This is a genomic window from Undibacterium sp. RTI2.2 (assembly GCF_035018705.1).
Lineage (GTDB): Bacteria > Pseudomonadota > Gammaproteobacteria > Burkholderiales > Burkholderiaceae_D > Undibacterium.
Map to the genome: position 1 here is coordinate 53,667 of NZ_JASJXN010000004.1, position 56,566 is coordinate 110,232.

Annotated in this window: 64 protein-coding genes and 2 tRNA genes (2 of these 66 only partly in view); 56 read left to right on the top strand and 10 right to left on the bottom strand. The window is 47.9% G+C overall.

Going from position 1 to position 56,566, the window contains the following annotated elements; translation table 11 throughout:
* Positions 1–92, top strand: the 3' portion of a protein-coding gene (locus QN395_RS03275; protein WP_323493093.1) for a hypothetical protein. It extends 52 nt beyond the left edge of the window; the window shows 92 of its 144 coding nt (coding positions 53–144); its start codon lies beyond the left edge, outside the window; its stop codon occupies positions 90–92.
* A 288-nt stretch (positions 93–380) separates the two neighbouring features.
* Here the strand turns inward: QN395_RS03275 and QN395_RS03280 are convergent, their stop codons facing one another.
* Both QN395_RS03280 and QN395_RS03285 read right to left on the bottom strand, forming a co-directional pair.
* On the bottom strand, positions 381–668 hold the full coding sequence (locus tag QN395_RS03280; RefSeq protein ID WP_323491651.1) for a hypothetical protein: 288 nt from the start codon (positions 666–668) through the stop codon (positions 381–383).
* A 160-nt stretch (positions 669–828) separates the two neighbouring features.
* The gene (locus QN395_RS03285) at positions 829–2,565 is read right to left on the bottom strand and encodes a DEAD/DEAH box helicase (RefSeq protein ID WP_323491652.1); all 1,737 of its coding nucleotides are present in this window, start codon (positions 2,563–2,565) and stop codon (positions 829–831) included.
* A gap of 60 nt (positions 2,566–2,625) precedes the next feature.
* Here QN395_RS03285 and QN395_RS03290 point away from each other — a divergent pair, with 60 nt between their 5' ends.
* The 55 genes from QN395_RS03290 to QN395_RS03560 all read left to right on the top strand — a co-directional run bounded on the left by QN395_RS03290 (position 2,626) and on the right by QN395_RS03560 (position 52,501).
* Positions 2,626–3,282: a ParB/RepB/Spo0J family partition protein gene (locus QN395_RS03290; protein WP_323491653.1), complete on the top strand. Its 657-nt coding sequence runs from the start codon at positions 2,626–2,628 to the stop codon at positions 3,280–3,282.
* A 1-nt stretch (position 3,283) separates the two neighbouring features.
* Complete coding sequence (locus tag QN395_RS03295; protein ID WP_322118661.1) at positions 3,284–3,490, top strand: hypothetical protein; 207 nt, start codon at positions 3,284–3,286, stop codon at positions 3,488–3,490.
* Positions 3,490–4,158, top strand: coding sequence for a ParB/Srx family N-terminal domain-containing protein (locus QN395_RS03300; protein ID WP_322118662.1), 669 nt, complete (start codon positions 3,490–3,492; stop codon positions 4,156–4,158). Before QN395_RS03295 ends, QN395_RS03300 begins: the two co-directional genes overlap by 1 nt.
* A 10-nt stretch (positions 4,159–4,168) precedes the next feature.
* Complete coding sequence (locus QN395_RS03305; RefSeq protein ID WP_322118663.1) at positions 4,169–4,609, top strand: hypothetical protein; 441 nt, start codon at positions 4,169–4,171, stop codon at positions 4,607–4,609.
* Positions 4,606–5,256 carry an adenylyl-sulfate kinase gene (locus QN395_RS03310; protein ID WP_322118664.1) on the top strand — a complete coding sequence of 217 codons (651 nt, stop codon included), beginning with the start codon at positions 4,606–4,608 and terminating at the stop codon, positions 5,254–5,256. The genes QN395_RS03305 and QN395_RS03310 overlap by 4 nt, the downstream gene beginning before the upstream one ends.
* Positions 5,253–5,600 (top strand): thioredoxin family protein, encoded by a 348-nt coding sequence (locus QN395_RS03315; protein ID WP_322118665.1) that lies wholly within the window; start codon positions 5,253–5,255, stop codon positions 5,598–5,600. Before QN395_RS03310 ends, QN395_RS03315 begins: the two co-directional genes overlap by 4 nt.
* Before the next feature lie 9 nt (positions 5,601–5,609).
* Positions 5,610–5,765, top strand: a complete 156-nt coding sequence (locus tag QN395_RS03320) for a hypothetical protein (RefSeq protein WP_322118666.1) — start codon at positions 5,610–5,612, stop codon at positions 5,763–5,765.
* 1 nt (position 5,766) lies between these two features.
* Complete coding sequence (locus QN395_RS03325) at positions 5,767–6,729, top strand: hypothetical protein (RefSeq protein WP_322118667.1); 963 nt, start codon at positions 5,767–5,769, stop codon at positions 6,727–6,729.
* A gap of 4 nt (positions 6,730–6,733) precedes the next feature.
* Complete coding sequence (locus tag QN395_RS03330; protein ID WP_323491654.1) at positions 6,734–7,033, top strand: hypothetical protein; 300 nt, start codon at positions 6,734–6,736, stop codon at positions 7,031–7,033.
* A gap of 114 nt (positions 7,034–7,147) precedes the next feature.
* Entirely contained in the window at positions 7,148–7,465 is a 318-nt protein-coding gene (locus QN395_RS03335) for a hypothetical protein (protein WP_322118668.1), read from the top strand.
* A gap of 90 nt (positions 7,466–7,555) precedes the next feature.
* Positions 7,556–8,215, top strand: a complete 660-nt coding sequence (locus QN395_RS03340) for a hypothetical protein (protein ID WP_322118669.1) — start codon at positions 7,556–7,558, stop codon at positions 8,213–8,215.
* Positions 8,216–9,460, top strand: coding sequence for a terminase large subunit domain-containing protein (locus QN395_RS03345; protein WP_322118670.1), 1,245 nt, complete (start codon positions 8,216–8,218; stop codon positions 9,458–9,460). It begins immediately after the preceding gene.
* A 38-nt stretch (positions 9,461–9,498) separates the two neighbouring features.
* Positions 9,499–11,121, top strand: a complete 1,623-nt coding sequence (locus tag QN395_RS03350; RefSeq protein WP_322118671.1) for a hypothetical protein — start codon at positions 9,499–9,501, stop codon at positions 11,119–11,121.
* Between the two features lie 75 nt (positions 11,122–11,196).
* The gene (locus QN395_RS03355; protein WP_322118672.1) at positions 11,197–12,081 is read left to right on the top strand and encodes a DUF6651 domain-containing protein; all 885 of its coding nucleotides are present in this window, start codon (positions 11,197–11,199) and stop codon (positions 12,079–12,081) included.
* 123 nt (positions 12,082–12,204) lie between these two features.
* A complete protein-coding gene (locus QN395_RS03360) occupies positions 12,205–13,116 on the top strand; it encodes a major capsid protein (RefSeq protein WP_322118673.1) in 912 nt (303 codons plus the stop codon).
* A 76-nt stretch (positions 13,117–13,192) separates the two neighbouring features.
* Positions 13,193–13,456 carry a hypothetical protein gene (locus QN395_RS03365; RefSeq protein WP_323491655.1) on the top strand — a complete coding sequence of 88 codons (264 nt, stop codon included), beginning with the start codon at positions 13,193–13,195 and terminating at the stop codon, positions 13,454–13,456.
* Positions 13,456–13,878: a hypothetical protein gene (locus QN395_RS03370; protein ID WP_323491656.1), complete on the top strand. Its 423-nt coding sequence runs from the start codon at positions 13,456–13,458 to the stop codon at positions 13,876–13,878. Before QN395_RS03365 ends, QN395_RS03370 begins: the two co-directional genes overlap by 1 nt.
* A 3-nt stretch (positions 13,879–13,881) precedes the next feature.
* Positions 13,882–14,721 carry a hypothetical protein gene (locus QN395_RS03375; RefSeq protein WP_323491657.1) on the top strand — a complete coding sequence of 280 codons (840 nt, stop codon included), beginning with the start codon at positions 13,882–13,884 and terminating at the stop codon, positions 14,719–14,721.
* A gap of 53 nt (positions 14,722–14,774) precedes the next feature.
* Positions 14,775–15,398 carry a hypothetical protein gene (locus QN395_RS03380; RefSeq protein WP_323491658.1) on the top strand — a complete coding sequence of 208 codons (624 nt, stop codon included), beginning with the start codon at positions 14,775–14,777 and terminating at the stop codon, positions 15,396–15,398.
* A complete protein-coding gene (locus tag QN395_RS03385; RefSeq protein WP_323491659.1) occupies positions 15,391–15,741 on the top strand; it encodes a hypothetical protein in 351 nt (116 codons plus the stop codon). The genes QN395_RS03380 and QN395_RS03385 overlap by 8 nt, the downstream gene beginning before the upstream one ends.
* Positions 15,738–16,118: a minor capsid protein gene (locus tag QN395_RS03390; protein WP_323491660.1), complete on the top strand. Its 381-nt coding sequence runs from the start codon at positions 15,738–15,740 to the stop codon at positions 16,116–16,118. Before QN395_RS03385 ends, QN395_RS03390 begins: the two co-directional genes overlap by 4 nt.
* Position 16,119: 1 nt before the next feature.
* The gene (locus tag QN395_RS03395; protein WP_322118680.1) at positions 16,120–16,599 is read left to right on the top strand and encodes a hypothetical protein; all 480 of its coding nucleotides are present in this window, start codon (positions 16,120–16,122) and stop codon (positions 16,597–16,599) included.
* A 94-nt stretch (positions 16,600–16,693) separates the two neighbouring features.
* A complete protein-coding gene (locus QN395_RS03400; RefSeq protein WP_322118681.1) occupies positions 16,694–17,209 on the top strand; it encodes a hypothetical protein in 516 nt (171 codons plus the stop codon).
* A gap of 82 nt (positions 17,210–17,291) precedes the next feature.
* Positions 17,292–17,615 (top strand): hypothetical protein, encoded by a 324-nt coding sequence (locus QN395_RS03405; RefSeq protein ID WP_322118682.1) that lies wholly within the window; start codon positions 17,292–17,294, stop codon positions 17,613–17,615.
* 137 nt (positions 17,616–17,752) lie between these two features.
* Positions 17,753–17,944 carry a hypothetical protein gene (locus tag QN395_RS03410; RefSeq protein WP_323491661.1) on the top strand — a complete coding sequence of 64 codons (192 nt, stop codon included), beginning with the start codon at positions 17,753–17,755 and terminating at the stop codon, positions 17,942–17,944.
* A gap of 13 nt (positions 17,945–17,957) precedes the next feature.
* A complete protein-coding gene (locus QN395_RS03415; protein ID WP_322118684.1) occupies positions 17,958–22,322 on the top strand; it encodes a hypothetical protein in 4,365 nt (1,454 codons plus the stop codon).
* Positions 22,319–22,681, top strand: a complete 363-nt coding sequence (locus tag QN395_RS03420) for a hypothetical protein (protein WP_322118685.1) — start codon at positions 22,319–22,321, stop codon at positions 22,679–22,681. Before QN395_RS03415 ends, QN395_RS03420 begins: the two co-directional genes overlap by 4 nt.
* 116 nt (positions 22,682–22,797) lie before the next feature.
* Positions 22,798–23,355 (top strand): hypothetical protein, encoded by a 558-nt coding sequence (locus QN395_RS03425; RefSeq protein WP_323493094.1) that lies wholly within the window; start codon positions 22,798–22,800, stop codon positions 23,353–23,355.
* Positions 23,348–23,722 carry a C40 family peptidase gene (locus QN395_RS03430; RefSeq protein WP_322118687.1) on the top strand — a complete coding sequence of 125 codons (375 nt, stop codon included), beginning with the start codon at positions 23,348–23,350 and terminating at the stop codon, positions 23,720–23,722. The genes QN395_RS03425 and QN395_RS03430 overlap by 8 nt, the downstream gene beginning before the upstream one ends.
* Complete coding sequence (locus tag QN395_RS03435; RefSeq protein WP_323491662.1) at positions 23,709–30,161, top strand: phage tail protein; 6,453 nt, start codon at positions 23,709–23,711, stop codon at positions 30,159–30,161. Before QN395_RS03430 ends, QN395_RS03435 begins: the two co-directional genes overlap by 14 nt.
* Entirely contained in the window at positions 30,158–30,787 is a 630-nt protein-coding gene (locus QN395_RS03440; RefSeq protein ID WP_323491663.1) for a hypothetical protein, read from the top strand. The genes QN395_RS03435 and QN395_RS03440 overlap by 4 nt, the downstream gene beginning before the upstream one ends.
* A gap of 194 nt (positions 30,788–30,981) precedes the next feature.
* Positions 30,982–34,881 carry a hypothetical protein gene (locus QN395_RS03445; RefSeq protein WP_323491664.1) on the top strand — a complete coding sequence of 1,300 codons (3,900 nt, stop codon included), beginning with the start codon at positions 30,982–30,984 and terminating at the stop codon, positions 34,879–34,881.
* On the top strand, positions 34,882–37,404 hold the full coding sequence (locus tag QN395_RS03450; RefSeq protein WP_323491665.1) for a hypothetical protein: 2,523 nt from the start codon (positions 34,882–34,884) through the stop codon (positions 37,402–37,404).
* A complete protein-coding gene (locus QN395_RS03455; RefSeq protein WP_323491666.1) occupies positions 37,401–37,739 on the top strand; it encodes a hypothetical protein in 339 nt (112 codons plus the stop codon). Before QN395_RS03450 ends, QN395_RS03455 begins: the two co-directional genes overlap by 4 nt.
* A 370-nt stretch (positions 37,740–38,109) precedes the next feature.
* A complete protein-coding gene (locus QN395_RS03460; RefSeq protein ID WP_322118693.1) occupies positions 38,110–38,463 on the top strand; it encodes a hypothetical protein in 354 nt (117 codons plus the stop codon).
* 2 nt (positions 38,464–38,465) lie between these two features.
* Positions 38,466–38,945: a glycoside hydrolase family 108 protein gene (locus QN395_RS03465; protein ID WP_322118694.1), complete on the top strand. Its 480-nt coding sequence runs from the start codon at positions 38,466–38,468 to the stop codon at positions 38,943–38,945.
* Complete coding sequence (locus tag QN395_RS03470) at positions 38,938–39,333, top strand: hypothetical protein (RefSeq protein ID WP_322118695.1); 396 nt, start codon at positions 38,938–38,940, stop codon at positions 39,331–39,333. The genes QN395_RS03465 and QN395_RS03470 overlap by 8 nt, the downstream gene beginning before the upstream one ends.
* Positions 39,334–39,414: 81 nt before the next feature.
* Positions 39,415–39,729, top strand: coding sequence for a hypothetical protein (locus tag QN395_RS03475; RefSeq protein ID WP_322118696.1), 315 nt, complete (start codon positions 39,415–39,417; stop codon positions 39,727–39,729).
* Between the two features lie 98 nt (positions 39,730–39,827).
* Positions 39,828–41,153, top strand: a complete 1,326-nt coding sequence (locus tag QN395_RS03480) for a metallophosphoesterase (protein WP_322118697.1) — start codon at positions 39,828–39,830, stop codon at positions 41,151–41,153.
* 90 nt (positions 41,154–41,243) lie between these two features.
* Entirely contained in the window at positions 41,244–41,981 is a 738-nt protein-coding gene (locus QN395_RS03485; protein ID WP_322118698.1) for a PhoH family protein, read from the top strand.
* A 164-nt stretch (positions 41,982–42,145) separates the two neighbouring features.
* Positions 42,146–42,856: a hypothetical protein gene (locus QN395_RS03490; protein WP_322118699.1), complete on the top strand. Its 711-nt coding sequence runs from the start codon at positions 42,146–42,148 to the stop codon at positions 42,854–42,856.
* Positions 42,857–42,915: 59 nt separating this feature from the next.
* On the top strand, positions 42,916–43,416 hold the full coding sequence (locus QN395_RS03495) for a hypothetical protein (RefSeq protein ID WP_322118700.1): 501 nt from the start codon (positions 42,916–42,918) through the stop codon (positions 43,414–43,416).
* Complete coding sequence (locus QN395_RS03500; RefSeq protein WP_322118701.1) at positions 43,413–44,867, top strand: DnaB-like helicase C-terminal domain-containing protein; 1,455 nt, start codon at positions 43,413–43,415, stop codon at positions 44,865–44,867. Before QN395_RS03495 ends, QN395_RS03500 begins: the two co-directional genes overlap by 4 nt.
* Entirely contained in the window at positions 44,867–45,025 is a 159-nt protein-coding gene (locus QN395_RS03505) for a hypothetical protein (RefSeq protein ID WP_322118702.1), read from the top strand. Before QN395_RS03500 ends, QN395_RS03505 begins: the two co-directional genes overlap by 1 nt.
* A 1-nt stretch (position 45,026) precedes the next feature.
* Positions 45,027–46,100 (top strand): hypothetical protein, encoded by a 1,074-nt coding sequence (locus tag QN395_RS03510; RefSeq protein WP_323491667.1) that lies wholly within the window; start codon positions 45,027–45,029, stop codon positions 46,098–46,100.
* A gap of 94 nt (positions 46,101–46,194) precedes the next feature.
* Positions 46,195–46,653 (top strand): hypothetical protein, encoded by a 459-nt coding sequence (locus tag QN395_RS03515; protein WP_323491668.1) that lies wholly within the window; start codon positions 46,195–46,197, stop codon positions 46,651–46,653.
* 12 nt (positions 46,654–46,665) lie between these two features.
* The gene (locus tag QN395_RS03520) at positions 46,666–47,319 is read left to right on the top strand and encodes a hypothetical protein (RefSeq protein ID WP_322118705.1); all 654 of its coding nucleotides are present in this window, start codon (positions 46,666–46,668) and stop codon (positions 47,317–47,319) included.
* Positions 47,316–48,719 carry a hypothetical protein gene (locus QN395_RS03525; RefSeq protein WP_323491669.1) on the top strand — a complete coding sequence of 468 codons (1,404 nt, stop codon included), beginning with the start codon at positions 47,316–47,318 and terminating at the stop codon, positions 48,717–48,719. Before QN395_RS03520 ends, QN395_RS03525 begins: the two co-directional genes overlap by 4 nt.
* A 28-nt stretch (positions 48,720–48,747) precedes the next feature.
* Positions 48,748–48,942 carry a hypothetical protein gene (locus QN395_RS03530; RefSeq protein ID WP_323491670.1) on the top strand — a complete coding sequence of 65 codons (195 nt, stop codon included), beginning with the start codon at positions 48,748–48,750 and terminating at the stop codon, positions 48,940–48,942.
* Positions 48,935–49,663 carry a hypothetical protein gene (locus QN395_RS03535; protein ID WP_323491671.1) on the top strand — a complete coding sequence of 243 codons (729 nt, stop codon included), beginning with the start codon at positions 48,935–48,937 and terminating at the stop codon, positions 49,661–49,663. Before QN395_RS03530 ends, QN395_RS03535 begins: the two co-directional genes overlap by 8 nt.
* Positions 49,660–50,286: a guanylate kinase gene (locus tag QN395_RS03540; protein ID WP_323491672.1), complete on the top strand. Its 627-nt coding sequence runs from the start codon at positions 49,660–49,662 to the stop codon at positions 50,284–50,286. Before QN395_RS03535 ends, QN395_RS03540 begins: the two co-directional genes overlap by 4 nt.
* Before the next feature lie 36 nt (positions 50,287–50,322).
* Entirely contained in the window at positions 50,323–50,967 is a 645-nt protein-coding gene (locus tag QN395_RS03545) for a hypothetical protein (protein WP_323491673.1), read from the top strand.
* Between the two features lie 41 nt (positions 50,968–51,008).
* A tRNA-Cys gene (locus QN395_RS03550) sits at positions 51,009–51,115 on the top strand.
* A 71-nt stretch (positions 51,116–51,186) separates the two neighbouring features.
* A tRNA-Leu gene (locus QN395_RS03555) sits at positions 51,187–51,279 on the top strand.
* Between the two features lie 199 nt (positions 51,280–51,478).
* The gene (locus tag QN395_RS03560) at positions 51,479–52,501 is read left to right on the top strand and encodes a site-specific integrase (RefSeq protein WP_323491674.1); all 1,023 of its coding nucleotides are present in this window, start codon (positions 51,479–51,481) and stop codon (positions 52,499–52,501) included.
* A 2-nt stretch (positions 52,502–52,503) separates the two neighbouring features.
* Here QN395_RS03560 and QN395_RS03565 read toward each other — a convergent pair whose 3' ends face one another.
* The 8 genes in view from QN395_RS03565 to QN395_RS03600 are tightly spaced (at most 57 nt apart) and all read right to left on the bottom strand, a layout consistent with a single transcriptional unit that may run on beyond the window.
* Positions 52,504–52,776: a hypothetical protein gene (locus QN395_RS03565; protein WP_322118712.1), complete on the bottom strand. Its 273-nt coding sequence runs from the start codon at positions 52,774–52,776 to the stop codon at positions 52,504–52,506.
* Positions 52,773–54,194: an RNA-directed DNA polymerase gene (locus QN395_RS03570; RefSeq protein WP_323491675.1), complete on the bottom strand. Its 1,422-nt coding sequence runs from the start codon at positions 54,192–54,194 to the stop codon at positions 52,773–52,775. Before QN395_RS03570 ends, QN395_RS03565 begins: the two co-directional genes overlap by 4 nt.
* Positions 54,164–54,514 carry a four helix bundle protein gene (locus tag QN395_RS03575; protein ID WP_323491676.1) on the bottom strand — a complete coding sequence of 117 codons (351 nt, stop codon included), beginning with the start codon at positions 54,512–54,514 and terminating at the stop codon, positions 54,164–54,166. Before QN395_RS03575 ends, QN395_RS03570 begins: the two co-directional genes overlap by 31 nt.
* 49 nt (positions 54,515–54,563) lie before the next feature.
* Positions 54,564–55,025 (bottom strand): DUF1566 domain-containing protein, encoded by a 462-nt coding sequence (locus tag QN395_RS03580; RefSeq protein WP_323491677.1) that lies wholly within the window; start codon positions 55,023–55,025, stop codon positions 54,564–54,566.
* Between the two features lie 57 nt (positions 55,026–55,082).
* The gene (locus tag QN395_RS03585; RefSeq protein WP_323491678.1) at positions 55,083–55,700 is read right to left on the bottom strand and encodes a DUF1566 domain-containing protein; all 618 of its coding nucleotides are present in this window, start codon (positions 55,698–55,700) and stop codon (positions 55,083–55,085) included.
* Positions 55,701–55,733: 33 nt separating this feature from the next.
* On the bottom strand, positions 55,734–56,213 hold the full coding sequence (locus QN395_RS03590) for a hypothetical protein (protein WP_322118716.1): 480 nt from the start codon (positions 56,211–56,213) through the stop codon (positions 55,734–55,736).
* Positions 56,210–56,434: a hypothetical protein gene (locus QN395_RS03595; protein ID WP_322118717.1), complete on the bottom strand. Its 225-nt coding sequence runs from the start codon at positions 56,432–56,434 to the stop codon at positions 56,210–56,212. The genes QN395_RS03590 and QN395_RS03595 overlap by 4 nt, the downstream gene beginning before the upstream one ends.
* On the bottom strand, positions 56,431–56,566 hold the 3' portion of the coding sequence (locus QN395_RS03600) for a hypothetical protein (RefSeq protein ID WP_322118718.1). 62 nt of this gene lie beyond the right edge of the window; 136 of the gene's 198 nt are visible here — the last part of the coding sequence; the start codon falls outside the window, past its right edge; its stop codon occupies positions 56,431–56,433. Before QN395_RS03600 ends, QN395_RS03595 begins: the two co-directional genes overlap by 4 nt.

The window sequence follows — 56,566 nt, forward strand, 5'->3', positions numbered from 1 at the left end:
ACGTATCCAAGAACGCCAGCGAATTGTTGATCGAGAGTGTGGCCGGTCTCGCTTTTTCTAAACTCAACAGTGCCGTCGTCGTAGTGGTATAAGAATCGAAGGTCTTCCGTGACCTCAATCCACTTTGTTGCATTCGGAAAGTGCAGACCATTCTTGAACGTAAAGAAGCGCGAAGGCATTATTTTTTTACAAACATTGAACCGATTATTATGAGCGCAATAAAAAAAATCATTACGTAGCCAAACCAACGCACGAATTTAAGTGGAGCCTTGTCCAGTTCGGTCTTGTCGGGTCGAGCGTTGTATTCTCTCGATTTTTTAATTGCCCCAATAATTGCGAAAATGACAATGATGATAAATAGAAAGTGCATATTATTTTCCTTATTGTTTAGCAGACATTTGTTCGATTAGGGCGATTTGCTCCGGTGACAGCTTTCTCAGTTTGGCAAAGCTCGTCTTGCGCTGCTCACGTTGGCTTACCTTATTCTCACGAACGGCAAAGAATTTTGGCGCCAGATCAGCCATTACATTGTCATTACCGATATGGTCGATCAAAACTTCCAGCACTTCTTGCTGACTGATTTTGAACTCCTTGGCAATGCCAGCTAAGCGCTCCTGCTTATCTTTGGTCATGATGATGGTGTAGCGTGTTGTTTCTTTTTCAGTCATGGCATTCTTCGTGTAGTTTATGGACAAGTGCATTATAGCTGACGTGCATTAGTTAAATTAACGTAAAAAAAAGCCCCCAAGTTGGGGGCTGGAGAACAAAAATTCGTTGTCAGTGCTGACTTACTTATTATGCGCCAACGTAATTCACAAAGCAAGCGGTTTATGCAGCAATTGACAACTTTTTAAAGCCGAGCGCTTCATAATCAAAACCAGCGCCACGCTCATGAATATAGCGGTCAAATCCTGGCGTCGCTTTGATAATTGCCAAACGCTGCATCGCATGACCTTTCAAGTGTTCATTAAACCCATCAGCGAAATCGATAATAAGCGCGATGTTTGGGCCGGACTTCTTCTCACGTAAGCCGCGTCCGATACGCTGACGCAACGCAACCTCTGCTTTACCACCGCCGGCAATTATCACGACACCAACCGCAGGAACGTCAACACCGACGTCCAAGATGGTAGAACCAATCAGAACATCAATTTCACCTTTGGCAAGTTGAGAGAGAGCTTGCTTGCGCCCCGCTTGATCATCTTCACCCTGAATAAATGCAACGCGTAACCCTGCATCGGTCATTTTCTGCAACAGTGTTTCGCCATGCTTTGTTTGCTGGATCAATACCATCGTAGACATGTGGTAGGACGCAGCAGCAATGCACTCGTCAACGATAATCTTGTTCCGGTATTCGTTGTCTGTAATGCCGATACGGTATGCTGATTGCCAGCCAGTATTACGCATCAGCTTTGCTGGCTTATGACGAAGCTCAACGATCTTGAAGTGCGGCTGAGCAAGAATGCCTCGATCAATCAGCGTTTCTTCTGACACAGAAATACCAATCGGGCCAGAGCAAGCCATTAAACGCATGTTTGACTCTTCTGAATCCTTCATAAATGGCGTTGCCGTAAGTGCTAACCGATAGTAGGCATTTTTGCAGTGACGCAGAATCTCGTAATAAGAGTTTCCAGACGCCTCATGTGCCTCTTCGAGAATAACTAGACCAAAAGTTCCAAGCAAATTAATCGTTTTTTGGCGATCTTGCATGTGCGCTGTCACTTTAGCGGCAGCGGTAGCGCGCATAAGTTTTTCACTTACTCGACCTGCTTCTTGTTTTTTCTCGAATGAAGCCACGAACTTCTTAATTTCGATGAAAGTATGACCAGCCGCTTCCAGTTTTTTAGCGTAGGCATTACTTTCTTTAATCTCTTTCTTGAGCATTGAGTCAGTCATGCGCTCCATTTCGCTCTCGACCGTCTTTTCTTCTAATCGCGCAATCAAGGTTTGCACCATGCCGACCGACATCTTTTTGACAGCCTGACGCTCAATGCCATTCTCAATCACGGTATGACCGAACTGACCATCGCCCAAGACAGAGACTTTGATACCCAAGTCTTTTTCGAAAGTGTCACGCATCTGGTACATCAGCAAGCCGCGAGTGGTCAAGAACAGTGTCGGCATATTGAAGCGCGCAAACGCAAGACGGGCAATGCGTGATTTACCGCCACCGGTCGCGATTCGGGCAATGATCTGACCATGTTTTGCCAAACAGCGAACGACTTCCATTTGATAGTCGTAACGAGGGTCATCCAGAAAAGCATCCACTACTGGATTCTCTGGGCCAAGCGGCGCAGGAAGAGGGCGGCGTACATGATTGACCTTGTATCCAAGCTTACGCAAGTGCGCAGAGACGAACTGTACAAAGCCGGCCGGAAAAGTTCCGGCGCGAAAGTCCATAAAACTGCTACGACCGTCCCAACTGCCGCGCTTGAACGCAATGGCATGCTCAGCGCCTTCCACCGCATACGACAAGATCGTCTGAACTTGTAGCTTTACTTCGCGAGAGGCGTCATGCAGCTTTGCAGTCGTAGCATTTGAAGCGATGGTGATATTTTGAGTCATAGGCTTGCCAAGTAAAAAGTTGTACTGTAGTATAAGTCACCACTGACTTATAATCAATTCATGTTACCAACACCTCAACAGTCGTTCGCCGATCCAAAGACGTTAATTCCTAACCCTTGGAATACCAACGTAGTATCGCCCGACAACGAAGCCAAGATTGACGAAAGCTTGCGTCGCTTCGGCATGTTCAAACCTATTGTAGTGCGGACGTTACCGAACGGAACCTTGCAAATTCTTGGGGGCGCGCATCGGCGCGACTCCGCTATTCGTCTTGGTATGAAATCCGTACCGATCATCAACGTAGGCGAGGTTGACGACAAGCACGCCAAAGAGATAGGGCTGGTTGATAACGGGCGATACGGCGATGACGACACCTTACAGCTTGCCGCACTGTTGGAAGACCTTGGCACACCTGAAGACCTGTCTAAGTTCATGCCGTACACCGATAGCGACTTCGCCTCAATCTTCGCCAGCGTCAACATCGCCTTAGATGACCTAGATTTGCCTGAAGACGACGAATCGACATCACCCAAGCTACCGGCAGAGCGTCAAGTCCAGACTCACCAAATCATGCGTTTCAAAGTTCCATCTGGTGATGTGGCCACGATTACAGACGCTATTGAAAAGACCATGAAGTCGCAGAAATTCACAGACGAAGACTCGCTCTCTAATGCTGGCAATGCGCTGGTACACATTTTTAGAGGCATTGAGGTCTGACATGAGCGACAGCGTCAAAGGCAAAGGGTTCGATCAATGCGCGGACTGCGTGAACGCGGAATATGACCCTTTCCAATGCAAAAAGTGCAAAGAGGGCAGCAGATTTGAGCCGTTTAACTCCACCGATTGCGAAGATGAGCCGGACGACGACGCCGACACGTCTGGTTACAAGACCGTAAAGACATTTTTCTCCAAGAAAGACCTGTAATGGAAAACCAAGTAACAGTAAAGCCGCGAATTGAAATCTGGGACATCAGTCGCGTTATTCCTTACGAGTTAAACGCAAAAATTCATGATCTTGTGCAGATAAAGCGCATCGCTAAGTCCATTAAAGATTTTGGTTTTGATCAGCCGATCGTTGTCGATAAAAACGGCGTCATTATTAAAGGACATGGTCGTCGTGGAGGCGCTGAATACCTAGGCATGAAACAAGTGCCGGTATGGATTCGTGACGATCTTACTGACGATCAGGTGCGCGCATCCCGCCTAGCTGATAACCGTGTTGCCATATCCAATTTGGATACAGACATTCTGCAAAAAGAGCTGGCCAGCCTTAATTTTGACTTAGTTGGAATCTTTGACGCTAAAGAGCTGGACTTCGTCATTGCTGACTTAGGCGAGATCGATACAAGCGCCTTTGTAAATGACTTAGACGGCGCTATCCAAGATCAGGCAGATGAGACCGCTAAGACATTAGAAGAGTCCACTCAGCGCGCTGTACGCATTGACAAGGCCCTGGGCTTTAAAACGATCAATGGCAAAGATGAGCGTGCTGTGGCGATGTTTATGGCGCAATTGGAAACAGAGTCAGGATTGCCCGCAGACAAAGCGTTTGTGGAATTTGTTCGTTCGTTTGATCAAAAAACTACGTCATAGGTGATCGAGTATGAGTAAAAATCTTTGGATTAACTCCGCGCTGTTTGTTTCTCCAATTTCGATGTGCTTGTGTTTGGATGAAAAAGCATTTGAGGACAGACTTGACGAGCTTAGCATCAAAAAGAATCGCCCTGAGTTTGACGATATGAAGTCGTCAGACGCAGTTGTTCACTTTTTTGATAATGACGATGGAAATGTTTGCGCCGTTGTAGCGCTGCCAAACAGTGATCAAATTGACGATGACATCATTGTGTCGCTCCTCATTCATGAAGGCGTTCACATTTGGCAAGAGGTTCGTAAATACGTCGGCGAAGAAGCGCCTTCTGCTGAATTTGAGGCTTACTCGATTCAGAGCATCTGCACTGACTTGATTGCATCCTATCGCGAACAGGTAAATCAAAAGCAAGAAGCCGAAGCCGCACAAGAGACAAAAGAAAAGGTATCGGAATGATTTACGTTGTAGACAAGCGCTTTCATACGGAAGTCGAACGCACTGAACGCGTCCTAGAGGTTGCAGAAGCATTTGGCTTGGGTCTCGATGATAAAGAGTTTGTCGTATTTAATCATCAAGACATTGACATTAAAATTGGCGACGTTGTGTACGTTACTGGTCAGTCCGGTGCGGGTAAATCAACCGTGTTGCGCGAACTGTCAAAGCAAATAGAAGCATCCGGTCTAAAGGTTGCCGATATTGATTCAGTGCCGCTAGAAGATAAACCACTGATTGATCAAATAGGCGCCACCACAGTCGAGGCACTTAACCTGCTATCAATTGCAGGACTTAATGACGCGTACTTGTTTATTCGCAAGCCGCAAGAGCTGTCTGACGGTCAACGCTACCGCTTCAAGCTGGCCAAACTAATTGAATCAGGCGCCTCAGTTTGGGTTGCAGATGAATTTTTGGCAGTGCTTGATCGCACTACAGCGAAAGTTTTGGCGTTTAACTTGCAGAAAGTTGCACGTCAACACGGCGCTACGCTAATCGTTGCCACCACACACACGGACATGGTTGCTGACTTAGCGCCGACTTTGTATATCGAGAAACGATATCGCGAGAAGATCAAGATCGTCTACGCGCCAGAAGGATACAAGCAATGAAGAACACTACCGAACAGCAATTCTCGGCAGATGTTCTTGCGCTTTCATACAAAGAGCCAGTTGTCGTTATGGTGCATACGTCTTGGTGCGGCCCTTGTAAGTCGTTAAAGCCGCTGATTGAGCGATTGTCGCAAGAGTTGCAATTTTCACTGATCGGCATAGATGGCGGAAAAGAGAAAAGTTTGGCTGCTTCTCAGAGTGTTCGCGCCGTGCCGACCTTACTGGTATTCAAAGACGGCAAACAATTTCCCACCACGATCGCTGGCGCAAAAACAGAAACACAGATTAAAGATTATCTGTTTAAAGCTGGCGTTACGCAAAACAGTCTCAATTTTGACCTTTAAGGATTAAAAATGGTAATTACGTCCAAAATTAAAAAGCTCAATCCGGCGACGAAGATTGTTGAAACTATCGCCAACAAAAACGGAAACCGCGAGATGGCAAAACTAGCTGTTAACTTGCGTGATTCAGGCGCCGGTATGTCACCGAACAAGAAAGTAGTAAAGTAAAGTGGATATTCTGATTGAGCGCCGGGCGGCTCCGGTTGGCCACAAGATGTCGCTACTGTCCCAAATTTATATTGAGCGCGGCACTAAAGAAGATTGGGAGTTGCTGCACGAGCTGCATTACAAGGCAGACAGTATCGGCATTGGTCCACGCTATTACAGAGCGGTATTAGATGGTCAGACGATCGGCGTTGGCGCGATGACGGTGCCAAAAATGCTATCGTCCGGGCGCAATGAAGTATTCCGTCACTTGCGCCCCAACACAAACGGCAGAGACACGAAGCTGATCAACCGTCACCGCGCCATTTGGATTAACGCTAACCAATGCACGAACAGTCGTCTTGTCCTAGATACGATGTATCGCGGCGTCGGCGTAGCTTACCGTATGCAGAACTTGATGATGCGAATGACAGGTTGCCGCTATGTTGAGTTTCAGTCGTCTATGTCTAAGTTCAATCCGTTCGCTGCGAGGGCAGGGATTCGCTTTACCAAGCCAAAACGATCCGCTAACTACAAACGCGGGCTGGACTTCTTCATGCGCTGGTTTGAGAGCAACCCAAGCGACTATATCGGCGTGATGGCAGAGTTAAAAGCGATGTCACCTCTAATCCGTGAAAAAGTAATCACAGAAATGCGGAAATTCTATTACGCCTGCTCCTCAATGGAAAAGTCGGGCAACAACCGCGCTAATGGAACTTCTCGCGTCGATAACATGGAAGTGGGTTATTTGCTCAAGTCGCTCCAGCAATTAGTCCTGGCAAGCCCTTTATACGGCGTATTTACTAACCCTGACTACGAACAACATGCACTGCCGGTAAGACTGCCGTTACTTGCGTTTGATAACCAGCCAGTAGATGCGCCGCTAGACCTCGATACAGCCGCCACACAGCTTTCAAAAGTGAATATCACTACCGAAGCACTTGATTTAGATTGGGCAGAAGATGCACCTGACAGCGAAACAATTTGAACTTATGCGCGTAATCATTGCCGGCAATGGTGAGAGTGCGTCGGTAGACCTGGATGAGATCCTAGACCGAGTTCGTTACGAGACTACAAAAGCAAGCCTACAATTTTCGATCCGCGCTTTGATTGCTCACAAGCTGATTGAAAAAAAAGGCATAGAGAAGCGTCGCGGTCGCCAGCGTCAAGTAATCGAGGCAACAGAGTTGGGTGCCGCCACCTATAACGCACCCAAGCCCGCTCCCGCAGCTAGTTATGTTTCCTCTGTTGAGGACGACGAATGGGATACCGTGATTGAGAATTTGACGTAAAAACTCATACCGCCCTTGGGACTCCCAAGTCGTTTCATAAGAGACAGACTTTTACTTGGGACTCCCAAGCTTCTTCTATATAAATACATATATAAATAAGTAAGTAAGTAAGTAATGAATAATAAATTTATTTTAGAAACGGTTTTGGTTGGGAGCGGTAAGACACCCAAGTCTTGGACTAACAAAGAGATACAGAAATATCTCGGCAGCGAAACACCGGCACACGATTACGTTAATGACGCGGCAGCTTGCATTGAAGCGTTGGAAGAACTTGGTCAATTTTCTTACTTGCGCCCGACCACCGACGGCAAGAAGGTCTGCATTTTCGACTTTAATGGCGAAATACACGTTACCGTGCCATTTTCTAAAGAATCGCACGCACTAGCAACGACTCTTTTTTTTGTCCTAGAAAATAAGTCACGACTGACTTGATTTATATGAAAACTTCAGGTATATTCGGCTTCAATAGTTGTTTCTCCTGGGCGCCTCCCTTGCGCTCATTTTTTTTATGCAGAGGTTTATGTGGCAAGCGCTAGCACATCAAGCACTAAAAAATCTCGCTTGACGGCAAAGCAGTGGGCCGAAGCCGAAACGCTTTGGGCTGCTGGCAATATCACCTACGAAGGTCTGACTAAGAGGTATGGTCTGCACCGGAGTTCGTTCGAGCGCCACTTTCGTTCAAAGAAGGTCATCAAAGGTTCCACGTCTGCCGCACAGAGCAGAGCTGTCGCCGCGAAGGTCGCAGAAGCCAGCATCGGCGAAGCAACAGTCATTGCCGCCCGCATTAAAGAAACCAAAGAAGAGCATTACAAAATGGCTGCGGGTCTGGCCAAGCTGACATGGGCTGAGATCCTTAAAGCTAACCAAAGCGGTTCGCCCGTTGCTGTCGCCTTAAACAATCTCAAAGCGCTTGACTCCGCAATGAACGTGCTGAAAAAAGCGCGTGAAGAGCGATGGGCGGTTCTTGGCTTAGACCGTCCTGATGCAGTTGATCCAGATGAATTGCCAGAGTTGATTGTGTCTGAGTTGACCTCAGAGCAGATCAAAGAGTTGCGTGACCGCGACCTAACTGAATTAGATAGCGCTGAACCCTCTCAAGCGGGCGATAGCGACGCCCAAAGCAATGAAGACGATACAGACGCAGAAAACGATAATGGCGTCGTAGAAGAGGGCGAGGACTAGATGGCGCTTCAGTCTAGGCTGTCGCTACACCCCAAACAAATGTTGGTGTTTCAGTCTAAGGCACGTTTTCGCGTCGTCGTAGCTGGACGCCGATGGGGTAAAACTGCGCTTTCTCGTTCGCTGATGATTGCTCGCGCCAAAATTAAGAAGAGCAAAATTTGGTATGTGGCGCCGACGTATAAGATGGCAAAGCAAATTATGTGGCTTGATTTGCTGGAGGCAATCCCTAAACGATGGATTCGTAAAGTTAATGAGACATCGCTGTCCATTGCGCTCGTCAACGGCACAAGAATTGAATTAAAAGGCGCGGACAAAGCAGATTCTTTGCGCGGCGTCGGCGTAGATTTTTTAGTTCTGGATGAGTTCCAGGACATGACTGAAGAAACGTGGGTAAAAGTTTTACGGCCGACATTGTCCGATAGACGCGGTCATGCAATTTTCATTGGGACACCCAAGGCGTACAACTATCTCTACGATCTTTATAAAAGAGGGCAAGACCCTCAAGCGGTCAAAGCAGGGCGTTGGGAGTCATGGCAGTTTCCAACCATCACATCGCCTTTCATTCCTATTTCAGAGATTGAAAGCGCCAGACAAGATATGGATGAGAAGTCTTTCAAACAAGAGTTTGAGGCTTCTTTTGAGACGATGTCCGGTCGCGTGTATTACCCATTCTCACGTAATGAGCATATTGGCACTTATACGTTTAACCCAAAGCTGCCGATCTGGGTAGGCATGGACTTTAATATCGATCCAATGTCCACCGTGATCTTTCAACCGCAGAAAGATGGCTCAGTGTGGGCGGTCGATGAAATCGTTTTGTTTGGCTCCAACACTGAAGAGATTTGTAACGAGTTGGAGAAACGCTACTGGCGTAATCAGGTGCAGATCATCGTGTATCCCGATCCAGCCGGCGGACAACGCCAACATGCTCGCGGTGAGACCGATTTGGACATCTTGCGAGAGAAGGGCTTTAAGCGTCTTAAATTTCGCAGGAAGCACCCGTTTGTAGCTGATCGTGTCAATGCGATGAATCGAATGCTCAAAGCTGCGGATGGCACCGTCAGATTGCGTATAGATGAGCGCTGCAAGCATTTCATTAACGCGCTTGAGCAAACGATCTACAAGAAGGGTTCGCGTGATGTGGATAAAGCGGCAGGCTTAGAACACTCTGCTGATGCTGGCGGTTATTGCATCGAGTTAGAGTTTCCTGTTCGTAAGATTGAAATTGGCGGCATGTCTCGTTGACCTATTGACATACGTCAGTAGTGACTTATAATGCCAACATGAAAAAGATTATGACACCTGGCTCTACAGCCGTAATTGATCCAAATGATGCTGCTGTCTCTAGTGGCATCGCTCCCGCCACCGATGATCAGAAAAAGCTTAAAAGGCTTATTGCGCGTCGTCATCCAGACTATGAAGACCTGATCAAGCATTGGGAATTTCTGGAAGACACCTACGAAGGCGGTAGAGAGTGGTTTAAAGGCAACATCTTTCGATACGTCAAAGAAGGCGAAGGCGAATATAACGATCGAATCGATCGCTGCTACCGTTTTAATCATAGCCGCGAAGTAGTGGATTTGCTAAACAAATATTTGTTCAAACAGCACATCGTTCGTAATGAAGTAGACGCGCCGGAAGCGGTAAAAGCGTTTTGGGCTAGAGCGACAAAAAATGGGCTTAGCATTCGTGATTTCTCTCGCCAAGTATCAAAGAAAACATCCATCTATGGGCGCATTGCCGTCGTAGTGGACAACAGTAAGAAAGATGGCGGCGGTTCAGTGATATCTGTAGCGGATGAAAAGAAGCTCGACGTCCGCACGTTTGCCTACACCGTTGGGCCAGAGCAGTTGCTCGACTATGCGTATGACCGTGATGGAGAACTTGAATGGGTTCTTATTCAGGAGTGTGTGCGCGACGATCAAGATCCATTGGAATCTACCGGGGACGAAACTGTTCGATATCGTCTTTGGACAAAAATTGAATGGCGCTTATACGAAGAGCGTAAAGGTTCAGGTGGCAAAAAGCAGATCGTGCTGGCAGATTTCGGATTTCATGATCTTGGCGTCGTGCCGGTCATTCTTGTGGACAACATGATCACAGATGAGGACTACTCCGCACCTTCATTGATTGATGACATCGCTTACCTCGACCGCGCAGTGGCGAACTATTTGTCCAACTTGGATGCCATTATTCAAGATCAGACATTCTCACAACTGGCTATGCCGGCGCAGAATGTTTTACCTGGCGACGACAACTACAACACGCTATTGAAGATGGGGACAAACCGCATCTTTATCTACGATGGTGAAAGCGGCGCGCAACCATTCTTTTTGTCTCCTGATCCAAAACAGGCGCAAATGATATTGGCCGTTATCAACAAAATTATCAATGAGATTTACCACACCGTCGGACTAGCTGGCGAACGCACCAAGCAAGATAACGCCTTGGGTATCGACAACAGTTCCGGCGTGGCTAAAGCCTACGACTTTGAACGCGTCAACGCCTTGCTTCAAGCGAAAGCTGACAGCTTAGAGCTTTTTGAAAACAAACTGACTCGAATGGTCGCGCTCTGGAACGGCACCAAGATAACCGAGAGTTTTGTGTCTTATCCAGACAACTTCGATACGCGTGGGCTTTATGACGAGTTCGACATTGCTGCGCGACTGATGTTGATTTCAGCACCAGATAGCGTTCGCCAGCATCAGATGGAAATGGTGATCGACAAACTATTCCCTCAATTGGCCAAAGACCTGAAAGACAAGATGCTTTCGGACTTGAAGTCATGGCCTCTTGATCCTGTTCAGCTTGCGGCAGATATGGCAGCGGCGACCGCTCCAGATCAGGCTGCTTTACAAAAATCGCAAAATCGTGACACCGCAAAGGCGACTTTGTCACAGAACTAATTTTTACAACCGCCAGCGAAGAGAATCGTTGGCACTTTTAACCATTGACCTAGAGACTGGTCAGAAAGGCATCAAATGAAATTCAGTAAGTTACTCGCGACACTCTTATTTGGCTTTGGCTTCATGAGTATGGGCATCGTAGAAGATGGCGGTGGCGGTTCTGATACAGGCGCAGCAGATGCGGCTGCGGCAGACGCAGCAAAAGCAGCAGCGGCAGCAAAAGAAGGTGAAAGCGCATTAAAGGGAGAGAAAAAACCATCTGACGAAGAAGCCAAACTTCTGAAAGAAGTGATGCAGAAAAAAGAAGCCTTGCAAAAGACGCAAAGCGACTTGCAATCGGCTCAAGAGCGATTAAAACAGTTTGACGGCATTGATCCAGAAGCAGTTCGCAAGCTTTTAGAAGAAAAGAAAAATGCCGAGACCGCACAGCTAGAAGCAAAAGGTGAGTGGGACCGTCTGAAAACTCGTATGGCGGAAGAGCATACAAGTCAGACTAAATCTCTCCAAGATCAGATTGCTGAGCTGCAAGGCCAGTTATCTCAAAAGACTGGCGCAATTAATGAATTATCTATTGGCTCGCAATTTGGTCAAAGTGCATTCATTGCAGAGGAAATGGTCATGCCCGCAGCCAAAGTGCGCGTCGTATATGGCGATCACTTTGATTTGGTGGAAGGTAAGGTAGTCGGTTATGACAAGCCTCGCGGCGCAGCTAGTCGCACAGCATTGATTGATCAAAGTGGCGAGCCTGTAGGTTTTGACGCTGCTTTACGCAAGATTATTGATGCCGATCCTGATAAAGACCATCTGTTGAAAAGCAAAATTCGCTCAGGCGCAGATTCAGCAAGCCGTAAGGCGGATGCATCAAAGACCGTTAAGGCATCACAGGAAACTGATTCAGTTGCAAAAATCTCCGCTGGTTTAAAAGGCTTCAATATGAGCGGTTCTGGGGGCATTGCTTAGTCATTGAAATAAGTCACCACTGACTTTACATTGGCATGATTTTATGTTAATGTATCAGTCATCGGTGACTTAGAGCGACTTAGGCACGATATATGTTTTTTTATCTTTTCTAAAGGACCATACATGCCTCTGTTACGACAAGAAGCCGAACATCTGAGCAATAATCAGCTCATTTCCGGCGTAATCGATCAAATTATCGAACGCGATGATTTGTTCAGCATTCTGCCATTCGCGAAAACCGAAGGCAAAGCATACGTGTACAACCGCGAAAACACTTTGGGTTCTGCCGATTGGCTTGATCCAAATGATCCTGTGAATGAGTCCGCTGCGACCTTCACAGAAGTTGTTGCTAAGTTGCGTATTCTCGCCGGTGACGTGGATATCGACAAATTCTTGAACCAAACTCTGTCTGACACAAACAGCCAGATGGCAGTTCAAATCGCCAAAAAAGCCAAAACCGTTGGTCGTGAATTTCACCGCGCTTTGGCTACCGGTGATTCTACAGCTAACACTAAAATCTTCGACGGCTTGCCAACTTTGGCTGCTGCCGCTGGTGGTTCTCAGATTGTTACTGCTGGCGCAAACGGTAATGCATTGACTCTGACTATGTTGGACGAGTTGTGCGACGCTGTCCCAAACGGCGCTGACGTATTGGTAATGCGCCGTGGCACAATTCGCGCATTCCGTGCTTTGCTGCGAGCTACTTACGGCACTGACGCTGTCATGCAACAGTTGGAAAACTTCGGTCGCCCAATGCTGACACACAACGGCATTCCTATCATCATGAATGAGTTCTTGAGCGCTGCTGAAACTCAAGGTACAAACGCCACCACTGCTTCCGTTTATGCGTTGCGCTTAAACGAATTGGACGGCTTGCATGGTCTGTGGGGTGGTGATAATGCTGGTATCGTCGTTGAGAACGTCGGCACTGTTCAAAACAAAGATGCGACTCGCATCCGCTTGAAATGGTACTGCGGCCTGGCGTTAAAATCGACTCGCTCGATTGCTCGTCTCAAAGGCGTGTCAAACATTTAAGCTTGTAATCAGTCAGTAGTGACTTATAATAGAAGGCGGGAGCAATCCCGCCTTTTTCATATTCAGAAAGGAATACATGAAGATCAAACTTATTCAAGCTGGCTACGAAGCTTTTTCTGGTCAGTTGGGCGATGTTGTTTTCGACAACGGCACATCGGTGACTGACGTTAGCGAGCAGAGCGCGGGCGGCATTGCAAGCATTTATCAGGTTGAGCGCATTGGCGAGCCTGGAGACGTAGATGTTGGCGTTGACGATGTAACCGACGCCACTGTTAATGTTGAAAGCGACTCCGGTGACTTTAATGCGGCAACGAATGAAGCGCCGCAGGAGTCTCAATAATGAAGCTGCGCATTACACAATTAGGCTTTGAGGGCTACAGCGGTCAGATGGGGGTCATCAACTTTGAAGATGGGCTATCTACTGCGGACGTTCTTGTGATCGACGCGGTTCGCATGTCTGCCGTGATGCTCTGCGAATGGGAAGACGGCACGTCAGTTTCGATTACGCAGTCCATTATCGACAACGCGCACTCGCCGGCCCCAATGTTCGTATCTGGCGCAGAAGGACAGCATGACACTGAGAAAGTCGAAACTGCCAAAAACGACCAAACTTCAAAACCTGTGTTCACAGAAGAACAGCTTTCTGTATTGGCAGATAGCGAAGGCATCAAGGGATTGCGCGCTTTGGGTGACCCGATTGGCGTAAAAGGCAATTCGATCAAAGACCTGATCGCGGCATTGATTGACTACAGCAAGGTGTAATTGATGGATATTTTTCTCGCAGGAACCGCAGTCAATCTTATAACTGTACTGAGCGACAAGTCGGGCAATCCGCTTAAAGTGACATCGATTGAGTATCGAATCAGTGACGAAAGCGGCACAGAGCTAGTGCCATTGCAGGCGCTTTCTAGCTTCGTCGCTGAGTCACCGCAGGCCGTGATTGAGGTTTCTGCCGAGAATAATATCATCGCAGATACAGCCGCATTAGGGCTTCGTGCTGTAGAGCTGCATTGTGTCGTTGCCGGCAACACCATAGTAATTAATACGGGCTACATCGTTGAGCTGGCAGATCCATTAGTGGTGGGAACGAACTCATTTCAAACATACGCACAGGCTGAGTTTAACGCTGTCTCTTTGCCAAACCTGGCAGGATGGGACAAGTCATCTGAGAGTGAACGAATTGCTGCGCTTAGCGATGCGCGAGATCACATCGTCCAACTAAGCTTCACTCAATTGAACTCGAACGTCAATTGGGGACAAGACAGCCTAAACTTTGTACCAGAGGGGACTTATTCCACCAACTACGTCTCAAATGGTGACATGTTTCTATTTAACGGCAACCTGGCCTTACTGACGCCGCTGCAATTTTCAAAGCTACCAGACAAGTTCAAGCTCGCCTTGAGCAAGGCTCAAATTGTTGAGGCTGATTCAATTCTGGGCGGTAACGTGGTGGACTCTCGCCGTCGTGAGGGCTTGCTTCTGGAGTCAATCGGCGAGGTAAAGCAAATGTACCGGTCTGGCAAGCCGCTCGATCTACCTGTATCGCGTCGTGCCTTGAGTTACTTATCTTACTTTGTAACTTTTTCTAAAAAAGTGGGGCGATGATGACGCCAGATGAATTTGCCAAAAGCGTAGTAACTGAGCTTGAGCTTTTTCAAATGACTTTGAAAAACATTCACGTTATGCGCGCAAGCGCTGCAACCGCCGGCAACGCTGCCGCGAATTATCAAGCGACCGTCATCATGCATGCGGAGTTAGCCAAAGCGTATTCTAATTTTGAGACGCGCATCAAGCAAATGTCGGACGCTTACTTAGTTCAGTTACATGCTAAAGGACTAGAAGCGCTAGATTTTGAAATGTATAGCTGGATACTTCGAGTACGTCGCGTCATTCGCGATAATGGCTCAGCCGTTGTTCGCAAAAGTAATGCCGGTCGTTTGGCCAACGTCTTTACTCGTGGCTTGGGCGCAATTGGATTACTTCTGCAAAAGAACGTCAACGACATTAAGTTTGTGTCGCATGACAACGCCGGTAGAGTCTGGGATTCAACGGCTTTACTGTACGGCTACGCAAGAGATTTCGCCTACCAATCACTGATTGAGGCGCAAGCGTTTCTTATTAACGGACTCGCAGAGGTTCGCTATCCAGACTCAAATCACGTCAATAACGGAATGCTTGTCGAGACTAGCGACCGAACTATCAGCGGCGCGACAAAACTAGCCAATATTCGTAATTCGATTTTTCATCCTAACTCTCAAGCCGAACTGGTGAAACATGTTTAGTCCAAACTCTACCTGCGTCATTCAGTCAAGCGACGGCAAATCTGACGACTATGGCATGCCCTTGCCGGTCTTGAAGACTACTGAGCGATGTACAGTAGTAAAGCTCACGCTGACCATTGAGAAGTCGTCTGTGCGCGCCGACAGCTCTGCATCGCGAGGTAATGCGATCGAAGAAGAAGCGCTCTCTAAGATTCTTTTGACAAAGAATACGAAAGCGCAAATGAACGACATCATCATTTTGCCTGAATGCAAGTTGCGTATCGTTGGCCGCATACCGCGTTCTGATTTACAGGGGCGACCAGATCACGTCGAGGTGGCGGCGCAGTTTTGGAGTAAAGCATGAATTTGAGACCGCTTGCAAATATACTGGCTGCGAACAGCCTTGGCGTTTTGGGCACATCAATGTTTTTCAATATGCTGCCAGCAGAAGCGGAAGAAGCAATTTTGTTGCGCAATCCCTTGTCTGGTACAAAAATCGATTACGAGCTAAAGGGCTATTTTAAGACTGAGTTTCAGCTAATTGTTAGAAGCCACAGCTATGCTAATGGCGAGGTATTGATCAAGAAGGTCATCGATGCGCTAACGCTGGAAAATACTCAGGTTGAGGACCACAACTTTAACTATTCTCGACCAAGAACGGAGGCGGTAGCCTTTCCTTTATCAAGGGGAAACTTATTAGAGTTTAATGTGATGTTTGACGTGTGCTTTGTAAGGAGCTGACGTGGGCGTAAAAGTCGAAGGCTTTATGAGCGCTAATGAATTGCTAATGCGTATCGATACGACCGCCAAACGCAGAGTCGTGAAGTCGTTAATACAGAAAGGCGTTGAACTGCGAGACATGGCAAAAAAAATGGCGCCGCGTGACCATGCGAATCTTGAAGACGCCATTAAGATGCGCCCAGAAGGAGCTGAACGGCTGCGTGACGATCTTGGGCGATTCGCTAAAGTGGAGATCGAAGTTTATATCGATATGGATACGCCGGTTCCTGAAAGACCTGGCAAAACTGTTGGTGATTACGCTTATGAGATTCACGAGCATCAAACGCCAATGGGCTCAATTCAGCTTGGTGAAAAATCTCTTGAGAAGCAAGATAGTAACGGCGGCGTTCAAGTGGGTGGTGGCTTTATGTATCGAGCAGTAGAAGCGGTCGATAAAGAGATCGACTTCGCATTACAAGAAGCGCTAAACGAGGTTTTCTAACCATAACGCTTTATAGCTATGGCTTTTTGTGCTATATTAAGTAAGTCAGTAGTGACGTATTTATAGTATTTAACCTCTTTGCAAGGAGTTTTGTATGGCAAGTGATACCAAAAACGTCAAGATTGGCGTTTGTAAGGTGATTTATGGCGGCGTTGATTTGGGCTATACCCAAGGCGGCGTCGAAGTAACAGTGAAAACAGACACTCATAAGGTGAACGTGGATCAGTTCGGCAAGACCACGATCAACGAATACATCATGGGTCGTGAAGTGATGGTTAAAGTGCCATTGGCGGAAACGACATTAACGAACTTGGTAGCAATTATGCCAGGCGCAACTCTAGTTACAAATGGCGCAGACATTCACGTTGATGTAACTAACGCTATTGGTACTGATTTGTTATCTACAGCAAAACAGTTGCGTTTGCATCCTAAAGCTTTGCCTGACTCTAATGTAAGCGAAGACTTCGTGATTCCTTTGGCTGCAACTGCGGGTGGTTTGACGTTCGCATACAAGCTGGAAAATGAGCGCATTTTTAACTGCGACTTTACTGGCTACCCAGACCCAGTCACAGCAAAGCTTTTTGCTATCGGCTCTCCTGTTACGCCTTAACTGATTGGTCATTGACGACTGATTGAAGAAACCGCCTCGCTGTCACAAGCGGGGCATCTTTTTGCTTAAAGAGGAAATTGAAATGACGAAGATTTTAAACCTGGACAAATTAGACACAACATCGAACCGCGTTCTGAGTATCGGTGGCGTAGACCACAAAATTCATGAAATGACGGTGGAAAATTTTATCGTTACCACGCGCACTGTCGAGGCGTTATCAAAAGGCACCGTAAGCGTGGCTGATCAAGTCGAAGCCACTCTGGATATGATTTTACGCAGCGTACCGACATTGGATCGAGCTTCTTTGTTCGGTCGCGGCTTGGCGCAGCTAAACGTGATTGCTGAGTTCGTTCGTGGCGAAAACGTGGATGAAGCGGAAGAGCGAACAGACGAAGCGGGAAAGTAGACGACTCGAAGGTTGAAGAAGTCGATTTCGGCTTCTTCTTCAGTCGAGTCATTCACTTTTATCACATAGGTTACATGGAAGCAAAACAGCTTCCAATAAAGACTTTCTGGCTACTGAGCGGGAACATCGACCGCATTATGGCTCAGCAAGATATCCGGAATATGCAAGTGGCATGCGCTGGTCAATCAACAGATGAGCAATTGCAAGAATACAGGCAGCGTCTCGTGGTAGAGACCGGCACCATTGTCAAGATGGAGGCCATTACTCCACTCGATGCGAAAAGAGACGAATCAGGCTTCGCGCAATTAAAAGCGCTTTCTAACGCATAGTTTTGGAGTAGATATGGCATTAGGTAAGGAAATTAAGGTAGTTCTGACGCTGGATGATTCTGGCTTCACCTACAAGACTAAGTCGGCGCAGGATAGCGTCAAGTCGCTTGAGATTGGTCTAGGTGACTTTTCAAAATCTGCCGACCGCGTCGAGTCTTCAATTTCCAGCTTAGGCAAAAATGTTGACAGTTTCACTGCCGGCTTTCAATCTCTGCAAAAAGGGCTGCAAGCCGCCGTTGACCAGTTGCAGAAAACTGTCGGCGGTATTCGTGAAGTAGATTCCGCACAAAGAGAAAGCGCAAAGGTTGCAAAAGATAGTGCGACTGCCATTATTGACGCAAAAAAGCGAACGCTTGAAAATGAATTGGCGAGCAATAGCAAGCTCTTAGCAGACAAGGCAAAGACTTTTTCAGAGTTGCGCAAGTTAGAGAATGACGAGCGCGCACAGTCAACTGCTGCGATGTTAAAAGCTGAAGAAGCTGAACGCAGGCTTGGTTCCTTTGGTGGCAAAAACGTCGTCAATGCCTCGTTAAATGATGCAGACCGTCATGAGCGTAGCGCAAATGCCATCCGTGCGGAGGTTCAACAGCTAGACCGCTGGATCATAGCCACTCGTCAAGAGCAAGCTGCTAGAGTTTCCGCAATTGCCGCTTTAGAAGCTGAAAAAGTCGCCGCAACATCAGCGGCGGCAGCTAAAGAAAACCTGTCTCGAATTGCCTTAGCAGTCGGTCGCAATAACGCGGCTGAAATGCAACGTCTTGCGAAGATGGTTGCCGCCACTCAAAAAGAAGCTAACGATACAGCGGCTAAATCAGCAAGCGACTTAACACGCTTAAAGAAGCAATATGCGGAGCAAGAAGTTCGCGACCGTGCAGACGCCGAGCGAGCTATTCGACAAGAAGCGGCTGAGACGGCTGCGCAACAAAAGCGTCAAGCAAGAGAGACTGCGGACGAACAACGCAGACAAGCCGAACAAGTCGCTCAAATGTGGAAGGGAATGGCGCAAGCATACGCGGGCGCTAAAATTGAAAAAGGTCTTGCGAACTCTGTTGATTCTGCCGACAAGTATCAACGCGAAGAGACGTTGCTAAAATCGCTCAACCTGCCAAAAGATCAAGAGGATTATGTTAAGCAAAAAGCTTGGGATGATTCAAAAGCTCTGAAATTTGCATCGTCCCTTGATATGGTGCGCGCACGTTTGGCTGCGATTGGTGGTCTAGGTGAAAACAATGTAAAAGTTATTGACGAGCTTTTGCAGCATGCCGCAATGACGGCGCATAACATTCAGTCAATTACTGGCGATAAATCTGCCGCAGGTTTTGAGAACATGATTCGGAATTTGTTTGGCGTTATTGAATCACGCCAGCAAACTAATGACCCGGCGGCGGCAAAAAGAACGCTCGACTTAGTTCAAAAGATTTATGTTGGGACAGGTCGTAAGATTGATATTGCCGACTTGGAGACTTTCTTACGTCGTGACGCACCTGGCGCCGATAAAATTTCAGACGAAGGTCTTGCCAAAATTGTAGCCTTTCTTGATCAGGCAAAGGTGTCTGGTGGGCATGGTGCTGGCGGTGCTGGCGTATCAACCGTCGGCACGATGGTCAAAATGTTTCAAAAGATGGCCAACGGCGGAACTATGACCGAGCAAGGGGCCAAAGAGTTTGCCGACGCCGGCCTTATGGATCTTTCCGTCATTGATGGCAAGTCGAATAAACAAGCGATGAAAGCGCTTCGACAAGGCGGTTTAACTGTTGCGAGTTTGGCTAACGAAGATCCTGTAGGCGCATTAGAAAAGATTTCAAAAGCGGCATTGTCTTACATGACAAGGCCAGAAAATTTGAAAAAGTATTTTCCAGAAGGCGACACAAAGGACGGAATGGCGATTAAAAACGCCATGATGAAGTTCGCTATTGGCACAGGCTGGTCAACTAACGCCGTCGGTATGCTGACAACAGCAGGCAATAGCTCTGCAATGGAGCGAGCAAACGCAAGCGCGCATACGATCATGAATTCCAAAGGAACGGAAGAAATGAACGACGACGTGATGAAAACGTATGCCGGCAATATTGACACCTTCAAAGCGTCTATGGAGAATTTAAAAATCTCAGTAGGCACTACGCTTCTGCCAATTTTGTCTGACGTAGCGAAAGCTTTGGCGGGCATCATTAATGCGGCAGGAGACTTTGCTAAAAATAACCCTATCATGACTCAAGTGACGGCGATCGCAACTGGATTTTTCGGTGCCGCGCTTGCTGTAAAGGGCTTTGCGTCGATGTTCGGCTTACTTGGGCCAGCATCAACAGTTTTAAGCACTTTGGGATTGAGCTTCGGAAGAGTAGGCGCAGCCGCGTCTGGATTTAGCGCACTCGGCAGCACTGTAGCATCGACGGCGGCGATAGTAGGTCGCGGCTTTATGAGAATGATTCCTTATGTGGGGCTATTGATTGCTGCCTGGGACTTGACTAATCTTATCGCCAACTTTGAAGTTGGTGGGGTAAAAGTAATAGATTGGGCTATCGGTTGGAGTGAACGTTTATTAACGTCATTTAAAAACGGTTGGCTAAACGTTCAAGCGATGTTTTCGGACGAAGCAAAGAAAACTAAGCTAATGGCCGAAAAAGCTCAGAATGATCTTGACCTTCAACGAGGTTTAAATGCTAACGGCATGGGAAAAAAAGCGCCAAATTCAGCACAAGCTCACGCTGATATGGTTGCGCAAGATCGCGAGCAGGCGGAAGCAGATGCGGCGAAAAATGCGCCAAGAAGCCCATTAAAAGTCAAACCGCCTTTAAAGGTTCAAGACACTTCCAAGCTGAAAGATTTACTGAGCGGCAAAGATTCGACACGCGCCGAACGCGTTGATCCTCTTACTCGCGCACTCGAAACTGCCATTGGCGACAGCAAGTCCGAAACATTAAAGCTGGAGTCTCTTTATCGTGATACTCAAGGCGTTGCCGCGCTTCAAGAAGAGGTTTTTGCTGAGCTAAACGGCAAGCGCCTCGCTGGTGACTACAATGAAAACCGCGATAAAAATAAGCCAGTCTCGGAAGATAATACGAAGTTTCGTGCGCTTGTTGATGAAACTACTCAGAAGCGTTTGTTGGCAGAGCAAATTAAAGCCGTTACTTTTGCTAACGAGCGAGGAGCCGCAGCCAGCATAGAGGCGGATTCAGCGCTTGATCGTTTAACTTCTGGCAATATTGAAAAACAAACGGACGCTTTTCGGGCGTTGGGTCGTGAACTTGCGCGTAACGAGGCCCGACTAAAAGAAGGCACTAAAGAGTTTCAATATTACGAATACGCTAAAGCGTCGGCCTTGTATCAGCAATCGCGCTCAGATGCCATCAATTACGGTGCTGATTTGTCTGATAAGACGAACAAAATTAATGCCGAGAATATTCAAGATCCTCGAACTAAGTTAGAGGAAGAGCTGCGTCTCACGAGAGAAACAGAGCAGGCGAAGTTTGATATTCGTATGACTACTCGTCAAAAATCATTTGACGCCGAACAGCAACGCATCAATAGCGAAATTGCGGCAGCGGCAGGAAGCGACGCCAGAACAGAAGCGGCGCTTGAGAAAAAGAAGTCTGCGGAACAGCAATTCAATACTGAGAGTGAGCAAATGACTGAAGCTCATACCGCCTTTTTAATCGCGCAAGCCGAGCAGCAACGCCTCGCTCTTCGTTCGCCTTTAGAGAAGCTGGTTGATGAATGGCGCATTACATACGACACCATTGGGCAGATCGAAGTGAACGCGGCAAATGGCTTTGTGTCGATGCTAACAAGCTCGCTTGGAACAGGGCGCATGGAAGTAAAGGGCTTTTTAAAGGCCATCTTAATGGATATTGCAAACGCAAAAATTAAAGAAGCGTTGGCAGAACCATTTAGAAATATCGCTGGCTCAGCCGGCGGATTATTAGCGCGGTTGTTCGGTTTGGGTGGTCCTAGTACGGCTGCTAACGCACCGTCCTCGCCTTTGATGGGTGGCGGTGAAATATCTGCTCCGGTCAATGTCGGTTCATGGGCTTTCGCTAACGGCGGAATCATGACTGATTTTGGCCCACTGCAATTGCGTAAGTACGCTGGTGGCGGTATTGCTAATAGCCCGCAGTTGGCGATGTACGGCGAGGCAGGCCCAGAGGCGTATGTTCCTTTACCAGACGGTCGAAGCATTCCTGTCACGATGAAGGGCGGTCAATCAGGCGGCGCAGCTCCGGCAGTGACGGTGAATGTGATTAACCAGACAGGGCAGCAAGCAAACGCGCAACAAGGTCAAATGCGATTTGATGGCAAGCAATATATTTTGGACGTAGTTATGACGGCAGCTAACCAACCAGGCGGCTTTCGTAGCGGTATGAAGGACGCATTGAAATGAGTAATCCGGTATTTCCAACGATGGACAAAAGTCAGGACTCCAAGTTCTATGAGAAGAGCTTGGAAGACCCATCTATGCAGTCTGAAATGGACGGCGGTTACGTAGTGTCTCGCGCTAAGCACACGCGAAAACCACGCCGGTCGTATAAAACAGGCTTCTCTAGCATTCTTAATGCTGATCGAATCAAGCTGGAGAATTTCTATGATTCAGTGAGAGGCGGCTCAGTTATTTTTGATTGGGTTGATCCTGTTTCTGGCGATACGATACAGGTTCTTTTTGCCGACAAACTATCATTTAAGTATGTAGGTGTTGGCGCTGCTCAGCTATGGGACGTAACAATCTCGCTCAAACAGCCATAATTGATTGATAAGTCAGTAGTGACTTAGTATAATAAGTCACTACGGCTAAATCACTCTCTGTTGCAAGTGTTATTGAAAAGAACCGGCTGTCTTCGGATACGCCGTTTCTTATCTGTGTGGATATTGACGTAATCGACCCTGCGACGGGTTCAGTGGTGGAGACTCTACACATCGTCCGAAACACAGAGCTAATTCAATTCAACGGTTTTCAATATCAGCCCGCCTCTTTTGACATCGAGTTAAAAGAAGAGTCAGGCATACAGCAGACCGTCAAACTTTCAATCAGAGACTACTCTAAAGCGGTTCAGGCTCGCATGCAGAGCTACGGCGGTGGAGTCGGATTCTCTGTTTCAGTCATGGTCGTCAACGCAGGGGCATTAAACCAGCCGCCGGAAATCATCGAATATTTTGATGTGGTTGGCGCAGAGTCCTCTAACTACGTTTGCTCTTTCACGCTAGGCGCAGAGAACAGCATCTCTAAAGCATTTCCTCGCAGACGCCAAGCTCGTGACTATTGCCAATGGCGTTACAAGGGCGATGAGTGCGGCTACAACGGCACATTAACTTCGTGCGACTTAACGCTTAAGGGTCCAAACGGCTGTGGCGCGCATGAAAACGTTATTCGGTTTGGCGCTTATCCGGGCATCAACACCAGAGACGTTAATTATGGCTAATTTTAGCGATCTGATAGGCACTCCATTTAAAACGGGAGGGCGGGGTCCTGACTATTTCGACTGCTACGGCCTTGTAATGGAAATGGCTAAACGTGACGGCATTGAGTTACCGGATTTTGGCACGCACAGTAATCAAGGTGTTATTTCGGCTCTGGTCGGCGCCAGTCTTCCGCAATGGGAAGAGGTAAGTCAAAAAGCTGGCGCGGTGGTGCTAATTCGCATCGGGCGTTACGTCTCTCATGTCGGCTACATGATTAACGACGACGAAATGATTCACTCTTGGGATCAAGCAAATGGCGTATCGACATTGAAAGTTGATACTTGGAAAAATCGTATTGTGGGATTCTATAAGCATGTCGGAAACTAAGAAGTCACGTAAGCGCGTCAGCAAAGCGGTCAAGCAAGAGGTGCGAGTCATTCGTATCTTGAATCCATTTAACCCGCGTGAGTTCGCTAATGAAGTAGTAATATGGAGCGCTAAAAAGACGCTTAATGACTACTTCCCGCTTGAAACTTCTGAGGTCGTAATATCGGTCAACGGCAAAGTAATTCCTAAAGAAAGCTTTGGTTCAACTTATCTTGATAATTCGGACAATGTTGTCATTTGTCCTGTCCCAACGGGCGGCGGAGATAATAAACAGATTTTCGCAATAGTCGCAATGATTGCTATTGCGGTAGTGGCGCCTTACGCGGCGGGTGCATTAAGCTCAAGTTTAGGCTTAGGATTAACCGCCGGCAGCATTGGAATGGGCGCGTTGACAGCCGGCATTTCGCTCGCCGGCTCGCTGCTGGTGCATGCTTTGTTTGCTCCAAGTGCGGCAACTCAAAACACAAACGCTTCCAGTTCAACCTATGGGATTGACGGAGCAAAAAATACGTCCATTGAGGGAATACCAGTTCCGGTCTGTTACGGCGAGTTTCGTACTGGCGGCAATATCATCAGTCTTCATACCGAGAATGACGGAGATACGCAAACGCTTTACATGTTGTTGTCTGCTGGAGAAGGCCCTGTTGCGAGCATTTCCGATGTAGAGATTAACGACAATCCAATTACGGACTATGTCAACATTGAAACTGTCGTTCGCCTAGGTGCGCAAGATCAGACTTCAATGAGCTGGTTCAATAATACAGTCACGCCACAAAACAAGAACGCCAAACTTACCGTTGACTACACTTATCACACGACGGTGGCAAAAATTGATCAGTTCAGAATGGATCTGGTTGCGCCATCAGGTTTATGTCGAGTGAGCTTAACAGACGGCTCAAGCAGCGTAGTGACCGTACCAATCGATGCAGAGTATCGCCAAGTTGGTTCTACCGCTTGGCAATCACTAATCTCCGGTGACGAAATTAAAGAATGGGTTCCAGCAACCGCCGACAATAGTTCTAACCCTGACGACGCCTCCGCTGCGGTCGCTAACGGCAATCGCGTTCCTGTTTATGAAAACAATATCAGTTTTAGCGGCAGTCAGCGTTCGGCAATGCGAAAGTCATTTACTTCGCCAGTTTTAGCGCCTGCCAAGTATGAGATTCGCGTTAGACGAACTGCGCCAAAATCAACTGAAACAAACGTCATTGATGAGGTTTATTTATCCGACGTTAATGAGATACAAAACGAGCTACTGACTTATCCTAATACAGCGATGTTGGGTGTGAAAGTGCTGCTTGGCGATCAGATATCTGGTCTACCAAAAGTCACCTTCATCAATGGCGGGCGCATTATCCAGGCATACGGCAAGCAGTCTGATAATGCTATCGAAGGATGGTATAGCGTTGCGTCGAAAAATCCAGCATGGATTGTCTGGGATATGCTGACCAATCGACGTTTTGGCGGAGGTATGAATACGAACCGCCTGGATTTTATCGCTTTCAAAAATTGGGCAGCTTATTGCGACGATCAAGCGCTAGAGTGGAATGGCATCATTGATTCCGAAATGAATGTATGGGATGCATGCCAATACGTGCTGCGAGTAGGGCATGCGCAGCTAGTCAATGTCGGCACTCGCTTTACCGTTGTGGTTGAGAAAGCTGCCGATCCGGTAATGATGTTCTCGGTCGCCAACATCGCAGCGGGAACGTACAAAGAGTCCTGGCTTGGGACCGCAGATCGTGCAAACGAAATTGATGTGACCTTCTTTGACAAGACGGACAGCTACAAACAAAGAACTGTCAAAGTCTATGATCCTGCTTCGCTAGTCGCCGGTAATAAGACGCGCAATTCCGCGATCACTCTATATGGCGTAGACAACTATGAAACCGCATTCAGAGAGGGCTTATTTCAGCTCAACTTGAATCGCTACATTCTAAAAACCGTATCATTTTCTGCGCCAATGGAAGCGGTGGCCTGTACAGTCGGCGACTTGATTTTAGTACAGAACGATATGACGGATTGGGCGGTAGCGGGGCGCTTTGACGTTGGTAGCACTACGTCCGTAGTGAAGCTTGACCGCGACGTAACAATGGAATCCGGAAAGCAATACAAGCTTTTGGCGATACATGATTCTGTTCAGCGCAGCTCTGGAATTATTCAAAACATTGCAGGCACCTCTATCTTTCTCACGTTGTTTGATGGCGTTCAGTCCGTCAAGCGCATTCAAAGTAATGGTCGTGATCTTCGCATCGCCGGAACCTTTGGCCAAGGCAATGGCGCCTATGGCGTTATTGTGGATGATGCAACTGGCTTAAAAGTTGGAGATTCTTACGCGCTGTTCGACACTGACGTTATTGAAGAGTTTAACGTGGTTAATCGGGCCAACACCGGCTCCACGCTTACGCTACAGTCGCCTATGTCTGCGGCCCCTCAACAATACGTCAATTGGATGTTTGGCGAGACAAGTAAGGTTAAGTCTCCATTTAGAATTAAATCCGTTACTGGCGGTCATGACTATCACCGAGATATCGTTGCTTTGCAATACGATCCGCAAGTCTATGACTTCTCGCGTTATAGCTCAGTGTTGGCCCCTCCAGTACCAGTCGAAGGTTCTGCTATTGGCGCATGTCGCAATCTTGAGGCATACGAAGAAACTTATGTGGCGGGTTCAAATATCGTAACGAAAGTTACGGCCAGTTGGCGCATCCCAGAGGTAGGTTTTTACGGTGGTGCCGATATTTACGTAAAGAAGAATGACGGCAAGCTTGAGAAGGTGGACAGTGCCAAAAACGGCACTTCGTACACTATTGGCGATGTTGCAAAAGACGATGTTTTGACAATTCGTATAGTGGCATTTGATGTGTTTGGCAAGCGATCACTGTATGAGTCCGCGCCTCAAATAAACTATGTGGTTGTGGGTGAAATACCTAAAATCAAAGTAGGCCAAGTAACAGGCGTCAACCTTTACTGGGCAGGGCGGGACTGCAAATTAATGTGGCGTTACAACGCGACAACCGCCTCTTATGAGTTTGGTTCTGAACCTACTGGCGCGGATGCCGGCTCACTTGATCCTCATTTCAAGGATTATGAAATCTCCGTCTATGACGCGAGTCATTCAATATTGCGGCGCAAAGAGTATGTCACCGCCAGCAACTACATCTATACGCACGACAAAAACTATGCAGATGGACTAGCCAGACGCTTGATCTTTGAAATTCGTATGCGGGACACGTTTAATAACGTAGGTCATCCGGCGACAACAGAGGCATACAATCCTCCACCGACTGTCACTTCCTACAATATTGTGCCAAGTTTTGATAGCGCCGTAGTGAATTACACTCACTCAGATGATATCGATTTTTCAGGCGCACGAGTGTTTCTATCTGAGGTCGCTGCCAATTTAGGTGGAGATCCTGCAAGTGATGTGCAAAAGCCGTTTTTGGTCTATGAGGGGCCGGATTCAAGCATTGTGTTGCCTGGCCTAAAGTTCAAAAATAATTACTATTTAACGATAGCGCCTTTTGATATTTTTGGACTTACAGAATTACAGCCAACGTCTGTTATTCCTTTTCAGACCACTAACTTAAATGTTGCCGCCATCGCAGACGGTACACTTAAAGCGTCGCAACTGATTCCAGAATTGCAGACGACAATTAAGCAGGTAAGTGGCGACTCGACCGTGCCAAACAGCGTTGCGTCTCAAATCACAAAGGCCATTTCAGATGAAGCGGCTCAAAGGGCGGCTGATGTATTAAAAGAGCAGCAAGTCCGAGCGGCGGCAATCGCTCAAGAGCAGCAGGATCGAGTTACTGCGATTACGCAAGAAGCGCAAACGCGCAGTCTTGCAATAACGCAGGAGGCGCAGACGCGCCTTGCGGCTGTGTCACAAGAGACTCAAAGTCGAATTGCCGCCATTACGCAGGAGCAGCAAGACCGCGCTCAAGCTGTTCTAGCTGAAGCTCAAGCTCGCGGTGCCGCAATAACGCAAGAAGCAACAATTCGTCAGTCCGCAACCGACTCTCTGGCTTCGCAAATTGCGACCGTTACAGCTTCGACAGGCCAAAATGCGGCTGCGATATCGACAGAGTCAACCGCTCGCACCAGCGCCGATTCTGCGCTATCGAACCGTATAGATACAGTCACGACAAGCGCGAATAACGCATTGGCGGCGATTAGCACTGAGTCAACGACTAGAGCATCGGCAAACACGGCGCTCTCTAATCAAATAACATCGTTAAGCGCTACAGTTGGCCAAAACACGACCGCGATTACTTCTGAAGCGACAACCAGAACGACAGCCGATAGCGCTTTATCGGACAGAATCACCTCGCTTACCTCTACAGTCGGCGTCAATTCTGCCGCTATCACCGCAGAACAAACGGCAAGGGCGAACGGTGATAGCGCTTTATCAAATTCTATTACGGCGTTGACCGCAACTGTAAGCGGAAATTCTGCGGCAATTACTGCCGAACAAACGGCAAGGGCGAACGGTGATAGCGCTTTATCAAATTCTATTACGGCGCTTACGGCGACGGTAGGGCAAAATACTGCCGCCATTACGCAAGAGTCAACCACTCGAAGCGCAGGAGAGTCCGCGCTCTCTAGTCAGATAAACGCTCTAACGACCAACGTCAATGGCAACGCGGCGAACATTATTGCGGAGCAATCTGCGAGAGCGACAGCGGACACGGCCCTGTCTGAAAGAATTTTGACACTTACTTCCACTGTAGGGGTAAATTCTGCCGCTATTACAGCGGAACAAAATGCAAGAGCAGATGGTCTCGGAGCTTTATCTAACTCTATTACCGGTCTCACCGCGACCGTTAATAGGAATACTGCCGCCATCGCCTCAGAGTCAACTACGCGAAGCAGTGCCGATTCCGCGTTGTCCTCTCAGCTCAGCTCTTTATCAACTACTGTTGACCATAACACGGCAGCAATTACCGCAGAGTCTACCGCCAGAAGTACAGCAGATTCAGCCTTAGCAAACTCGATCTCTGCCTTAACAACAACGGTAAATGGCAACACAGCGGCGATTACTTCTGAAGCAACTACAAGAAGCACGGCAAACACGGCCTTAACAAGCCGAATAGACACGTTGACGACAACTGTTGGGCAAAACACAGCGGCAATTGTTTCAGAGGCAACCACTAGAAGCGACGCTAATACAGCTTTTGCCGATAGTCTGAACGTGTTAAAGACCACTGTTGGCCAAAACACCGCCGCAATTACATCGGAGTCTAGTGCTAGAAGTTCGGCAGATTCCGCGCTGTCCTCAAGAGTTGATACGTTAAGCGCTACAGTTGGCCAAAACACCGCGTCGATCATATCCGAGACCACCGCCAGGGTCGCTCTGGATTCTTCTACCGCCAGCCAACTAAGCGCTTTAACAACCGCGTATCAATACAATGATTGGGTAACTCTGACATCTGCAAAGACTTACGTGCAGAATTACACCTACACGCGAAGCGATAGCGACGCGGCCTTGGCAACGGCTTTCAACGCTTTGAATACTGCTTTTCAGTCTGGGGATGCGGCCTCTGTCAATACGGCACAATCTTATGTGCAAAATTATGCCTACAGTAAAGCGGCGTCCGATTCCGCTATCGCGAGTCAAACGACTTCGCTGCAAACGCAATATAGAGATGGCGACACGGCTACTCTAAGCAGCGCCCAATCTTACGTGCAGAGCTATTCGTACAGTAAAAGCGCGGCAGACTCCGCCATCGCCACACAGATTAACACGGTCACTTCGACGCTTAATGGAGCAACGACAGCGATACAGCAATTGTCTTCTAGCGTGAATGGCTTATCTGGTCAGTACACCGTCAAGATCGACAATAACGGCTATGTCTGCGGATATGGTCTGGCGAGCTATACGGTCAATGGCCAAGTCGTTTCAGAGTTCATTATTCGTGCCGATACCTTTGGCGTGGTATTGCCAGGTTACGCTACCGTAAAGCCGTTTGTTGTAGGCGCAGTAAATGGCATCCCTCGCGTGATCATAAGTAACGCCTTAATCGGCGACGCATCAATCAACACAGCGCAGATCGGCACACTGGCTGTTAAGTCGGCAAACATTGATGACCTGACAGTGGGAACGAACAAAATCACGGGCGATGCGGTGACTGAGGTGGATAACTTTACCTCCGGCGTGTCGAACGGGACAGGCTTCTATGTGAATTTCCCATCAAAGGTCTTGATTGTGGCTAATTACGCCGGCGCATATACGGGCGATAGCAGTAGTGGTGACTTTACATTTGGCGTTTGGAATCAGTTTAGCTCTACCGTTTCTCTATCTAGTGTCGGAAGCTACAACGGCTCAATTACCTGCTCTGGCTTTTTATATCCAGGGTATTACTCGATTGTTCTGACGCCCAATAGCCAAGTTTCCGTAAGTATTACCAAGTGCTTTATTTTGAAGGTGAAAAAATGATGGTCTTTCCAGAAAACGAGTCTGGTGCTGAAGTCACTTTATTTGACGAGACGGGCGCAGTCAGCGGGCATGCTACGTTGTCCAGATCGACGTTTGAACACTACGCTGCTAACAACGTATCAATGTCTTTTGGCACTCTGACCGCTGACGAATGCTACTTTAAAGATGGCGAAGTGGTTCAGTTCACACCGGCCCAGAAAGCAATCCGTTTGCTTAAACCATTTGGATTCACTTGGGATGCGTCTCAATTTAAGTGGGTTGACCATAGAGACATCGAGACCACTAAGAGAAACAAATTAAGCATTATTAATGCCGACTGTTCGCTTGCCCTTGAGCGCATTAAGTCAAGCTATCCTCGTGGCGAGGTTGATTCTTGGTCTAAGCAAGAGCTGGAGGCTCGTAATTTTATTGCGTCATCTGACGCAAAAACGCCACTACTGTCAGCACTGGCAGAAGCGCGTGAAATAGACATGCCGACACTCTGTTCTAAAATTATTGCCAAAGCTGACGCGTTCGCTTCTGCGTCAGGCGCGCTGATTGGCGAGCGTCAACGATGTGAGTCGTTAATTAACGCCGCCACTACAAACGAAGAGGTTGATGCCATACAAATGACTACACAGGCATAACATTTTATGTGCGTGATAAGTCATTACTGACTTATTTATGATAATATGCCATTCACTTCATTATGGTGGAATGAATGGCACAGATCAAATCAACATGCGCGGTAACTCAAGGCAGTCAAACAGTTACAGTTGCTGGCGTCAATTTAGCGTCAAGAATATTGCAGAATTTCACTTTCATAGTGGAAGGAAAGCTTGTGCCGTACACGGTAGCCAACGACGCTACGTTCGACGGCACAAATACGGTATTCACATTAACTGGAGCTTACGCTCAAAGCTCAGATCCGCTTGCTGGCGGGGTAGTCGTTTCCGATTACACATATCCCGATCTTATTCCAGTCATTTCGCAAGGCGACGTTGGCACGGCAGCGATCTTTACGAGCGCCATGTACAAGGTTCAACAAATGATCCTCTCGGTAAGTCCGAGCGGCCTTTCGGACTTTTCCAGCAAGTATTCAGCGGCACTAGCGAACCTTAATAATGCCAATACCGCTTCTGCCAATGCAGTGACTCAGGCTGGTCTAGCTGCGAGGGCTGCGACCGCGTCTCAAGTCAGCGCTTCATCTGCCGCTGGCAGTGCCACTAATGCAGCAGCCGGCGCGACCAATGCAGCAACTAGCGCCACTTCGTCTACAGCAAGTGCTTCTGCCGCCGCCACTAGCGCGACAAGCGCAACAGCAAGTCAAACTAGCGCGACCAGCTCCGCTACAGCGGCAGCTTTATCTGCATCGACGGCAGCAACGCAAGCTACAAATGCAAGCAATAGCGCAACATCAGCCGCCTCCAGTCAAAATGCCGCAGCAACAAATGCGACCACTGCAACCACTCAGGCAACAAACGCTGGCGTGAGTGCTACCAATGCAGCCAACCAAGCTACCACCGCAACCAACCAGGCGGTTATAGCAACCAATCAAGCGACTGCTTCTGCGGCACAAGCGACGACTTCTGCAAACTCGGCTACGACGGCGACCAATCAAGCGACAATCGCTACCAATGCGGCAACGGCAGCGTCCAATTCAGCGAACTCGGCATCAGTCGCAGCGACGGCAGCAATTGCAAATGAATTAGCATCCGAAACGCAAGCAAGTAATGCTGCCGCCAGCGCGACTACGGCAACAAACAAGGCTACAGCGGCAAGTACAAGCGCAAGTGCGGCAGCGGCAAGTCAAACTAGCGCCAGCAACTCCGCCGCAACCGCAACCACTCAAGCAAATACAGCGACGGCACAGGCCGTTATTGCGACGAATCAAGCGACGGCAGCAGCAACATCGGCAAGTAGTGCGGCTACCTCTGCAACTACTGCCACTAATCAGGCTACAGCGGCAACAAGTGCGGCAACGGCATCAGCAAATTCCGCGACGACTGCCGGGACTGCCGCAACGACAGCGACCACGCAAGCAACCAACTCAAGCGCCAGCGCCACTGCTTCATCAACCAGTGCAGCGGCAGCTTTAGTGAGTCAGACGAATGCCGCAACAAGTGCCACCACCGCGACAACGCAAGCGACGAACGCTGCAACAAGCGCCACTACCGCGACAACGCAAGCCGCGACAGCGACCACGCAAGCGAACACAGCAACGAGTCAAGCGGTTATCGCAACAACGCAAGCGAACAGCGCTGCAAGCTCAGCTACGACCGCCACCAATCAAGCTGCTATCGCGACGACGCAAGCTACATTGGCAACCACTAGCGCTGCGAACGCGAAAATAAGCGAAAACAATTCCGCATCAAGTGCCGCGCAGACGGTCGCAGCTTTAGCCGCCTTTAGAGCGCGATTTATCGGCACTTTTTCAGCCGATCCAACAGTGGACGGTAACGGCAATGCGCTCTCGTCGGGAGCTGAGTATTTTAACAACAGCGGGCCTACAGGCAAGCTACGTGTTTTTGGAACTGACAGAAAGTGGGCTGACTACGACATCGACGTACAAACTCAAATCGTCAATGCGACGCTTGCAGCAAGTCAAGCGTCTGGAAGTGCAGCGGCAGCTTTAGCCAGCGCTAACACTGCGTCAACTCAGGCGACTCATTCGACTGATTCTGCAACCGCTGCCGCATCTTCTGCAACAACAGCAACATCGCAAGCGACAACGGCAACGACTGCGGCGACTACGGCAACAGCGCAAGCAATAATCTCCACAACGCAAGCAGCCACATCTACTGCCAAAGCGACCGCCGCCGCGACCAGTGCGACTAATGCAGCAACTAGCGAGACCAACGCTGGAAACTCAGCTACAAGCGCCAGCGGGTCCGCAACAACAGCAACCGCTCAAGCTACTACGGCGACAACGCAAGCGAGTAACGCGGCTGCGGCGGCTACAACTGCGACCAGCCAAGCAACGGCTGCGGCAGCAAGCGCGACAAGCGCTGCTAACCAAGCGGCGACAGCGACAAGCGCCGCCAACACCGCAACCTCTAAAGCGAGTGATGCTGCCGCTTCTGCCACTTCTGCGGCAAATTCCGCATCGGTGGCATCAGGTAATGTTTTGGCTGCTGCGCTCTCAGGCTTAGATACAAGTAGCACGGCAGCGGTAGTTGCCTCAGACACGGTTCTTACCGCGTTTGGCAAATTACAAGCAAAAACTTCCACATTCGCGCCTAAAGATTCTCCGCAATTTACCGGAACTGTTAGCGGCATTACCGCTTCAATGGTTGGGCTAGGTAACGTAGAGAATAAATCTTCTGCAACGATCCTAAATTCGCTTACCGGAACTCAAGTTCTTGCTTCTCTTGGCTATGTTCCATTAAGCAATACATACGTGCCAGATTGGTCTTCTTTGACAGGTAAGCCCGCCTTTAAAGCGGTTGCTACATCTGGTAAGTATTCCGACCTGACCAGTATTCCAATATTCTCTACCGTCGCCTCAACCGGCAGCTATGCTGATTTACTGAACATTCCCGCGTTCTTGCCGATAGCGACATCGGGCAAATACTCTGACCTGACCGGCACACCTGTTTTATCGACCGTGGCAACAACAGGAAGCTACGCCGATTTATCTAATCGTCCTGCGTTAGTCACTGTTGCAACAACTGGCAAATATTCAGACTTGACGGGTACGCCAGCATTGCTACCTATTGCCACAACAGGCAAATACTCTGACCTCGTTGGTGTGCCGGCTTTAGCGGCTGTTGCCACTACAGGGCTTTACTCCAGTCTTACAGGGAAACCAACCTTATCAACTGTAGCAAATACTGGCAATTATTCTGACTTGATCGGATCTCCTGCTTTAGCTCCGGTAGCTACCACTGGCACTTACGCTAGTTTGACTGGCGCGCCAATTCTGGTAGCTGTCGCCACATCGGGAAAATACTCCGACCTGACAGGAACTCCAACGCTGTCAACAGTTGCAGGCACAGGAGTTTATTCAGATTTGACGGGTAAGCCTGTTTTGGCGACTGTGGCAACTTCTGGGAGCTATGTCGATCTTGCCAATAAGCCTGTTTTAGTGACGGTGGCAACAACTGGCAAATATTCAGACTTAACAGGTACGCCTACATTAGCCACGGTTTCTAGCACCGGAAGCTACTTAGACCTACTCAATCGTCCTACTTTAGCGACAGTGGCAGCATCGGGCAGCTATTCTGACTTGTTGAACAAGCCAACATTATCTACGGTCGCTGGCACAGGAAGTTATACCGACTTATTAGGCAAACCAGCACTTGCAGCGGTGGCCACTAGTGGCCTTTATTCCAGTCTGACCGGAACGCCAACATTAGCTACGGTCGCAACGAGCGGCAGCTACGCTGATTTAAACAACAAGCCCGCAACCTATTCTCTGCCTACGGCATCAACGACCGTTATAGGTGGCGTTAAAAGCGACGGCGTATCGACAACCATCAATGCGTCAGGCGTTATCACTGCCATTACTGCGGTTAAGCCGAACTCTGGCGGATCGTTAAGCACATCCGTGACTTACTCAAACAGTCAAGTGTCACAAGTCACCGAAACGATTCTTGGAGTGACCTACACCACGACGATGACCTACAACACTGACGGCACGATCGCCACTGTTGTGATATCGGACGGCACAAAAATACGAACTGAAACACTGTCTTACTCAAACGGACAATTTACTGGCTTAACAGCTACGGAGCAATAAATGAGTGGTGCATTAGATTACGTAAATAACCTGGCGATTAAAAACTCAGGCTTGCCGATTGGCGCGCAAGTGACGATGGCTGGCACAAACTCGTCCGTTTTTACGGCGCCAAGTGGAGAGGTTTTTGTAAAGAATAGTATTGCGGCGGTTATTCCTGCCTCGCAGTGTAACTCGCTGCTTCCCGCCTTAATGAATGCCGTCAACGACATCACATTTCCGACTACGATTAAAGTAGATTTAACGACATTTGGCAGCTCAGTATCGGGCATACCTAGTTTGTTTAGTGCCAGTAGAGCTGTGGGCGGTACGACAACTTTAGTCCCGTCTATTGGCGTGTACGCTAACTCAACTTACTATTTGTTTAGTCCTAATGTAGCTAATCTTGGCTCAAATATTGGCTATACATCCACAACCGATCAAGCCTTCTTCACGGCGAAAAAATCAATACCGCAGCTTGCTGGACTAACTATTGTTGACGTGAAATTCGTCAATGGCGTTTGGTATTTCATTGACTCCTCTGGCTATATTGCCAGCATGACTGATTTATCAGGTTCAAACTTCACGATCATACAAACGGTCATGATGCCGAATGCCGCCGTCTTTTATGGTTATACGGGAGCGGCCTACATTAATGGTGTTTGGTACTTGTACGGTAGTTCTCGCACAGGATATTCAGCAGGTAGCATCATAGTTCGATCGACCGATATGGTGACATGGACAATCATATCTGAAGTCACTAGCGGCTCTGCGCCAATTACTAGCCTTTGCCAAGGATCTGGGACGACAACTACTACTGAAATTATTGCTGGTTGCTTGGGCGGCGATTACATCTTTAAGTCTGTCAATAACGGCACCACCTTTACGCAAGTTTCTGCATTTTCAGGCAAGTCGTATATTCGGTCAGTTTTCTACTCGACGCGCACGAGCAAATATTATGCGGTTGCGGCTGACACCAATCTAAATCTGTATCTTTTAACCAGCAGCACAGGCACGTTGGCTACCGCAACATTTACGTCTTTGTTAATAGGCGCAATATCCGATTACGGTTCGCCTGGTTACGGTATAGCAACCATCGTTGATACAGGCACAAATGTCGGAATAGTCTACTCGAACGGCTCTGCCGTGTTTGGATATAACAATGCCGGCAGCGCCGCTAACGTAACCATTACGAACGACTTAAACACAGGCGTCGTATCGGGAAGTTATCTTTCTTGTCTGGCACTAACGATGAACGGCAATATTTGGGTGCTTGTTTGTCAATCAGGCTCAATCACGGCATCACAGATGAGCGGCAAACAACTGATTTTAGTTTCCGGCCCTACATTAGCAACAGCTTCAAAGATGCTTTGGTTTCCAACTACTCAAGCTAACTTCACGCCGCCTGCTGCAATTAGTGGTGTTCAGTATTCGGTAGTGACGGGTCTATCTTATGATTCCGCCAATAACTTTTCAAATTTGTATAAATTCGGCACAAATTTTGCGAGCATAGCGCTTGCAAGCAATACGGTATTAAGTCAAAACTACTCAGGCTATGTTTTTACCGGAATTGGAAGTATGTTCGCGGCACCTTCTTTACTTCAGCCAGGCGTGTTGACATGGACTGGCATTAATAATGTTAGCAATAATGTGGTTACAACATTGAAGTATGACGGCACGACGTTTAGCGCCAGTCAATTAAATGGTGCCGCTCCTTATCCCGCCGGAAACGCTCAGCTTGCCGACTCAAGCGATGTTGGGTGTACTGCATTCGCCGCAAAATGGAGTTCTCTATTTTCGGCCTATTTGTATAGCGGCTCTATTTCGACAACCGGATCAAGTGCGGCGATGACTGTGCTAAAAGCGGCAACGCTTGGAGGCGCGTCATCGAATGTATATACACTAGGAGAAACTAATTCTAGTTACCACGGATGGATGTATTTTTTGGATGTTTTGTCGGGTGGGCAGGGGATTATGGGATACACCCAAAATACTGGGAATGGTCCTTACGCCGGATTGACAATTTTGACTCCAACGGCGAATTATCTTATTCCGCTGTCAGGCATTCCAAGTATAAATACCTGCTATTTATCCGCTTATGATATTACGGGAACAGATGGCAATCGTTATTTAGCGGTCGTTTATGCTTTAACGGGAGGAGGAACTCCGACAAATGGTCAGTTCTTGTCCGTGTTTCGGATTTTTACTAATTCTGCCCCCGTTTGCGTGCTGAATACCAGCATCGCTGGCTATTTAGGATTCAACACTTCTTCCAAAATGCGTCGTGTTGTTGCGACCGGCAATAACTTCTATTTGTGCGACTTCACCTCTGGCACATCGACTAAAAACGCTTTATTGCTTACGCAATCAGGAGGCGCATTTTCGTTTGCAGGGGCCGCTTATTGCAATTTGCCAACAGACAATGTGCCATCAGGCGTCGCAGGCATTACAGGCTCTTTTAACTCTGCGACGGTTGCTGCAACCAGCGCCACCGCAGCAGTGTACTTACCTCCCGCCACAAGTGGAAACTACGTGAAAGTGAAATGATGGATATCGACACAACTGCCGTCGAGCAATTCGACATCGAGTTTATTCCGAAACCACCAACGCCAGCTCCGTTTTTTACGAAGATGACGATAGGCGCATGGATGAAAAGAATCGCCCCTGAACTACCTGGCATTTACAAGTTGGCGGCTACCGACATCTATGCTCAGATATTCCGAGACATGACTCTACAGTCTTTATATATCGATATTAACGATCCTGATCTTGCTAAAGGGCTGGACTACTTTAAAGCCGCCGGTATTTTTACAGACGCTCGCGCACATGCGGCGCTAACGATGGTCATTACTTTTAGTGAGGCATACAAAGGTGAAGTCTAAAATATTGCTTCTAGGAATATGGTTTCTGTGCGTCATAGCAGGCTTTGCTTCTATCGTTCAAATGCTCTGGTCAATCGTTGTCGGTTCGCCAAAAGCATGGCGACTCGCCAAGTCATTCGATAGAGTAGGGAACGCTGCAACTGGTGGCGATGATAAAGAGACAGTATCAAGCCGCGCTAATCGCGCCAGACAAGAAGGGCGAAGGTGGGGTTGCGTTCTTTGTCAAATGTTGGATTGGTTCGAGCAAGATCACTGCGAAAAATCGTCTGGCATTTAATAATTAAATAAGTCACTACTGACTTGATTTAATGAGAATGTTTTGGTAGACTCCATTTAATTTGCCTTTGCGAGCGAGCGATAAAGGATTCACATGAACACAGAATTTGAAATACAAGGATATGAAATGCCCCCAAATTCGACAGCGCTAGAGCAGCAAATGGCAGAAGTGCGTATCAGTGTGGGAAAGATGGCAGACGCTTTGACTAAGTTAGCCATTCTTGAAGAGCGCCATCAAGCAACGATTGCGCGTGTCGCCAAGATGGAAGACCGCATCATTGATGTCGCCAAAAAAAGTAACGACATGGAGCTTGCGCAAGTGCGGCATTTCGCGACCCTGGACGGCATCACAAGCACCATTCGCGTCTTGTGGGTAGTGGTCGGCACCACCTCCATCACTTTTATTGGCAAATTTGTAATGAGCTTTTTACATGTGGGAGCCATATAAAGATGAATTTTGATATTTGCGTATATCGGCTTCTGGGTAACGAAGGCCGTTACGTCAACGATTCGCGAGACCCAGGCGGTGAAACAAATTGGGGTATTTCCAAGCGAAGCTACCCATCATTAGATATTAAAAATCTGACGAAGGCACAAGCTGCTGCAATCTACAAGCGAGATTTTTGGGACCCTATTCAGCTAGATAAAGCACCACTAGGCGTCGCAAACCAGTTACTTGACTTCGCTGTCAATAGCGGGCTACAGACGGCTATTCGCGCCTTGCAACGAGCTGTAGGCGTTGCCGATGACGGCATTCTTGGTAACTACAGCAAGCAAGCAATCGCCAAGATGCAACTGCACGACATCATCATGCGGCTAATTGCAGAGCGAATCTTGTTCATGACTAACTGCAAAAATTGGGATTCTGCCGGTAAAGGCTGGATGCGCCGCATTGCACACCAACTTCAATATGGAGCTGACGATGTTTGAAAAATTAGGACTGTTTTACAACGTGTTCCGTCAAGGCCAAGCGGTCGCTGACGCAGCAAAGCTGAAAAACAAACAATTGCTTGCAAGCGCCTTAGCTATTTTTCTGGCTACGGTTGTCGGTATAGGAAAACAATATGGCTATGACTTTCACTTGTCGTCCAGCGATCTTAATAGCATTGCTGGCTTTGGCGCTGTCTTGTTCGGCTTGTTCAATGTTGGAGCAACGGTTGCATCTTCCGACAAAATCGGATTGCCCGCCAAAGAACCAGTTTCAACAAGCGACCCATCAATGCCAACAATACAAGAGGCTGTACGAGCCGCGCAACCGATGCAGTCCGAGCCTGATCTTGGAAACATCTGGCTTAATCCACCTCAACCAGGCGGCTGAATACGTTCGGTCAATCGACGGGTTGACCATCAAGACACATTGCAATTTTTAGACACACCACCAACAACGAAGGGCAACAAAATGGATATTCTGGGACTCATTAGCGCAGTACGCCAAGCTGAACAAGTAGCGGTAGCAATGGCGCCAACTTTAAACAATCTGGTTGCGGAAGCGGCAAAAACTTTTGGCTTAGATTCTTCGACCAACACACAAAAGCTGCAACACGTTCAAGATCGCCTTCGCGCTTATTGGCAATTTGCGGGAGAAGTTGGCGTTGATTTCGACAAAGCCTGGCCTGTCTTGTCTGTAGTAATTACCGGCATCGTAAAAGCGTATAACTTTAGCGGTGGCTGGACTACCGCGATCGCCGCTTTGAATGTAATCGCAGCAGCGTAACCTCTACTTGCGACATGCACAGACTTACTAAGTCGCAAATGTAGATTTTAAACAGCAGGCTCTTTAGCCTGCTTTTTATTGACCAAACGAAACCATACATGACAAATCCAGTAACTCCAAAGCGCTTTCTTGATGCGTTTAACGACCCAGATACGTTTCCAACGCTGGTCGATGTCGCTGACGAGCTTGGCTTATCGGTACAGACCGTTAAGAACCGCGCAGTGCTGTTGCGGCAAGACCCAAGCTACAAAAATGCCGTAATTCATCGCGGTAGAGGTTCAGTCCCAATGTCGGAGAACCTCGAAAAAATCACAGATGACTGGACAAAAGAAGAGTGCATTGAAGAGCTGCAACGCATCGCAAAAATAGACCCAGATAGAGTGATGACGCGCAATTATTTTCGCGTTAATGGGCGCATTGCTGAGTCTGTATGGAATCAATATTTTGGAACCTTTGAAGAGTTCCGCCGTCAAGCCGGATTAGTGCTGTCTCGTCAGCAGCATCAATTTGAGCGCCAAATTGCCAAGCACGTCTCGGTTGATCATTATCGCAAGGCAAATGATGAGCGTCGCAATTACGATGTAAAATATTTGCGTGATAAGTCAGGACGTTTTAAGACAGTCATGATCTGTTCCGACTTGCATGATATTGAGATTGATCCATTCTATTTGCGCGTATGGCTTGATACTGTCGCTCGCGTACAGCCAGACATTATTGTGTTTAATGGCGATATTTTCGACTTACCAGAGTTCGGCAAATACGGCGTTGATCCTCGCGAGTGGGATGTAGTAGGGCGCATTAAGTTTGCGCATGACAAAATCCTTGGACCAACAAGGGCGGTCGCGCCAGAAGCCCAAATCGATTTTATCGAAGGTAATCACGAAGCGCGCATGTTGCGCCATCTTTCAGATGAGACTCCGGCAATGCGAGCGGTTCTAGCGGAGCTTCATGGTTGGACTATTTCTAAGCTACTCGGCTTAGATCAGTTTGAGATCAACTATATTGCAAAGGCTGATTTGGCAGCCTTCACTAAGCGCGACTTCGAGAAAGAGTTGGCTCAAAACTACAAGGTGTATTTCGACACATTTCTGTGCCATCACTTCCCGCATGCTAGAAACCTCAAACTGCCTGGCGTTAATGGACATCACCATAAGCATATCGTCTGGTCAGACTTTACGCCGGTTTATGGTGCATTTGAGTGGCATCAGTTGGGTTCGGGTCATAAACGCGCCGCTTCTTATTGCGAAGGCGAAAAATGGCACATGGGCTTTGATATCGCACACATCGACACTCACACGAGAGCCACAATGCATGACTATGTGACTGTAACAGATATGTCAGTTTCGGGAGGCAAGTTTTATCACCGTCTGCCAACTGAGATCGATCATGCGGTTCCTAAAATGTTACTCATGAACGGTCATTAATTTAGCCAAAATAAAGTCTCTTTTCATATTGTTAGATAAGTCACCGCTGAGTTATAGTAGTGACTTGTTTAACCTCTTGTGGAATAGTTTATGTCACGTAACTTTGCAAAGAAACAATCTAAACGCTCATCCAACAAGCAAGAATTTCAAGATCAATCCATTGATCAGCGCTTTCACAAGATTCCAGACAAAATTGATCGTTCACCGATCACAGCATTAAAACCCAAGCAGCAGCAGTACATTAACGCCATTAAAAACTTTGACGTTACGTTCGCAACTGGACCTGCCGGCACTGGTAAAACCTACCTATGCGCAGCTCTAGCAGCACAGGAGCTTGACGCAAAGCGCATTGACAAGATCATCATTACTCGACCGGCAGTCGAAGCCGGAGAATCGTTAGGTTTTTTACCAGGCGAATTAGAAGAAAAGTTTGATCCATATCTCACACCATTCCGCGAGATATTAGATTTACGCCTAGGTAAAACATTTGTTGACTACTTGATTAAGAACAAGCGTATCGAGGCGGCTCCATTAGCGTTCATGCGTGGTCGTACCTTCACAAACGCTTGGGTGATTTTAGACGAAGCGCAAAACACCACACCGATGCAGATGAAGATGTTCCTGACTCGTATCGGCAAAGGCTGCAAGATGATTATTAATGGCGACGTTGACCAAAAAGACATCCCAGGCAAAAGCGGATTGGCGGACGCAATTGGGCGATTCAATCACATACCAGCAATTAAGCATGTGAAGTTCGATCGTGAAGATTCAGTCCGTCATGATTTAGTTCAAGATATTCTCTTGGGTTACGAAACAGAACCAGTGTAGCGCTTGAGTGTACTTGGATGAAAAGGGCGGTCTCGTGCCGCCTTTTTACTTGGGTGAGCTTGCTTGGGTGCCGCCGCTGTCTTCTATAAATACTTAACTATTATATAAACATGTAATACAGAAATAATTAAATACAGAATTAATGAAAAACGAGGCGAAACCTAATGACACACCCAATTAATATCGAGTTTTATGGCTCACAAGTCGGTTTCGACGAATGCGAAGTATTGGCCATTCAGAATATACATCACAAGCTTCTGATAAAAGAGGCGGCACTGTTCTCTAAAAAATGGTTTGACTACCGCTCAATGCATCCAACATTAGCGACTTACCTAGCGGTACATCACTACAACCGCGCTTATGGCTATTTTATGGGCGTAGCGATGGACAAAGGTAAGAAATACATGGCCGGCTTTCGCGGCAAAGACTTCATGCTTTCACGCGAAAAGCAATCCTTCTGGAAATTAAGGCAGCAAGCGGACGACACCGGAATACGATACGACTTCTTTATGTTGGAGGCGATGAAGTGGTGTATCGAGAACGGCTGGAGACAACCGCCGCGTCCAGCTCATATTTCAACGAATAATGACTTACTTATACAGGTAATGAATAAGTGGGAAATGGAAAGCAGGGCGAAGATTCAGTGGGCGACAGACTGTCGTTATCGCGCAGAGCTATTTGTTGGATCGCCAGACCAGCTCGCCTATGAGAATCATATTGCCACTCGCATCATGCAAAAGCCACATCCAAAATTCGCAATCTATGCAGCGCTGTACCAATATGACGCGCTTCGCATTGAGGAAGCGTTAAGACGTTTCCCTACCGAGACAATTAATGACGCTATGCATGTTTCCGTGATTTTCAGTCAAAAGTAAGTCACAACTGAACTATAATGTGACTGTTCTAATTCACAAACTAAATCGAGGTAAATTAAATGACCCCAGTTTCATCATCCGAAGTCCAAGCTAAACGTCTGCGGGAAGAGCAAATCGAAGAAGGGCGACGAATGGCAGTATCCAACTCAACAGATGAGTCGGCACCTGAATCAAGTAATCGCACAACGATTAGTCTTCCGTTCGGCAGCGTTCGCCCTAACTCAGCGACGTTAGAGCATTCAGTTTGGAAAGGCGATTCCAAAGAATCAGTGAAGCGCTACACGCCGGCAAAAGTGCCAAACAAAGTTCCGCTCAAGGGTCATGAAGCGTTTTTGAAAGCGCTTGAAATCAACAACGCCACAGTGCGTATTGAAAAGGCATCGACGGGAGAAATTATTGTTGGACGAGTAAAGCACTCTGATAAGTTTAGCGTCACGATTAATGCGCCAATCGCTTCAGCAGATTTTTTGTCTAATGTTACTCCAATTGACCGCGTCATATTCAAGCATGACATCAGCGAATTTGCGGCACTGACACCTAAGTCGGAATCAGCGCAATGACAACAGATGTCCTAGAAGTTGCAGAACAAGCTGTCTCGGACATGATTGCAGGCTCTTTTACGGGAGTTTCGCCAACTGCCAGTGCGCCGAGCGTCACACTTGAAGCAGATAAATACGAGTTCGATGCTGACTTTCAGCTCAAAGTCGCCACACATACTTTACGTGATCTGAACTTTATGCGTAAAGCTGGCCACTTGATCAAGCCAGAATACTTTGAAGATGTTGGCGTGCAAGCGATGGTCAACATGGCTTTGCGCTTCTATCAAAAGTGGGGAACAGTTCCGCAGACAGCGATTGCAGGCAAGCAGTTGCTTAGTGAAGACTTGACCGCAAAAGTGATTCGCGCCGACGTAAAGCCTTTAGCTTTAAGTGCTTTTAAGTCGGTGTTTGGCGCCAGCGCAGATTTAAGTAACGGTGATTGGGTTGCGGCTCAAGTTGCTGAATTTGCCCGTCATCAGGCCGTCTCGCAAGCCATCTACCAGTCCGTGAACCTTCTTGAAAAGAAGAGCTTCACCAAGATTGAGCAATTAATCAAGATGGCTACGGAAGTAGGCGTCAACGTAGATAGTAACGAGTATGACTACTTTGAAAAAATCGAAGAGCGTACACGCAAGCGGATAGACAAGGCAGCAGGAATATTACCGCCGTCCGGTATTACAACCGGACAGAACATGATTGATAACTTGTTGTATCACCGAGGTTGGGGTCGCAAAGAACTCTCAATCATCTTAGGGGGTGCCAAGTCAGGTAAGACCACCGCGTTAATCAACTTTGCAAAGGCGGCGGCATTGTCAGGTTTTAACGTCTTGTATGCGACCTTAGAGGTTGCGTCCGAGATTTTATCGGAGCGTCTTGATGCAACGATAACCGATATTGCCATTAAAGACCTTGGCTTAAAGATGCATGAAGTGCGCTCGAAAGTAGAAGCGGCGGTCGCTCGTTCAGGCAAATTTAAGGTACATGAGTATCCATCAGGAACTTTTACGCCAAACCAACTGCGTCAGCTAATCGAGCGTTACAAGTCACCGGCGCTGATGCCCGACGGCTCAACTCGCGATCCAATTAAGTTCGACTTGGTCGTAGTGGATTACGCAGACATTATGGCGCCAAACTTTCGTAGTACGGACACGATTGAAAATTCCAAAAACGTATATCTGGATTTACGGGCAATCGCTTTTGATGAAAACGTAGCGATGCTGTCCGCAACGCAGGGTAATCGTGAAGGCGCCAAAGCAACTGTACTGAATGCCACGCACGTCGCGGATGACTACAACAAAGTCCGCACCGTTGACATCATGATTTCTATCAACATGACGGAAGAAGAGCGCGCTAACGGCGAAGCCAGGCTGCACTTTGCTGCGTCAAGGAACCAAGAGGGCGGTATTACGATTTTCATTAAGCAAGAACTTGCCAAGATGAAATTTATAGCTTCTATTTTAAGGATCGAATAATGAACATTAGCTGCGTTTTATTGGTGGCTTACTTGAGCCTAATGGTGGGTCGTGCATTCGCTGACGGAGTTGGCACCGCTCTCGTATTTTTGCTGTGCTTGGGCATTCCAGCCTTGCTCGGCGTGTTGGCGGGTCTTAGCTTTAAAAAGCGTCACTAGCATGCGTTCTGACAGAGGCGATCTCAATGAGGCGATTGCTTCTCTCGACATGGAATACTGGCTTGACCGTGAGGGCGTGAACTACAAACACACTCGCGGATCAAGCGGTCGCCAGGCTAACGTAAAAGAGTGCCCTTGCTGCGGTAACTCCAAGTGGAAGGTCTACATTGGTCTTGAGTCGGGCTTAGGCAATTGCTTCGTCTGTGAGCAGAAATTTAGTCGTTGGGGGTTCATTCAGAACTACCTTGGCTTGTCGAATGTAGATACGGTCAACCATATCTTCGCGGCAGCAAAAGATCAAGGTTGGAGACCGCCACGCGTAACGTCGGTCGCAACATCGAACACAAATAAGCTTGCTTTGCCAGCATCGATCGCGTTGCCACATAACGGTCGCAATATGAAGTATTTGGAGAATCGCGGCATTACTAGCTCGATTGCGTCCTATTTTGGATTGCGTTACTCGCATGAGGGAAAGTTTAAATACAGAAATGATGATGGCAAAAGCATGGTTCAAGACTATGCCAAGCGAATCATTATTCCTATCTTTGATTTAGAAGGCGATCTGGTCAGTTTTCAAGGACGGGATATCACCGGCGAAGCAGAGAAGAAGTATTTATTTCCACCTGGATTTTCGTCAACTGGAACGCAGCTTTATAACGGACAAAACGCCATCGGTGCGGAGCATGTAGTAATCGGCGAAGGTGTGTTTGACGTGGCAGCGACCAAGATTGCGCTTGATGGCGATATGAAGTTGCGTGACGTAGTGCCGGTCGGAAGCTTCGGTAAGCATTTGTCGCATGGAGATAACGAGAGTCAGCTAGGCAAGCTCATGACGTTAAAAGAGCAAGGCTTAAAGTTCGTTACATTCATGTGGGACGGCGAAGACAAAGCGATTGATGCGGCGGTAGAAGCGGCGCTGATTGTGCATAAGTTTGGTCTGACGGCGCGAGTAGCAATTCTGCCAAAAGATAAAGATCCTAACGAAGTGGCGCCTTCGGTTGTTCGTGCTGCTTTTTGGCAAGCCGAGACAATTAATGCAGGCGTGGCGACGCGGTTACGGTTAAAGAAAAGGTAGTTTCGGCTATCTTTAAAATAAGTCATAACTGACTGTTAAAGCCTGAATCTGGTCAATATACTGTGACTTATAGAGAAAACTAAGCGAGGGCTAAATGTTCATGATTACAGAATCGGTGTACATGTTGCACACGCATGGCACCAAATTTTATGAAATGGTTTTGTTTGAAAAAGAGGGCGAAAACTCTGCCGTATTAATTAAGCGTTATGGGCCAGTCGGCGATAAAGATTCTGGCAGGCATGGACAAATAAAGATTGAGTCCGGCACAAACAATGAAATGGGTAATGCGTTTCAAGCGACATTAATAAAAAAGAACAGCATTCGAGATGGCGGTAGATACAACGCTAATCGAATTGGTATCCCTGCGATTCATAATGAACTGGGTAAAAAGTTTGGACACGACTCGACGCCATATTGGCAACATTACGGGCAGGGTAAAGCATTCAACTACTTAGATAATTGGAATAGCACAACGGATGAGAACTCAATTATTGAAGAAGGTTTGAACCAAGAAATTAAACCACCACGCGACGCCAATTGGGGCAGTTGGTAAAGAGGAGCAGCTATGAATGAAACTACAAAAAACTTTCCACCTTCTGCGTCGCATGGAGGCGATAACGCTTACTACCTAAAAGGCTGTGATCAGGTCGGGCATCAACCTTCTTATGCGGCATGTTTGTGGAAGATCGCAGAGACGGAAGCTAGCCGCCCGAACTCGCTGTTTGGCTCTTGTCCAGATGAAATACGAAGCGGTCGTTGTCAGGCGATCAATATGCGTCAGGAAGAGCAACTTAAAGGCGTTGCGCTGTACTACTTTCCGCGTCAGTTTATTCAGCATCAGGTCATCACTAACCTGACACCGGCAGAGAATATTCCACGCGTCAGTAAGCCAGTATCGCGTCCGGTGACGACTCTCGCAGCTACGACAAGCAAAGCGCCTCAAACCGCACAAGATAAAGAGTTCGACGGCGATCAGGGCTACGCGGCAGCAATTAATGCGGCAATGCAAGAGACGCTTGCAAGTGCAGGTCCATCGCCAGGCGATACACCCATCGACAGAACTATTAAAGCAGCCTCTTTGCCAAATTTTACTCAGCCAGAGTCGCAACCAGCTTTACGTACCAACACTCGACTGCCGATCAATCCTGGCGAATCACCTTTGCAGTATGCCCGCCGTATCGCAGCAACAAAAACCACTACCACTTTGGAGAATATATGAAACTGACCATGAACACGAATGAAGTATTAGCGTTAATTGATAGCATTGCCACAACGTCGGGCAAAAACGACAAAATTGCGATGCTAAAAGCGGCTGAGTCGTCAGACACGTTGAAGAAAGTATTGCAGGCGACCTACGACCCGACAATAACTTATGGCATTCGTGCCGTGCCCAACCGCACGGCTCTGCATGATACCGGCGAGCTATTTAATGAGCAGACCTGGAACATCCTGTCGCAGATGCGCAATCGCACACTGACCGGCAGCGTGATGCTCGCGGCGGTCGCCTATGAACTAGACCGCCTGTCGGTTGCGTCAGCCGAGCTATTAAAGCGCATCATGCTCAAAGACATGCGCGCTGGCTTCTCAGAAGAGACCTGCAATAAAGTTTGGCCAGGTTTATTGCCAGATTTTCCATATCAGCGTTGCTCTTTACCAAAAGATGCCAAGTTTGAAGAATGGGATTGGGATAGCGGCGTAATCAGTCAAGAGAAGGCTGATGGCATGTTCACGAACGTCAACTATGAGCATGGCGGCAATGTGTTTATTTTCAGTCGCGCTGGCAGCATGCTACCGATGGACAAGTTCGAATCTCTGGCTGCGGCAGTTCAGTCTTCGTTCCCTTCTGGAACGCAATCACATGGCGAGCTAATCGTGTATCGCGGTAGTGAATTACTGCCACGCGAAATCGGTAATGGCATCTTGACCAGCGTCTTAAAAGGCGGCGATTTTGGTGAGGGCGAATATCCGGTCTTTTTGGTGTGGGATCAAATTAACTTAGAGAGCGTCAAACCAAAGGGCAAATACATTACGCCGTACAAAATGCGTTTGGCTAACTTGATCGACCAATTACGCGGGAACACTAATAAGTCCATCAAAGTGATTGATACGCGTATCGTGAAAAGTCTGGAAGACGCGTACAAGCATTATGGCGAATTGCTGGCAAAAGGCAAGGAAGGCACGATCTTGAAGAAGCAGACCGCTATCTGGAAAGACGGCACAAGCAAAGAACAAATCAAACTCAAGTTGGAGTTTGAGTCTGACTTAGAAATCGTAGCAATCGTGCCAGGCAAGGACAACGGTAAAAACGAAGGACGCGCCGGTAGTCTGACGTGTAAGACAGCATGCGGTGGCTTGGTTGTTGACGTATCAATCAAAGGCGAAAAAATGCGTGATCAAGTAGACGCCAACCCGGACGACTGGGTCGGTCGCATTATGCCGGTCGTTGCAAATATGATTATGCGTCCATCCGAATCGAATCACCTTCATTCGCTTTTTTTGCCGCGCTTCTCTCAGTCAATCTACCGTACCGACAAAACAGTCGCCGACAACTTGAGCCGCGCTTACGAAAACGAAGCCGCAGCAAAAACGGGCGCCGCAATCTTGAAAAAAGCAGCGTAATTTTTCTAACAAATACAGGAATACGACAATGAGTGAAGACGAATTAAATGCACTGAAGGCTACAATGCCCTGGCAAGAGCGACTTTTTAACACCAATCGCGGCGTCATCGTACAGGTAGTTGATGTGAACGGTATGGAAGTGCCGCTGTTCACGATGACAAAGTTTCTTATTATGATCACCAACAAGCTGGCGCAACCAGTAAAGGAGCGTTCAAATGCGTAGCAGTCAGAAACCCACGCTGAAACACGAAACAATGGGAAAGTGTGATCCTCATGAAGTGTACGAGCATCCCGCTTTTGGCATGATCGGCATGGGCATCGTCAATGGTGGCGACTCTACGTTGTTTGGCTCCGATATTAAGCATGGTCAACGCATCACCATCACAATCAAAAAGGCAGAACATAAGCGCAATCTGTCGAATGATTGGTATTTCGGACGTGAAGAGCTAATTGAGGTTGAAATGAGCCATTCTCAGTTTGCTGAGTTCATGACGAACCCGAACCGTGGCGATGGGATTCCCTGCACAATTCAGCGCGTCAATCACGTTACGATGCCGAGTATCGAGCAGGTAGAAACAAAGCATGAAATGTTTCGCCGCGAAATCGAGCGCTCTGCAAAAGAGCGGTTGGCAAAAGCAGTAGAGAAGTGCGAACAGCTTGGCGCACTCATTGAGTCGGGTAAATTGCCAAAAGCCGAACTTCGTCAGATTCATGCAGACCTAAAGCGTGAATTGGCATATTTGCCAGGATCAGTTGGTTTCGTTGTAGAGCAGGGGCAAGAGGCGCTTGAAAGAGCGACGACCGCAGCAAAAATCGATATCGAGGCAACGATCAACAACCACGTCAACCGCTTAGGCTTAGAGACAGCAAAGGCATTAGGCATCGTCGGCCCTAATTACACTCAATCAACCGATTTAACCATCATAGAGGAGATTCAAGTATGAAGCGCATCACGACTCTCACAGGACCATCCTGTGCCGGCAAAAGCACTCTCGAAAACATGTTGGCTGAACGCGGCTGTTTAAAGGGCGTATCGACCACGACTCGCTCGCCACGCCCAGGCGAAAAAGAGGGCGTTGATTACTACTTCGTTAGCAAGTCCGAGTTCAAGCGTTTAGCCACTCAAGGCGCATTTATTGAAGCTGTACCTTTTGGTGAACACATGTATGGCATGTCAGTAATGGAAGTCAATCGTTTGTTTGCTCAAGGCGACCATATCGTCATCGTCTGCGAGCCAGTCGGTGCCGCGCAGATTCGGTTATGGGTCTCGGGGCAAGAAGACATTAAACTAACGCAGGCATTTGTGGATAATCCTAACTCTGTGATTGCTGAGCGTTTTTTGGATCGCGTTACAAAAGAAATGGCAGAAGTAGCTTCTAAAGGCAGTTCTGCCGACGCTTACGCTAAAGTCAGCAAGACTTACGCTGACCGCCTTAACATCATCATGACGGTAGAAAGTCACTGGCGTGAGAAAGCGACGGAGTACGATATGTATCTATCTCGCTTCGACGCTCAAAATTGTAATGCTGCCGCAGACCTTCTAGCAATCGGCGCTACGCATGCTTAGCTGATGTCATGTTATCCTTGAGCGCTGGAGGAAATTATGCCAATGCTCAAGGATGTAGGAAATTTAAGTAGTGTCGTCGGCGTGTCGCCGATATCAAAATCACCGATCTGGCATCAGTCGGTCGAAAAAATCACAGTTGTACAACTCCACGCTTTTATTAGGCGTATGAAGGACTTAGGTCTTCGTGACGAGGCTGAGACAGCAGTGGAAATTGTATTACGCGAAACCAAAAAGGCGGTCATTAGCAATCAGATCGCACCGCCACCATATCTCGACTTTCAACTAAAGCGAACCATCCAGCTAACAATCGGTGAGTTACGCAGAGGTCTTACTCACGCCGGTCAACCATACGCCTCGGCGATCATGTTCGCGCTAGAGCTTGGCTTAACGTCGAAGCAAGTTGCGTCTTTGACTTGGAAGCAGTTTCAACAGCTAGAAAAAGAGAATACTCTCACTCCGCTGGCGAGAGAAGCTTTCAAAGCGGCAGTGCGTAACATAGCAACGCCATATTTGTTTTGGGTAGAGAATGACTCAAAGCCAGTTGGCTTATTCTCGCTTGACGCAGTCGTCTTTGATAGCTTTGGTTTGGTTTGGGGTGAGCTTGAGGCTGGATACGCCAATCTTATTATGATTGATGGTGAGGCCAATTTACAGTCAATGGATTGTTTTTTACGAAGATGATTGATATACTCCGGTTTCTTTGTTTCGGGCTGTTTAGCCGAGACGGGGTGGATTAAAGAGTGGATAGGCTTATAAGTCCTTGATTCGTATAGAGGAACGACGGCCTGCAAAGCCGTTTAGAGCGGTTCGATTCCGCTCCCCGCCTCCAGAATAAATACGTCGTTTGACGTATGTTCGGCTTTAATGAGTAGCACACTAGTGCTGCTCGTTGAGTAGCGTGCCCGAGTGGTGAAATTGGTAGACACATCGGACTTAAAATCCGCCGCTTCGTTAATAGCGGGCGTGCCGGTTCAATTCCGGCCTCGGGCACCAAGTGTATTAGGTACTTAGTACCATAAAACCCCGCAAACCTAGAGAAATCAACGGTCTGCGGGGTTTTTTAATGTTTTGGTAAAACCGCAAATACCCGCATTAAAACACTATTTTCTGTTATTCATTCCCCGAAATTTCCCCACAAATTCCCCGCGTACCTCTATTATTCGTCGATTGATTATATTGTCGGGATAGTACGATGGCGTCATTTACAAAAACTGCTGGCGGCTGGCGAGCGCAAATTTCGATTAAAGGTGTCCGGGACTCTCGTACCTGGTCAACCAAGGCACAAGCAACTGCCTGGGCATCTGAGCGAGAAACTGAGCTGCGATCACAGGCGACCACTGGCATCGTCGCAGGTAAGACGTTTGAAGACGCTTGTCGTCGTTATGAGCTGGAGGTATCTAAATCAAAGCGAGGTTATCGCTGGGAGGCTTTGCGACTTGCGGCGATGGTTGATGTCAGATTTGACTCTGAACGCCTCGGAGACGTCTTGTTGATTGATCTGAGTGCGGATGTAGTAGGGCGTTGGCGCGATACGCGTTTGGCCACGATTAGCAAGTCTACGGGCAAACCTGTTAGCGGGTCGACCGTCAATCGTGAGATGAATCTCTTATCCCATGTTTTATCCACTGCGCGCAAAGAGTGGGGTTGGATCGCCAGCAGTCCGACGACGGATGTACGTCGACCCAAAGAATCTGCGGCCAGAGATCGTCGTGTGTCAGATGATGAGATTGAGCGTCTTTGTTTGACCTGCGGTTTTGATGAGCAGCCGGTGCAAACTAAAAATCAAGCAGTAGCTGTGGCATTTTTATTTGCCATTGAGACGGCTATGCGCGCCGGTGAGATCTGCGGTCTGCTGACCAACCACATCGATGGCCAAGTAGCGCACTTGCCCATGACAAAGAACGGTACTAAGCGTGATGTGCCGCTTTCAAAACGCGCTGTGCAACTACTCTCATTTTTGCCGGAGCCAGAAAATCCGCTTGACCCAATTTTTACTTTGGGATCTGACAGCCTCAGTACATTGTTTAGAAAAGCAAGGATGAGATGCTTGATTGATGATTTGACGTTCCATGACAGTCGTCATGAAGCAATTACGCGCCTAGCCAAGAAGCTTAATGTTCTCGACTTAGCGCGGATGGTCGGGCATAGGGATTTGAGGCAATTGCAGGTGTATTACAACGAGTCTGCTGCTGATATGGCAGCAAGACTCGATTAATGTCATGCTCTTCGTTCCTGGTGCTTCTCTGCCCACTTAATTACTTCTGTGGCTTTGTAAAGTGGATGGCCACGCTTCCCAGTTTCTGTCGGCAAGCGGATTGCTGCTGGAAAATCAGGTTTGCATGCAATGCGCTCACGCACTACTGACTCATTTCGTTTGAAAAATTGAGCAATGGTTGCTATGTCCCATAAATCAATATTTAATGGGATTGATGGTTTGATATGTTGAGCAACCGCTGCTGCTAATTTCTCGATTAAATCAGATTCGCTCATGATGTTTTCCTAAATGTTTTTGTCAGGTCCCGATCAACACTAAACCCACGGCAAAGCGCTAATCTGGCAAGCAATGCACGGTCGTGATGACTACTGGATGATTGGCGTAATAGCCCAAAATAACTGTTCGCTTTGGTGTGAAAATCCTGCTCTTTGGCTTGCTGCATTTGTCGAAGTGCTTCGCCCACGGCACGTCTGCGAGTTGTTGTGTGAAATGGCTTGATGACGTGGCCTACGAAGTCAACGCCACGCGCTACAGGTTGCAATATGGTCTTGCTGGTGTTAAGTCGTGCGCCTAGTTTTGCTGGTAGCCATGTGCTTATTTTTTCTAATGCATCGTTCAAAAAATCGGTTGAGTCGTGCAAGATAATGAAGTCATCGACGTAGCGGATATAGTGCTTCGCTTTGATCTGATGTTTGCAGAATTGGTCTAGCGCATCTAAATAAACGTTGGCAAAAAACTGGCTGGATAGGTTGCCGATGGGTAGCCCTAAGTGCGCAGGCTGGTTGGTTAATCGTTTGTGCGCCGGTACGCGTGACATCAGTGCGCGTGCGCCGCGCAAATCGTAGTGTTGGCGTGGATCGTGCCAAAGTATGGTGCTGGCCAACTTGATCCAGAATGGCTCTGTAATGCGTTTGGCAAGTTGGTCTTGCAGCACTTGTTTATCGATACTGACAAAAAAATTAGCCAGATCGCACTTTAAATAGTACGTTGGGCGTGACCAATTTTGTGATGCGCTGCGGATTTTGGCGGCAAGTCTATTGGCTGCATACAGCGTGCCGCGCCCAGGGATACAGGCGCAACTGTCGTGGATGAAAGCGGCGTAAAAACGCGGTGCTACTTTGTTATATAAAAGGTGATGCGCGATACGGTCTCTAAAATCGGCGGCCCATACTTCACGCGCTTTGGGCTTGGTGACGACGAAGCATATTGATTTGCCTGGTATATAGCTGCCGTCGATCAGATCAGCATAAAGGCTAATTAGATTCCTTTCTAGGTTCTGCTCAAAAGCGAGTGCGGTTGGCGTGTTGCGTTTGTGCTGGCGACAATCGTGGTACGCCTGCACTAGGTCTTCAAAAGAAAATTCAGCATGATTTACATCGGTTTGATCTGCGGACTGCCCGGGCACTGTACTCATTCGACTTGTGATTGTTGTTCTGGTTGCCGTTGTTGAAATTCTGCATCCATGCGTAATCGGCGTTGTCAGCGTTCTGCGTCGGTACGTGCTATTTATGTCATCTTGCCGAAGGCTAAACCGATCAGCAAGAGAACTGCGCCAGACCTGCTGGTACGCCACCAGTGGTGTCTGCGATGCGCTTGGCGGTACGCTCTTGGCGTAGCGGCACGACCAGATAAAATTTCGCACTGTCAAGATGGCCTTAGTCATCATGCTGCTGGCGACGATGCTTTGCGCCATCCATTGGCTTGCTTGCCGATGGCGTCGGTGAGCAGGACTGATGATGCATACTGGCTGTTGGAAATAAATTTCATATCCTTGGCTAGTCTGATCAACAGTTCTGCTTCCATTACGCGCTCTAACATTTCATCTAAATGCGCTAATTTGTTGCGTGCTGCATTTGCTTTTGCAACTAATAAAACGATGCGAACGCATGCATCTTGAATTGCCTCACCTATCGATCCTTTGACGGAGCGTGGGAAATTCTTGACCAATAAGCTTGCCGCTTGCAATAACTCGTAAGATGATTTGTAGATCGGTAAATCTGTATGAATGGCCATGCTGAATCTTTAAAAAATTTTAAGCGCTGCGCGCTAAATTATTGAATGATTAAATTACTGATTCTCTGCGGACTGCCCGGGCACTGTACTCATCCGACTTGCGACTGCCGTCCTGGTTGCCGTAGCCGAAACCCTGCACCCATGCGCAAGCGGCGTTGCCAGCGTACTGCTCATTTGTCCAGTGCCATACCGGTTTAAATTGATCTTTCATTGTGGCGAATAACAATGCGGACTCGCACCGATTGGGTAGGTCGCCACCGATGGACTTTGCCCACTCCATCGCGTCTTGCCAGCTCACGTCTTCTTTTGTGCCTGCAAGTAAAAATATGTGTTCATGTTTGCTACCATCGGCGCTGATGATGATGCCCAGATGTTGTTCGCCTGGCCTTGCGGCTGGTGCGTTGATCGTCAGTGGAAATAGGTTTGCCACTTTTGCTTTTGCCTCAAATTTAGCGATCATTTCTGCTACTTTGTGATGCTCTGTTTTTATGTCGTCTAGTGTGATGGTCATGATTTAATCCGGTTAGATTGGTAAAAAATTTCAAGCGCTGCGCGCTGAATTATTGAATTATTGAATGATTAAAACTCTGCGGACTGCCCGGGCACTGTACTCACTCGACTTGTGACCGTAGTCCTGGTAGCCGTCGTTGAAATTCTGCAACCATGCGTAATCGGCGTCGCCAGCGCCCTGCGTAGAACTCCAGTGCCAAGTAGTATCAAATGCCTCTGTGCCGCCTTCTTTAAATTCGTTTGCGACAGTTTGGGTTGGTGATTGTTCTGTGTATGGATAGCCTGGGGGTACACTGCTCGGATTGTCGCCAGCGCGGAACATATTGTCGGTGTAATTGCTGGGCTTCAGATAGCGGTAACACAGCTCTAATTCATCACGGCTTGGCAGATGCCAATCTTGGAAACCACCGGCATTCATACGTAATATATTTTTCGCTAAATTGCTATGAGCAACGGCCATTGCCAACGTATTTGATCTACCGTCGTTGTAGCTAGATGCGTCACTACCATCTTTGCCATCGCTTGGTTTATTACTCCAAACATCAACAAAACCACCCTCTTTCTTTGGACTAACGATCAGTGCGTATAAATCTCCCTTCAGCATAAAGCGGCCTACGTAATAGCCGCCTTGTAATGGTGTTCCCGGTGTTGTTGGTACTTCGTTGAGTTTTAACATTTCATTCGTCCTTTAATTTTTAGGTATAAAAAACTACTTGGTTGGCTCTGCGTAGACCAAACCTTGGTCTACGCGGTCCCGTACTTCATAAATCACTTTGACCATGCGGCCTTGTGTGACTGATGCGCATTGCTGGTCGTGTATTTGCAGTGCGTTGCGGATGGTGTCGATGTCTGCACCTGCGTAGCGCCATGCGCCTGTGCGTTCGCCGCGTAGGCGGGCGGCGAATGAGGCGTCTAGGGCGCGCTTGAATACATCGATGGCTTCTTCGTTGACGCCTTCTTCGCACATCACTACGCCGATATTTAAGCTGCCTGTGACAATGTTCCAGTCGTACTCTGTGCTGTCGTGGAACAGCATATTGTCGAAGGCGAGCCAGTAGCCAAGGCCAAGATCAGTCAATTGATTTTGGCTCATGGGCTGTTTGTCCGTGAGTGTGCGCAAGCCTCCCATGGGGTCTATCGTGCGTTGGCGATATGGGCTGCACCGTTTTTGTTTTGCTCGTTTGCTCATGACGTTGCCTTGTGGATTGCACGATTAAACCAACGGCGAATCACGTAAGACCGGGTGATCGATATCGCTGTGTAGAACACACCTAAGATCAGGTTTTGTTGAAGCGATATTTGCCAGCCAAAAATAGGGAAAATAAAAAAGTTGGCGAGCATGTTGATGGTGTAGCCGATCAGCACATTGATGATGGCTTCTAGTAGTGATCCCTTCTTGGTCTGACTCATGCTAATTTCCTCAAGTTGATTAGTGGTTCGCAGCAATCCATTTCAGCTTCGCCCGACAATGTCACTTGTACGATGGCATGTTGCTGACCGTTGGTCAGGCAGCGCATGAGCTGGTGAATCGTGCCGGTGACT

Excerpts from the sequence above, each read along its gene's own strand:
- QN395_RS03280 (WP_323491651.1), bottom strand. The coding sequence starts at position 668 with ATGACTGAAAAAGAAACAACACGCTACACCATCATCATGACCAAAGAT.
- QN395_RS03285 (WP_323491652.1), bottom strand. The coding sequence starts at position 2,565 with ATGACTCAAAATATCACCATCGCTTCAAATGCTACGACTGCAAAGCTG.
- QN395_RS03290 (WP_323491653.1), top strand. The coding sequence starts at position 2,626 with ATGTTACCAACACCTCAACAGTCGTTCGCCGATCCAAAGACGTTAATT.
- QN395_RS03295 (WP_322118661.1), top strand. The coding sequence starts at position 3,284 with ATGAGCGACAGCGTCAAAGGCAAAGGGTTCGATCAATGCGCGGACTGC.
- QN395_RS03300 (WP_322118662.1), top strand. The coding sequence starts at position 3,490 with ATGGAAAACCAAGTAACAGTAAAGCCGCGAATTGAAATCTGGGACATC.
- QN395_RS03305 (WP_322118663.1), top strand. The coding sequence starts at position 4,169 with ATGAGTAAAAATCTTTGGATTAACTCCGCGCTGTTTGTTTCTCCAATT.
- QN395_RS03310 (WP_322118664.1), top strand. The coding sequence starts at position 4,606 with ATGATTTACGTTGTAGACAAGCGCTTTCATACGGAAGTCGAACGCACT.
- QN395_RS03315 (WP_322118665.1), top strand. The coding sequence starts at position 5,253 with ATGAAGAACACTACCGAACAGCAATTCTCGGCAGATGTTCTTGCGCTT.
- QN395_RS03320 (WP_322118666.1), top strand. The coding sequence starts at position 5,610 with ATGGTAATTACGTCCAAAATTAAAAAGCTCAATCCGGCGACGAAGATT.
- QN395_RS03330 (WP_323491654.1), top strand. The coding sequence starts at position 6,734 with ATGCGCGTAATCATTGCCGGCAATGGTGAGAGTGCGTCGGTAGACCTG.
- QN395_RS03335 (WP_322118668.1), top strand. The coding sequence starts at position 7,148 with ATGAATAATAAATTTATTTTAGAAACGGTTTTGGTTGGGAGCGGTAAG.
- QN395_RS03345 (WP_322118670.1), top strand. The coding sequence starts at position 8,216 with ATGGCGCTTCAGTCTAGGCTGTCGCTACACCCCAAACAAATGTTGGTG.
- QN395_RS03350 (WP_322118671.1), top strand. The coding sequence starts at position 9,499 with ATGAAAAAGATTATGACACCTGGCTCTACAGCCGTAATTGATCCAAAT.
- QN395_RS03355 (WP_322118672.1), top strand. The coding sequence starts at position 11,197 with ATGAAATTCAGTAAGTTACTCGCGACACTCTTATTTGGCTTTGGCTTC.
- QN395_RS03360 (WP_322118673.1), top strand. The coding sequence starts at position 12,205 with ATGCCTCTGTTACGACAAGAAGCCGAACATCTGAGCAATAATCAGCTC.
- QN395_RS03365 (WP_323491655.1), top strand. The coding sequence starts at position 13,193 with ATGAAGATCAAACTTATTCAAGCTGGCTACGAAGCTTTTTCTGGTCAG.
- QN395_RS03370 (WP_323491656.1), top strand. The coding sequence starts at position 13,456 with ATGAAGCTGCGCATTACACAATTAGGCTTTGAGGGCTACAGCGGTCAG.
- QN395_RS03375 (WP_323491657.1), top strand. The coding sequence starts at position 13,882 with ATGGATATTTTTCTCGCAGGAACCGCAGTCAATCTTATAACTGTACTG.
- QN395_RS03380 (WP_323491658.1), top strand. The coding sequence starts at position 14,775 with ATGACTTTGAAAAACATTCACGTTATGCGCGCAAGCGCTGCAACCGCC.
- QN395_RS03385 (WP_323491659.1), top strand. The coding sequence starts at position 15,391 with ATGTTTAGTCCAAACTCTACCTGCGTCATTCAGTCAAGCGACGGCAAA.
- QN395_RS03390 (WP_323491660.1), top strand. The coding sequence starts at position 15,738 with ATGAATTTGAGACCGCTTGCAAATATACTGGCTGCGAACAGCCTTGGC.
- QN395_RS03400 (WP_322118681.1), top strand. The coding sequence starts at position 16,694 with ATGGCAAGTGATACCAAAAACGTCAAGATTGGCGTTTGTAAGGTGATT.
- QN395_RS03405 (WP_322118682.1), top strand. The coding sequence starts at position 17,292 with ATGACGAAGATTTTAAACCTGGACAAATTAGACACAACATCGAACCGC.
- QN395_RS03410 (WP_323491661.1), top strand. The coding sequence starts at position 17,753 with ATGGCTCAGCAAGATATCCGGAATATGCAAGTGGCATGCGCTGGTCAA.
- QN395_RS03415 (WP_322118684.1), top strand. The coding sequence starts at position 17,958 with ATGGCATTAGGTAAGGAAATTAAGGTAGTTCTGACGCTGGATGATTCT.
- QN395_RS03420 (WP_322118685.1), top strand. The coding sequence starts at position 22,319 with ATGAGTAATCCGGTATTTCCAACGATGGACAAAAGTCAGGACTCCAAG.
- QN395_RS03430 (WP_322118687.1), top strand. The coding sequence starts at position 23,348 with ATGGCTAATTTTAGCGATCTGATAGGCACTCCATTTAAAACGGGAGGG.
- QN395_RS03435 (WP_323491662.1), top strand. The coding sequence starts at position 23,709 with ATGTCGGAAACTAAGAAGTCACGTAAGCGCGTCAGCAAAGCGGTCAAG.
- QN395_RS03440 (WP_323491663.1), top strand. The coding sequence starts at position 30,158 with ATGATGGTCTTTCCAGAAAACGAGTCTGGTGCTGAAGTCACTTTATTT.
- QN395_RS03450 (WP_323491665.1), top strand. The coding sequence starts at position 34,882 with ATGAGTGGTGCATTAGATTACGTAAATAACCTGGCGATTAAAAACTCA.
- QN395_RS03455 (WP_323491666.1), top strand. The coding sequence starts at position 37,401 with ATGATGGATATCGACACAACTGCCGTCGAGCAATTCGACATCGAGTTT.
- QN395_RS03460 (WP_322118693.1), top strand. The coding sequence starts at position 38,110 with ATGAACACAGAATTTGAAATACAAGGATATGAAATGCCCCCAAATTCG.
- QN395_RS03465 (WP_322118694.1), top strand. The coding sequence starts at position 38,466 with ATGAATTTTGATATTTGCGTATATCGGCTTCTGGGTAACGAAGGCCGT.
- QN395_RS03470 (WP_322118695.1), top strand. The coding sequence starts at position 38,938 with ATGTTTGAAAAATTAGGACTGTTTTACAACGTGTTCCGTCAAGGCCAA.
- QN395_RS03475 (WP_322118696.1), top strand. The coding sequence starts at position 39,415 with ATGGATATTCTGGGACTCATTAGCGCAGTACGCCAAGCTGAACAAGTA.
- QN395_RS03480 (WP_322118697.1), top strand. The coding sequence starts at position 39,828 with ATGACAAATCCAGTAACTCCAAAGCGCTTTCTTGATGCGTTTAACGAC.
- QN395_RS03485 (WP_322118698.1), top strand. The coding sequence starts at position 41,244 with ATGTCACGTAACTTTGCAAAGAAACAATCTAAACGCTCATCCAACAAG.
- QN395_RS03490 (WP_322118699.1), top strand. The coding sequence starts at position 42,146 with ATGACACACCCAATTAATATCGAGTTTTATGGCTCACAAGTCGGTTTC.
- QN395_RS03495 (WP_322118700.1), top strand. The coding sequence starts at position 42,916 with ATGACCCCAGTTTCATCATCCGAAGTCCAAGCTAAACGTCTGCGGGAA.
- QN395_RS03500 (WP_322118701.1), top strand. The coding sequence starts at position 43,413 with ATGACAACAGATGTCCTAGAAGTTGCAGAACAAGCTGTCTCGGACATG.
- QN395_RS03505 (WP_322118702.1), top strand. The coding sequence starts at position 44,867 with ATGAACATTAGCTGCGTTTTATTGGTGGCTTACTTGAGCCTAATGGTG.
- QN395_RS03510 (WP_323491667.1), top strand. The coding sequence starts at position 45,027 with ATGCGTTCTGACAGAGGCGATCTCAATGAGGCGATTGCTTCTCTCGAC.
- QN395_RS03515 (WP_323491668.1), top strand. The coding sequence starts at position 46,195 with ATGTTCATGATTACAGAATCGGTGTACATGTTGCACACGCATGGCACC.
- QN395_RS03520 (WP_322118705.1), top strand. The coding sequence starts at position 46,666 with ATGAATGAAACTACAAAAAACTTTCCACCTTCTGCGTCGCATGGAGGC.
- QN395_RS03525 (WP_323491669.1), top strand. The coding sequence starts at position 47,316 with ATGAAACTGACCATGAACACGAATGAAGTATTAGCGTTAATTGATAGC.
- QN395_RS03530 (WP_323491670.1), top strand. The coding sequence starts at position 48,748 with ATGAGTGAAGACGAATTAAATGCACTGAAGGCTACAATGCCCTGGCAA.
- QN395_RS03535 (WP_323491671.1), top strand. The coding sequence starts at position 48,935 with ATGCGTAGCAGTCAGAAACCCACGCTGAAACACGAAACAATGGGAAAG.
- QN395_RS03540 (WP_323491672.1), top strand. The coding sequence starts at position 49,660 with ATGAAGCGCATCACGACTCTCACAGGACCATCCTGTGCCGGCAAAAGC.
- QN395_RS03545 (WP_323491673.1), top strand. The coding sequence starts at position 50,323 with ATGCCAATGCTCAAGGATGTAGGAAATTTAAGTAGTGTCGTCGGCGTG.
- QN395_RS03560 (WP_323491674.1), top strand. The coding sequence starts at position 51,479 with ATGGCGTCATTTACAAAAACTGCTGGCGGCTGGCGAGCGCAAATTTCG.
- QN395_RS03565 (WP_322118712.1), bottom strand. The coding sequence starts at position 52,776 with ATGAGCGAATCTGATTTAATCGAGAAATTAGCAGCAGCGGTTGCTCAA.
- QN395_RS03570 (WP_323491675.1), bottom strand. The coding sequence starts at position 54,194 with ATGGCGCAAAGCATCGTCGCCAGCAGCATGATGACTAAGGCCATCTTG.
- QN395_RS03575 (WP_323491676.1), bottom strand. The coding sequence starts at position 54,514 with ATGGCCATTCATACAGATTTACCGATCTACAAATCATCTTACGAGTTA.
- QN395_RS03580 (WP_323491677.1), bottom strand. The coding sequence starts at position 55,025 with ATGACCATCACACTAGACGACATAAAAACAGAGCATCACAAAGTAGCA.
- QN395_RS03585 (WP_323491678.1), bottom strand. The coding sequence starts at position 55,700 with ATGTTAAAACTCAACGAAGTACCAACAACACCGGGAACACCATTACAA.
- QN395_RS03590 (WP_322118716.1), bottom strand. The coding sequence starts at position 56,213 with ATGAGCAAACGAGCAAAACAAAAACGGTGCAGCCCATATCGCCAACGC.
- QN395_RS03595 (WP_322118717.1), bottom strand. The coding sequence starts at position 56,434 with ATGAGTCAGACCAAGAAGGGATCACTACTAGAAGCCATCATCAATGTG.